The organism is Gluconacetobacter azotocaptans (assembly GCF_014174355.1).
GTDB classification, from domain to species: domain Bacteria; phylum Pseudomonadota; class Alphaproteobacteria; order Acetobacterales; family Acetobacteraceae; genus Gluconacetobacter; species Gluconacetobacter azotocaptans.
Window position 1 is genome coordinate 1 of sequence record NZ_JABEQF010000001.1, and the last position, 53,421, is coordinate 53,421.

A 53,421-nucleotide genomic window follows, 5' to 3' on the forward strand; every position below is an offset into this window, starting at 1 on the left:
AACGGACGTGGGCATCTTCAATGCCCACGCATCACCAGGCCCAAAAGTAAAGGAGCGGCAGCCCTGAAAATCCACCTCCCGCAGGCAATCCACTACCCGCGCACAGGTCTCTGAACGACCAGGCTTTACGGCTGCCTCGGTAATCTGATGCCTGACAATCAGACGACCGCACCTGGCCATCTGTCCGCCGACGAGCTGAGACGGCTCAAGCGCGAGCTGGTGGGGACGTGCCAGGCGATCGATGTGGCGCTAGAGAGCCTAGCCCTCGATATCCCGCCGGACGTGGCCGCGAAGCGCGGACTCGCACGGCGCGTGGCGGACGAAGACGAGGGTGATAACGACACGACCGGGGAGGACAGCCTCACAATGGGAACGTGGATCACCGGCATGGTCGTCGGCATAGCCTTGTTCGCGCTCGCCTATCATTTTGGCGTGCTCGACTCAATTATTGCGACCTGGACTCCGGCAGGCCATCAAGGTGCGCGCGCCAGACTGGAGTGGGGATAACGATGGCCGCCAAGCAGACGACCGCCAGACGAATCATACTCCAGCCTCTAGGCTCAGGACCTATTGATTTTGTAGGGCTGGCGTGATTCAGGCTCCCATGAAGGAGCCCCGAAGGATGAGTGATTTATTCTGGCTGACGGATGAGCAGATGGCGCGGCTTGGGCCGTATTTTCCGAAGAGCCACGGCAAGCGCCGGCTAGATGATCGTCGGGTGCTGAGCGGAATTATCTTCGTCAATCGTAATGGGCTGCGTTGGCGGGATGCGCCGAAAGACTATGGGCCGCACAAGACGCTCTACAATCGCTGGAAGCGGTGGGGTGACAAGGGCGCCTTCCTGCGGATGATGGAAGGTCTGGCTGTGCCCGAGGCTTCCGAGCGCAAGACGGTGATGATCGACGCGACGTATCTCAAGGCACACCGTACGGCTTCGAGCCTGCGGGTAAAAAAGGGGATGCGGGCCGCCTGATCGGCCGCACGAAAGGCGGTATGAACACCAAGCTTCACGCCATCACCGATACAAACGGCCGCCCTTTGAGCCTCTTCATGACCGCAGGCCAGGTCAGTGATTATATCGGTGCCGCCGCTTTGCTCGATGAGCTGCCGAAGGCCCAATGGCTGCTCGCCGACCGGGGCTATGATGCCGACTGGTTCAGGGACGCCTTGCAGGGAAAGGGTATCAAGCCCTGCATCCCGGGCCGAAAATCCCGGAACAAGGCCGTCAAATACGACAAGCGCCGCGTTGCGACCCGCTACGACAGGTGCCCGACCGTCTTCTTCTCAGTCATCTGCCTCGCCGCAACCGTCTTGTTCTGGTTATGAGTCCTGAGCCTAGCGGAGTGCGGGTCTCGTCTGCCCCCTTCGATTGGCATCGTGTGATGCCTGACCGGAACCGTTGTGGTGCCACCCAAGGGGGCATCCACCCCACCAGGAAGCCGTTGTTTAGCCAGTTGTCGGCATCAGCTTCGTTTCTATATGATACATCATCCACGCTCGCGGGTTCTGCCGCTGTGGCCGACCAAAAAAGAGGATATAACTTGGAAGCGTATTCGATCTGGAACAACAAGGGTGGTACTGGAAAGAGTACCATTACTTTCCACATTGCTTCTCGCTTCGCTGAGAAGCACCCGGAGCGTAAAGTGTTGGTCGTCGACATGTGCCCTCAAGCTAACAGCTCGATGTTGTTGCTTGGCGGAGGCGTCAAAGGTGAAGCTGAGCTTCTCAAACTATGCTCGTTCGCCAAGCCCAAAAGTGTCGTCGGCTATATTAGTGATGCCATTCTAAACCGCACCACGCCCGACATCGGTAGCTACTCAATCCAGGTTGCGACGCTCAATGATAAGGTGTCGCACAACTTGTATCTTCTTAGTGGAGACGGCAATCTGGAGTTGATGGCTCCTGCCATCAATGACGAGGCTAATCGGACCCCATTTCCCGGCTTAGCTGACCCATGGGAGTGGGTTCATCTCATCTTCAAGCGGATGGTGGATGCACTAGACGGTGACAATTGGACTGTGTTTTTCGACACAAACCCTTCGTTTGCAATCTACACGGAACTTGCTATTTGCGGATCTTCGCGCCTTCTAGTTCCGGTCAATGCAGACGACTCCTCCCGTGTGGCAGTTAAGGCTCTTTTTGCACTACTTCACGGGACGACGCCGCCACATCCGTTTTTCGGCAACTACACCTTCGCCGCAAAAGCTGGAACGCGTAAGATGGCCATCCCACAGGTCCACCTAGCTATCGGCAATCGCTTCACTCAGTTCAAGGGAGCGGCTGCTGCGTTTGAGGCTTTCTCTGAAGCGACGGCTGACCAGCTTTGGTCTGAGTACACGGCGAATCCGGCTCGTTTTGCGCCGCGCCCAACCCCTCCGACGATCCGCGAAGAATTCCTTAAAACGTACGTCGGCGAACTCCGTGACTTCAATACCGCTGGCGTGGTCGCCGCTCACCATGGCACGCCCTTGTCTAAAATGCGTCAGGACTACTACTCCGTTCACAACGATCCGGACGTGAAGGTGAACAGGAGCCAGTTGAACGTGGGTCTACAGGCTATCGACAGCGTGGTGGACCGTATCGCCCCTTAGTGTTCGAGTGACGATTATTTTCGTGACTTCAGTAGGTTATGATTTGTGGATTTGTGAGACCTGATGAGATCACGATGGCGTGGGCTGAAACCACCAGCGCACAGTATCACGGGGACGATTTGGAGTAGGCGATATCAAACTTTTTGATACCGAACGGTGTGCCGGCCGCTGTCGAATAGCTTTCGGCGGTTGCCGCTCGGGCCGTGGCGGCGATAAGGACGCACGCCACCGAAGCGGCCAACAAAATACGCATATGTAGCTCCCGTTTTTGCAATCGGTTGAACGGTCCACCACTTCACCCGGGTCGGAGCCCTGACGCGGATAGATGGACCGTTCTCAACCGTTATACGGACCTTGATTGTGAGTGCGCGCATGTGACCCGGGATTTGGTTGTCAGGCGAGTTCGGGCACGGACCAGCCGCACGCTTTTTGGTGTTCCAACCCCCACAGACGCATGATGTCGCGTGTCGTCTCGGGTGCGTCTGGGACGTGCCGGCGGTCAGCACAGGCGACATGGGCGGCCTTGGTGCCGTTGTTGATGCGGCACATTACCACGCGCTCACCCGGCTGCACGATCCGGTTGCAGCAAACGCAGCGATGGCGGTGCTTCCGCCGATCTGCGGCATAGTCGGTTTCCCAGATCGCATCAGGGCGGCGCATGGTCTGTCTCCGGACGATTGGCCGCTTTCTCTTGCTTTTATATAAAGCCTGTTCTAAACACGCAATACCTAGAATGCACAACAGGATTTATAATTGATACATCGGCGAGGGTACGTGCGGGAGGGGGTAGCTGGCTGGCCGGTTGCGCGTCAGCTTCAAGTGCTGACTGATGCCGGATACGGGGCCAATATCTATCACGACACAATGACAGCGGCGGATAAGCGGGGACGCCGCGTATCGGCCCTGAGCGAACGTGCCGCTATGCTACGCCCGACGAGCCGGAAAGCTGGTAACGACGTGATCGGCGTTGCTACGATCCGGGCGTTGGCACTGAATGGTGGCCCTGACCTGATAGCTGTCTTAATGGCTGCGGCAGAGCGTGGAGCAACCGTTCACGCCCTGGCGGAAGAACTGGAAGTGCCACCCGGCGCACCGCTTGCGCTTATTCGTGATGCTGCGTCTGCATGGGACACGGGCCGACGTAACGCCCAGACGGCTGAGGGGCGCGCGATCGGCACCCAGCGGGCGTCGGAAGCGGCGGCAGCGCGCCGACAGCGCGCGTTGGCCATTGCACGGCCGCTGTGGGTTCTGCCGACTAACGAAATCACGTCCCAGGAAATCGCCACCAGGGCGGGCGTGTCCATCGCTACGCTCCACAATCATCTCGGCGGCCGGCGTGCCGCTCAACGACGCCAAGGAAAGGAGAAAGGCAGTGCCTGACAACGATACGAACGATGAAAATGCATGGGGAGCGTGGGCGTTCTTCGGACGTCTTGCGATCGCTTCTATTGCTCTTTTCATGCTTATACATTTTGGGTTTCTCGACTCGTGAGCCACTCGATGCCGTGTATGGGCACTGACAAGCAGATGACCACTCGACAAGCTTTGGATCAGGCGCTCGCTGTTTTCGGCTACTCAGATGCAGTCCCGTCGCATGTGCGTTACGGTCTTCTGTTAGCCATCATGCGGTTCGCTGGGACAAATGGGCGCCCGGAGATCGAGGCTCTATGCGAGGCTATGATGATCGCAATTCGGAAGGAGAACTCGCATGGCTGACAATCAGACGACCCAACGCCCATGGGGCGATCTCGCCACCGGCGATCATGGTAAGAGCGGGAGTCCCTTCCAGTTTAAGGTCGGTGACGCTCACGGGCATAGCGTGGTCCTTGTGCCAACCCGCACCGGAATGTCGTTCCTGAAAGACGCCCGTAGTGATCAGGAGCAGCGCCTTGACCGATCGGTCGGCTGGACGTCTGGTCCCGATTTCCATTGAAGTCGGACCGCGGGGCCGAAACCACGACTTGAGCGATATTGGCTTCAATCGCCTCTAAACGATTCAGAAAGGGGAAAAGTATTGTCCACCCAATCGAGCCGCGCTGCTTATATTTCATTTTTAACAACGCTTCGGGAAAAAGGAATTCCCGGCGACCAATTTGAGGCAAACATTTCTTACACAATTAACGACATTGAAGATCACTTCTCGGGTACAGTAACGGCATTGTCCGACACTTACATCCGAGGTCCCGAGGTCTCTCTGCCAGACGTCCCCGGCACACCCAGAGAAGCCGTCAACCAAGCGCCAATCCCCCGTTCGTATAAGATCGAATGTGATCGGTTTCCCGTTACCTTTGCGATCGATGACGGCACGTTAGTCTTAAGGGGCAACCGAGGTGGGAACGCCCCCGTCGCCTATCATGGAGTGTATGAAGTTCGGATCACCCCCCAGCAATAATTGTTTTCTTCATCCATTACGAGCTGAAAGGAAGAAAAAGAGATATACCGGCGGGAGACCGGACGACAGAACGGTGTATCGCCCCGACGAGTTACGCTGCGCTGGACAGGGCCGAATAGTCATGGCTCCAGTCAAAGAGAAATGAGGATCATCGTTGAACACGCAGTTACGGCGTCTGACCGCCCGGATCGTTTCCGCCTATGTTGCCCACACCAATACGCCCGCCGTGGCGCTGCCCAGCCTCCTGGCATCGATCTTCGACACCCTGGCCACCCTCGGAAAGACCGTGGAGGCGCCGCTGCCGCTCACGCCGGCGGTTCCGCCGAGAAAATCAGTCTTCCCCGACTACATCGTCTGTCTCGAAGACGGCCTGCAATTCAAGACGCTCCGGCGCCACTTGCGCAGTACCTACAACCTTACGCCAGAGCAGTACCGAGCCCGCTGGGGCTTGCCTGACGACTACCCGATGGTCGCCCCCAACCATTCGCAGCGCCGCTCGGCAATCGCGAAGCAACTCGGACTTGGCCGCAAATCCGCCGCCGCGTCAGCCACCGTACCGGAGAGGATCGACGGGATCGAAGTCACCAAGCTCCCCGCAGCCAGGCGCGGCCGCCCCCGGAAGAGTTGACGAACGGGGCGCAGCGTTGGTCACTGGTGCAAGTCCTGACGTCTCGCCCTACCCGACGCCTGTGGATATGTGCACCGTCCTGCGGACCGCGCTCTGCCCGTGGGCAATCGGTGGACAACGGGACGTTGCCCACCGATTGCCCACCGGCGCCACGCTCGGCACACATCTCCACCGGCCCATCCAACAGAAGAGCTTGTTTTAATTAACTCGGCCTTTACGAGGGTCCAGCAGCCCCTGGCTGCCGACCATCATCTTCACATTCCGGATCGAGCCATGAGCAAAGCATTTATTGCCGCCGTCCTGCAGGATTCCCTCGATTGCACCGGCGTCGCGGCAGCCAGAGGCGCTGAAGCCCTTGTCGGCGCGATCGTCGCCGAGCTGCAGTACGAGGGCAGCTTCACCCTGCCGTCCTTCGGCACCTTCACAGTGCGCGAGACCAGCGCGCGCCAGGCCCTCAACCCCCGCACCGGCGAGCCCGTCTCGGTCGAGGCCGGCAGAACCGTCCGCTTCAAGGCCAGCCCGCTGCTCAAGAAGGCAGTCTGATTGATGCCTGGGACCGGGAGCGGGCCAACAATCCCCAGCCCGCCTCTGGTCCTGGTGGTCCGCCCGCGCCTCGCGCCAGACGCACCGCCGCTCGCCCGGATCCTGATCAATCAGGAGGAGAGCCGTGCCCGTGACGAGGCCGGTGCGATCGTATGGGCCAGGCTGACGATCACCTATCGGCGCCTTGCCGGCCCGCCAGCCGCAGCCGACCCGGCGGTTCCTGGCATGCTACGCACGGCAGTGGGACGACCGCGCCCGTATCAGCCTGACCTCGCACAACCCCAGACGTGGTGCGGTCTTTCTCGACCTGGAGGAGCTGGAGGGCAACCGCATCGGCTCTTATCTGATGAACCTCGTTGTGGCCTGGGCACGGCAATGGCCTGACGCCTCGGTGAACCCGATCACCCTGCTCGCGCACCAGGCGCGCGGTGAAAATACGATCCGGCGCAGCCGGCCCTACGAACAGTTCGGCATCACCTTCCGCTAGACGGACGAGACCAGGGCCGCAGGCGTCGCCAACGAGATGTCCGCCGGCCAGCTGATCCCCTGGGACCATTTGCCGGAAAATCTGTCCGTGCTCTCGCTCGACGCAGCCTTCGACGAGCAGCATCGCGAACTTGCCGCCCTGCGCCTGGATCACCGGACCATCCAGCTGCGCGACCGCGCCCTTCGCGATGAACTGCAGCGCGCGATCGCCGATCCGCTTCGCTTTGCCGGCCGGCAGATCTGGTATCGCCATGCCCCGTTTCTGCTCGGTGCGGCGTCACTCGCGGTCGTCGGTGTCGTCTTCCTGCTGGCGCGATCGCGCTGACCCGCCGCGCCCTCCAGGCCCCGCGAGGCCCAGGGCCTCGAGACGGCTGCCCGCGTTGCGCACCACCTGGTCCGCCGCCGCCATCGCGGCCTCGAGATCCGCATAATCCGGCTGCCAGCGCGCCAGCGGGGAGAGGGCCACCGGCGTCGGCGCGGCGTCGACCAACGGCTCATCCAGCTCCGGCGAACGGACCCGACCACTGCCGCGCCGCGCCCGGCGCGGCAGGGCAACCTCTTCGGCCAGCGGCGCCAGGCCCTTCAGCCCGAACAGCCGGCGCGCGCTGCGATGGGTCACCTCGACGACGATGCCGCGCTCGACAAACTGATCGAGTAGCGCCAGTGCATTCTTCGGCGCCATCTGCAACTGCCCGGCCAGCGTAGTGGCCGAGATCAGCGGTGCGGCGGCGATGCGGTCGAGCGCCGCTGCGGCGCGGGAGTGCCGGCGCCGGCCGGCCACATGGGTGCGGGCCTGGCGCCAGGCGTGCTCGAGCAGGCCGAGCTGACGCAGCCCGTCGCGCGCCTCGGCGCCCAGCGCGTCGAGAAAGCACGGCAGCCATTCGGCATATCCCCATGGCGTCTCCGCCGCCAGCGCGGCCGCGCCGGTGAACGGCAGGGGCGTGTGCAACATGCTGCGGCGGAAGTGGCGGATCAGGGCGGTGCGCATCGGCGGCCGGGCGTGCCCGGCCTCGAGCCAGCGATGCAGCCCGGCGCCGGCGCCCAGCAGCGGCCCGGCGCCGGCATCGTGCGCCCGCAAAAACGCTTCCGCGTCCTGGATCTCGCCCTCCTGGTCGACATCCGGCTCGACCAGCCAGCGATATTGCCCCAGGGCGTAGCGCGCCGCCTCGAACACCCCGCCGCGATCCGCGTCGCCGAGGCGCAGCGGCAGGTGCTCGAGCACCGCCGCCAGATGCCAGGGATCGATCGCGTGGCCGTCGACCGTCGCCTGGCGGCGCACCGCGTCAAGCCGCAGCCGGTGCAGCGCCGCCGGCAGCAGCGGATGGCCGTGCAGCGCCTGGTCGAGCCGGCCGAAGGCGAGGGCGGCGCCGCTCAGCGCCGCGCCCCAGCCGGGCGGAGCAAGATCACCTCGTCTGTCGCGCCAGAGCGCCATGCCGTCTATGGCCCCGTCGTGCCGGGGCGGACACCCGGGGTGGGTGCTGGCGCCGGGGCGGCCACGGCTGGCCCCTGCGGGATCTGTCTGATATCCGCCTGTGGCCCCGCAAGCTCCCGGACCAAAGCCGCCGCTCCCTCTGCGGTCTCCGCCGAGCCACCCCACACTAGCCCCGGCATCAGCCCGGAGATGATCGGCGCCCAGACTGCGACATCCCGTCGCGGCAAGATCCAGCCGATGTCCTGGCATACGGGTGACAGCGCATGGGCCAACACGTCGACAAAACGGACGCCGCGCATCATTGCGCCTCTCCCTCCCCGCGGACCCAGCGCCGCGACGGCTGAAATCGCCCAGGGCTCACGCGCCTCGCCGTACGGCCACTGCACGTAGAAGCACCATCCCGCTCGGCCGCAGTCGCTATTCCAACCGTGCAATGCCGCTGCCAGCAGGGCCGTGCTTTGCCGGTAGGAATAAGCGGGGACAAACAGCGACTCAGGCCCGGTGCAGAGCGCGGCTTGCCATAGGCTGTGCTCGATGAGCTGCTCAACGGCGTCGTCCAACCCATCCCCGGCTGCCAGGCTTTGCACGACCAGATCCAATGCCTGCTTTTGCTCCGACGCCGGCGTGTCGGCGGGTGGCGTGTCCGGCTTGGAGGAATGCACTTGGTGGTCCATCCGGAGATCCTCGAACTCGTCGCCCTCCCACGGTCGTTTGGCCTGGAACAGGGTGAGTTTCACGTCACCGTCGCCCAGGTCACAGATGACGCCGAAATCGCCTCCGGTCCGAGGCTCATCGGCGCGCTTGCGCTGGTGCGCCCAATAGCAGCCAGGCTCCCGGCCCTGCCCGCCGACGCCGCCATCGCCGCGCGCCAGCAACGTCACGGTGCTCAGCGCCGTGGCCAGCAACCCGAACAGCGCCGCAGTTTGAGTTTCCTCGTCGACACCCGGCGGTCCGAGCCACATCATCTGGTTGCGTACTGCCAGATGGGCGGCGAGCCGGGAAAACCGCGCCCTGCGCTCGGCCTGTTCGGCGGGCGCCTCCGGCCGCCCGTATAGCGTTCCGCTGCGGCACGCGGCCGCCAGTTCCTGCAGACCGGGCGTCCACTGCAGGGCTGTCATATTTTTTAGATAACGAGACGGATAATATAATAAATATCAATATGTTAGGCTGTTTCTTATTTATGGAATGTTTTTAGATAATGAGACTGCAGGCTGCGTCGAAATATTCGCCTCATACACGTCCGGATAGGGGGGCGGAAGGTCGGCTTTTGGAATTTATGACCATATTAGGCCATAAAATCCAATAATGCCGTTAAAATTCGATATATAGTTGAATTGACCTCAACAACTGTATCATTTTTCGGTTCTAGTGTTGCAGAAACATGATGCAGCCTCCGCCCAGGGAAGGACCACATGAACTGGGTTACGCGCGAACGACCAGTGATTGACCGGATTGCCTATCCTTGGCTCATCACGTGGTTCGTCGAGCGGAAGGCGGCGTTCCTGTTCGTCCCGCCGGAGCAGCGCGGCCTGTCGCCGAGGTGACCGCTGCGATCCCCTTCGGCGTTCGGGGGGCAAATTCGGGCATGTCGGAGAGCGATGCGGCTTCGACGCCCTTCTGCCCTGGGCTGAGAGCAAGCTGGTGAGCCCGGTCAGCGCAGCCACTGACCAAGGAGACGAAAAATGCGGAAACGATTTCTGACGGGCACGGCGCTCATGGCGATGCTGTGGGCCGCCCCAGCCGCTGCCGCGCCCGGTCCCTGGACCGCCGTAGGCGAAACCCTCGGTAAAGCCGGCACGGAATTGCCCGGCGGCGTCTATCGCGTGGCCCTGCCGCGCTCCGACCTCAAGGTCACGCTCGCTGGTGTGGCGATCAAGCCGGCGCTGGCGCTCGGATCGTGGGTCGCCTTTCTGCCGATGGGCAAAGACGCCATGGTGATGGGCGATCTGGTGCTGACCCAGGATGAGATCGAGCCGGTCATGAAGCGCCTGGCCGAGGGCGGTTTCGAGATCACCGCCCTGCACAACCATTTGCTACGTGCCGAACCGATGACGATGTACATGCACATTGACGGGCACGGCGATCCGGTGAAACTGGCCCAGACCCTGCACGCGGCGTTGCTGCTGACCAGCACGCCGCTGGGTGCTGCCGCGAATGCGGTCCCCCCGAAGCCGCTCGATCTCGACACCGCGATGCTGGATCGAATTCTCGGGCGGACCGGCAAGGCCAGTGGCGAGGTCTATCAGTTCACCATCCCGCGGGCCGAAACACTGACGAGCGACACGACGGCGCTGCCGGTCGCCATGGGAACGGGCATCGCGATCAATTTCCAGCCGACAGGCGGTGGCAAGGCCGCGATCGCAGGCGACTTCGTGTTGATCGCGTCCGAGGTCAATCCGGTGCTCCGCACGCTGCGGGACCATGGGATCGCGGTCACGGCGCTGCATAATCACATGCTGAATGATCAGCCCCGGCTGTTCTTTATGCATTTCTGGGCGAATGACGACGCGGACCGGCTGGCGCAGGGGCTGAAGGCGGCGCTCGACCAGATGAATCTCAAGAAAGGGTAAGGGAGCATAACCGCCGGTATCGCGCGCCATTCCCTCCGTGAGGCGTGTTCATGAAACTCGACGCCGTCATCCAGGATCGTCAGTCGCTGCTCTCTATGGAGCGCTATGTCGGCCTGGGCACGAAGACGTATAGTCCACTGGCGGCACGAACAGAGGCAGCGCCTGCCTACCAGCCGGAAACCGGACTGGCATCGTTCAATCTCGTCACCGTCACGGTGCCCCGGGAGCGAGTCTCCGTGTTCCAGGCTGCTCCTGCCGGACGTCTGGCCGAGCACTATCTGCGGCCGGAAGGCATTCGGTTTGCGATCCATCCCGCGACCTGGGCCATGAACGGGATTGCGCATCTCGGGGAACTCCGTGCCCTGCCGCGCGGCGCGCCGATCCGGGTTGCGCCCACGGCGTCGACGCGCACCGTCCTGACAGTCGGTCCGGAGATAGCGCCGCATTGTCTCAAGCTCCATTATCCGGTGCGGATCTCCCGCTTCAACCGCGGGTTGCTGCGGCGTAACATCCAGAACAGCGTCGCCATCACAGCGGAGATGGCGCAGGTGCAGTCGGAGCGGTTTGCCTATCTGCCCGATACGCTGGGTTTCGCTTTCGGCACCGACGAGAAGGCCTGGGGTTTCCTGGTGCGGGAAGCCATTCCTCGGCCGGTCATCGCCGACCGCTTTCTGATTCCGTGCTTTGCGCTCTATGGGCGGGACATCCACGCCCCGGATGATCCGCCGCTGCTGGTGCAGATGATCGCGCGGCTGCGCGTCGACCCGGCGGCGTTCGTGATCAACGAGATCATCATTCCCGTCATCGCGTTCTGGTGCTGGGGCGCGCGCCGCGGCCTGCTGCTGGAATCCCACGCCCAGAATACGCTGCTTGAAATCGACCGGGCCTTCAGGCCAAGGCGGATCGTGCATCGCGATTTCGATATCTGGATCGATACGGAAACCCGGCGCCGCTGCGATCTCGGCCTGCCGTTTCCCGGAGTGGGCCTGGTTCCGGACGCCGGCCAGTCGATGGAACAATATTACAGCATCGTCTACGACCGCTTCATCGGTCATAACTTCTTCGACTATCTGCTCGACCTGTTGCGACGTTTTTATGATGTGGAAGAAGAGGCCATTCGACGGCACGCGCGGGCTGCCTTCCACCAATTCTTTCCCGAAGCGCAGCATTTCTTTCCGAGGGATACGGTGTTCTATTTCTCGAAAGACCTGCCGACCGGTCGTGAGTTCATGATTGAGGATCTGCGGCAGGTGCCGGAATGGCGGTAGCGTATAAAAGGGAATAGGGCATCACGCCGCAGAGGCACCCAGCATATCGAGCACTGGGCAAGCTGGGACCTCCGAGCCACGACATTGTTCGATGCTGGCGGTCAAGAGGGATGCGAGCCGTTGCAGGTCGGAGATCTTGCTCTGGATGTCGCCCAGATGAGCCATGGCGAGTTTTCTGACCTCGTCGCAGGAGGATTGGCCGGGCTCTGCCAGGGCGAGTAGCGTCCTGATTTCCTCGATATCGAAACCAAGATCCCGCGCGCGCCGGACGAATGACAGGCGCCTGACATCCTCGGAGCGATAATGGCGATAGCCATTACGCGCCCTTCGCGGCGCGGGAATGAGACCGATGCGCTCATAGTAGCGCACCGTCTCCAGATGAACGCCGGTTTGCGATGCCAGCTTGCCGATCGTGATGGCCGCCATGCGTCCTTCCTGCTCTTGAGTCCGTAGCCACTACGGGGTGTAGCATGAGGCTCGACGCAATGGGAAAGTGACGATCATGGCCGAGACGGCGGACCTGCCTCAACGAGCATCACGTAGCGACATTGGCATGGAAAGAGGTGGAATCCTGTGTGTCGCGGGCGGTATGGCAGCCGGTGTGGGTGCGCTGATCGCGTCGTCCTGCTGCCTCATTCCGCTCGCCTTCGCTTCTTTGGGCGCCGGCGCGGGGGTTTTCAGTGCTTTGTCGAGACTTGCGCCATGGCGCGTGCCATTGATTGCCGTGGCGGTAGCGGCGTTGGTCAGCGCCTGGGCGCTCAATCGGCGGAAGGCCAAGGTCTGTTGTGCGCGTGCGGAAAGCGGGGCTGTCAGGCGACGCATTGGGGCTACCCAGGTGCTATCCTTTGCCAGCGCGCTCGTCGTGCTGGCGGCGCTGGCATGGCCGCACTTGGAACCCGTCCTGTTCAGGAGCCTGTCTGTAAGATGATTCGGCCCGCCTCGCTCCTGACCTGTCCCGCATGTGGCCAACAATCGCTCGAAACCATGCCGACCGATGCCTGCCAGTTCTTTTACGATTGCCCGCATTGTGGCGTACTGTTGAAACCGAAGCGGGGGGATTGCTGCGTCTTCTGCTCCTATGGCGACGTACCCTGCCCGCCGGTTCAGGAACATGGGCGACTGGCATGCTGCGGAGATGGTCTGACATAGACCTGGGGCGGCAGCGGCGACGGAGTAATGGCGTCGTCGCCCTTCGCCTTTTCACGGGAGCGCCACAACGACAGCAGCGGTCCGTCGAGCGATACAACATGGTCATGCGGGACGCCTGGCATGGTCCGGATGGAGACATCCGCTACCGCAAGGGCCTGCTCGCCAGTCTGGAGCGGCGGGAATTGGAGCGGGTCGGAAGCGAGATGGCGGCGGCGCGTGGCACGTCGTTCCGGGCGCTGGCGGACGGCGAGACCATGCGTGGCACCCTTCGCGAGAAGGTGCGGCTGGCGAGCGGCACCTACGCGCTGGTCGAGAACGCGCAGGAATTCGTGCTGGTGCCGTGGAAGCCGGTGATCGACAGGCGGATCGGGCAGGAGATTTCCAGCATCATGCGGGCCGGCACGATGGACTGGCAACTGGGCCGGCAGCGGGGGCTCGGGCTGTAGAGAAAACCTTGCCAATTTTTGCCAACGCGGCGTATGCGCGAATTGATCCGCAAGGACCAGGATCGGCAGCGCCTGCGGGCTTTGCTGATCGAGGGGGCCGCGTCTCCTGCCACAGTGCCGGCGGATGCCGGATATTTCGAGCGGCTGCGCGAACGGGTGCGCGGCGCGCGGAAGGGATGACGGCGCGCCCGATCGTCCCGCGTCAACAGGCCGAGCGTGACGTCGAACAGGCCGTCGATGACTACGCGGCCGAAGGCGATGAGGAGGTGGCGTTCGGCTTCATCCAGGCGCTGCAGGATGCCTATGGGTTCATCGGTCTGTATCCCCATGCCGGATCGCTGCGCTACGCCTATGAACTGGACCTGCCCGAACTCCGGGCGTACCGGGTGAATGGATATCCCTTCATCGTGTTCTATCTGCCGCGCGCGGATCACATCGACGTCTGGCGCGTGCTGCATGCCCGCCGCGACATCCCAACCTGGATGGCCACGGACGAGGAGGGGGCACCGGAACAGTGACCGCGCGTCCGATCGTCATGTTCCCGGCTATGGGTTCCTCTCGGTCAGGACGCACTGATGGATGCTACGATTACTGTAGGATCGAGGCGATGCTGGCCCTGATCACGGCCCTTACGGCACTGAGACTGTCTTGGCCCCGGCGGCATCGGTGGCACGAGGCGCCTCCGTGCTGACGGAGAACAGCAGGAAGGGTAATCGGATATGTGATTGGCCGTCGTGAAATCGCGCGACGCGGTCGAGCTGGGCAACCGGAAGCCACAGGCGGCCATCCTGGGCGAGGAACGGCGCGTCCGCCCAGTGCAGGCGGGGATCGGAAAGCATGCGCACGATTGTCCCGGATGCATCGCGCCGATAGAGGCTGTCATCGTTCAGGACCGTGAAATAGAGGTTTCCCTCTTTATCCATGGCGCTTCCGCCGATGGCGGGCAGATCCGCCCATGGGCGGACGGCGGCCGCAAGCTGTTCGGGCGAGGTCGCGGGATTGTCGAGCAGGTCGGTCGGCAGCTTCGACCACGGGCCTTCCAGGGGACCGAAATAGAGCCATTTTCCGTCGGGGCTGACTTCCAGCGGATCCGCATTGACCAGAAGGGGGGCTCCTGCGCCATTTTGGAGAATCCGCCCGTCGACAACGATCGGCCTGGCGGCCTGTGCCATCGTCGCGGGAACACCGGCCAGCACACGGCGGAACTGCCCTGTTCCGAGGTCCAGCACGAGGAGCGCGCCGCGTCCGGCATCGCTGAGATAGGCGTGGCGGCGGTTGAAACGGATATCGTCGATATAGCTGCCCGCCGGCGCGATGTCAGGCCCGAGCGGAAGACACCGCAACACCTCTCCCGTCGTCGGATCGATCCGGATGAGCTTGGCGCCACCCCTGACGGGCGGTGCTCCGAAAGCGGGTGTGCCTGTGTCGACGATCCAGATCTTTCCCTCCGGATCCAGATGCAGGGCGTTGACGCTGACGAAGCGTCGCGCCGCATCGCGTCCCGGCTTCCACCCGTTCCAGGCCGCGTCCGGAAAAGGACGGATCTCCCCTCGCGCATCCAGTTCGCCCACCGCGGGTCCTCCGAACCCGAGCCAGCGGGGACCTGCGACGAAGATGTGCCCGTCAGCCCGCACCACGGCGTTCCACCCTTTCACCCGGCTTTCGGCCTCGATCCGCAGGGACCGGCCCTGCGCAGGGGGCGGGGCATGCATCATCGCACCTGACGCCAGGACGACCAGGCTCATCGCACGCATCAGGATCTTTCTGCCATAAGGCGGGAGTATCATTGCAAGTACCTGTCTGCGCATAGCGTCATATCCCCGCGATGAAGCCGGAGGGCGTGCCATCGGCGGGGTGAATGAAGACCACATCGTCCGGCGCACGACGCGGGGTATCGATCGCCAGAAAGACCGCCGGAGGACGGAGGATACGCGGCACGGCATGAACCGCGCGTTTCGGGAAGACCAGCAGGTGCCCGGGGGCGAATGGTGCTTCCGCGGCGGGATCGTCGATCCAGAACGTCCCCTCTCCCGACAGGACATGCAGGATCTCGTCGCACTGGGTATGGTAATGTGGCGGTACGTCACGATAGATACGAAACGCCCGGATGCTGCGCAGCGGGGAATCCGCCAGATAGGTATCGCGCAGCATAGTCGAGGCGGTTTCGGGGAACGCGGCGACGATGGTGTTGAGATCGAAGCGCCCGCCCCGCCCGTCCGCGGAGGGCATGGTGTTTCCGGTCATGATGAGGTGTCCTCCGCGGCCAGGAGCGTGCGCAACGCCGCCGTGTCGGCCACCTGGCGGAAGGCGGTGATCCTGCCGTCCCGGACTGTCCAGAAATGGGCGAAGGAGATGTCGCCGGCCTTGCCGGCTGCCGAACGCACGCGATAGACGCCGAATGTCGCGACGTTCGGCCCTTCTGTCAGGAAAATTTCCGGCAGGGTGACGTATTCCGAAAAATGCCCCTTCACCGCTGGAAAGAAGCGGTCACTGACGGCTGAGCGTCCTTTGTAGCGGCCTCCAGTCGGGAAGCTCTCCAGCACCTGCCAATCGACGTCGTCGGCAAGCAGGGTAGTGTCGCCGGTTTCATATCAGCGACGCACGATATCCATTGACGTTTCTGTCATGACCGTTCCTCGTCTTCAGTTGCCGAAGCCTTCCAGCACGATCTTGCCCTTTGCGCGTCCGCTTTCGATGACCGCGTGGGCACGACGCAGATTTTCGGCATTGATGAGGCCGTAATGATCTGCCAGCGTCGTACGGATCCGCCCCGCGTCGACGCGTGCGGCGACCTCGTCGAGGAGCGTGCCCTGGGCCGACATGTCGGCTGTCTCGAACAGGGGACGCGTGAACATCAGTTCCCAGTGCAAGGACAGGCTCTTGCGCTTCAGCGGCAGGGCGCTGAGTTCTGCCGGATCATCGATCAGGCCGAAGCGTCCCTGGGGTGCCAGCAGGGCGACGATGTCGTCAAAATGCCGGTCGGTCTGGGTCGTCGAGAAGACGAAGCCGGGCGCGCCTGTCGGCAAGTGCGCGATCTGCGCGGCCAGAGGCTGCGCGTGATCGACTACATGATGCGCGCCCAGTTGACGGACCCATTCTCGGGTCTCGGGCCGTGATGCCGTGGCGATGACCGTCAGGTCGGTGAGCGCCCGTGCAAGCTGGATGGCGATCGACCCGACGCCGCCGGCTCCACCGACGATCAGCAGGGAGGGCGCCGCGCCGGGAACCGCGCGGCGGACGTCGAGCCGGTCGAACAGCATTTCCCATGCCGTGATCGCCGTCAGCGGCAGGGCGGCGGCCTCGGCCCAATCCAGCGATCTTGGCTTGCGGCCGACGATCCGTTCGTCGACCAGATGAAATTGCGCGTTGGTTCCCGCACGCTGCAAGGCACCCGCGTAGAAGACTTCGTCACCGACGGAAAACTTCGAGACGTCGGGTCCGACGGCCGTGACCACGCCGGCCGCATCCCAACCCAGCACGCGCCACTGCCCCGGCTCGGGCGCGGCACTTCTCCGGACCTTGGTATCGACCGGATTGACGGATATCGCCCGAATTTCGACCAGAATGTCGCGCCCGGCCGGCACGGGCTTCGGCAGGTCGATATCCCGCAATGCTTCAGGATTATCGATCGGAAGAGGCGTCTGATAGCCAACGGCACGCATGATTTCCGCTCCATCGTTGATCGGGCGGAAGATGGCGCGCTATGGTCGCAATGCGCAAGAACGCACATATAAAGCCCATAGTATCGGAAATGATACCGTCATGCCGCGTATCCGTCACACATCACTCGACTGCAGCCCCGGCTGCGCCGTCGAGGCCACGCTTGAGCTTATCGATGGCAAATGGAAGGGTGTGATCCTCTATCACCTGCTGGAGGGAACCCTGCGCTTCAACGCCATTCGCAAGCGACTGCCCAACGTCACCCAGCGGATGCTGACGATGCAGCTCCGCGAGCTGGAGCGGGACGGATTCCTGCTGCGGACCGTGTATCCGCAGGTTCCGCCGCGCGTGGAATACAGCCTGACTGAGCTCGGGCGGAGCCTCGAACCGGTCATCATGGCGCTGAAACGGTGGGGAGACAGGCACACCACGTTCGGAAGATCGACTGCTGTCGCCGAGGCAGCGGAGTAGGACAGCCCGATGTGGTGGCACAGCCGGTTGATCCAGGAACACGGACCATCCCCGGGCGCTAGGCTGGTCAGGAGGCGTGTGACGCGGCGATCAGCAGGAACTGATAGCGGATCATAATTTCTGGGTTTCGCGAATAACGCGCGTGAGTTCGCGCAGGCCGGGCGGGAGATGCCGGCGGCTGGAATAATAGATGGCGTACGGCGCCCCCATGGATGTCCACTCCGGCAGGACGATTTCCAGAACGCCGGCGCCGAGTTCCGTCTCGATGCACCGTTCGAGGCAATAGACCAGCCCGATCCCTCGTTTCGCGGCATCGACGGCGGTGTCGGTGTCGTTGACCCGCAAGGGGCCGGGTCCCTCGATCCGGAGCATGGAATCGCCGTTGCCGAGTTCCCACGGATAGGTCGAATGATCGCCGATCCTCATCTGAATGCAGCGATGATCATGCAGGTCCTGGGGCTTCACGGGGCGTCCATGCCGCTCCAGATAGCCGGGCGAGGCCGCGATCACCCAACGCAGCGGTTCCGTCAACGGCACCGCGATCATGTCCTTCGGCACGCGTTCCATGAACCGGATGCCGGCATCGAACCCTTCTTCCACGATATCGACGAGTCGGTCTTCGACGGCGATATCAAGATGGATCAATGGAAACCGTGCGAAGAAATCTTCCCAGATCGGCGCAAGGAGCAGGCGGGCCGCGTCTCTCGGTACGTTCAGCCGCAGCCGTCCGGAGGGACCCGTCCGGTGCCCGGCCAGAGCCGACAGCCCATCATGGATGGCATCGAAGCCCAGGCGCAGAGCCTGCGCCAAATCCTGTCCGGCCGCCGTCAGGGCCGCCGAACGGCTGGTCCGGTGTAGCAGGCGGACGCCGACCCGGCTTTCCAGGCGCCGCATGGCATGGCTCACTGCCGAGGTCGTCAGGCCAAGATCCACGGCGGCCTGCCGGAACCCGCCACATCGCACGATGGTCAGAAAAACATTCAGGTCAGCGAGATCCGAGCGGGCGAAACGGCTCACGAAATGATCTTTCTTCAACGATTCATTGAATAGGAATCATCATATCGCCCTTCTGGCGGCTGGCGAAAGCGCCTATTTCTACGATCATTGTCATTTCGGGCGCGGCCGATGATCAGAGATGCCTGTTCGGACGTGCCGGTTGCCGCGCAATAAATACTTTGTTCTCCAAGGGAATCTTCGATCATGACATGGACTCCGTCCCCGGAACGATATGACGGCGCTTCCTTTCGCCGCTGCGGCCGCTCGGGCCTTGATCTGCCGCCGATCTCGCTCGGCATGTGGCACAATTTCGGCGGCCAGGACGTCTTCGAGACCGGCCGCGCGGTGATCCGCCGCGCGTTCGACCGGGGGGTCACGCATTTCGACCTGGCCAATAATTACGGGCCGCCGTTCGGTTCGGCGGAGGAGAATTTCGGCCTGATCCTCGAAAAGGATTTCCGGAGCCACCGTGACGAGATGATCATTTCGTCCAAGGCCGGCTGGGACATGTGGCCCGGCCCCTACGGCAAGGGCGGGTCGCGCAAATACATCCTGGCGTCGCTGGATCAGAGCCTCAAGCGCATGGGGCTTGATTACGTCGACATCTTCTATTCGCATCGTCCGACGCCGGACGTGCCGCTGGAAGAAACGATGGGCGCGCTGATTCAGATGCACCGTCAGGGCAAGGCGCTCTATGTCGGCATTTCGTCCTACGGGCCGGAGAGAACGCGGCAGGCTGCGCGCATTCTACAGGATGCGGGTGTGCCGCTGCTGATCCATCAGCCGTCCTACTCGCTGTTGAACCGCTGGATCGAGAACGAGCTTCTGGACACGCTGGAAGAGTTGGGTACCGGCTGCATCGCCTTTTCTCCACTGGCCCAGGGGTTGCTGACCGGAAAATATCTGGACGGCGTTCCCGACGCCTCCCGAGCGGCCGTAGGCACGTCCTTCAGCCGCGATATGCTGAGCGAGGAGAACCTGAACCATGTCCGCGCGCTGAATGACATCGCGCGAGAGCGCGGCCAGTCCCTTGCCCAGATGGCAATCGCCTGGGTCCTGCGCGATCCGCGTGTGACGTCCGCGCTCATCGGCGCTCGAAACACGAAACAGCTCGACGACTCGCTTGATGCGCTGAAAAACCTGACTTTCAGTTCCAAGGAACTGGAGCACATCGACCGGCACGCCCATGAAGGCAGCATCGACCTGTGGCGCGGTCTGTCCGACTGAAGTCGATGGTGCCTGGCGGAAGGGGCGGTCCTGTCGCGCGCCTGTGCCATCGAACGCACTGGATCGGACTCTGAGACGGATGAGATCTGTTGTGGTACCTGCGCGACGACGAAACCTGCGGTCGAAGACATCGACGCCGTGTGTCCCGACCGCAATGCTGACCCAACGACCGATTTTTTCTTCGCCCGTCACACGGTGGACTGGGTTATGATATCACGTTTTTCTCTTTAAAAAGAGGGGGTAGAGCGGTGTCGCTGAGTCCGGTCAAGACGGCGTTTGCCGGTGTCGTGGCTTTGGGTGTCGTCGCCTACGGCGTAGCGGTCGCCTATCTCGCGCATTTCGATCATGCGGGCGCACCGCAGATTCCCGCAGGGAGTCCGTCATTGCACGACCCCGTGTCCATGAAGGCCTTCGCGGCTTTTCAGGAGGCACGCTGTGACTACTGCCACGTTGCGGGCACCAATCTGCCTTTCTACTTCAAGCTGCCGCTCGCCAATCAGATCATGGCCCGCGACCTGACCCAGGGTCAGCGTCACTTCCAGTTCCAGCCGATCATCGCGGCGTTCCAGGCCGGCAAGCCGCCCTCCGTCGAGCAGCTCTCGCGGATCGAGGAGGTGATCGCGCAGAACCGGATGCCGCCGTGGGCCTATCTGACCCTTCATTGGCATGCTTATCTCAACGCGCGCCAGCGGCAGGATATTCTGGCCTGGATTCAGGAGCAGCGACGCCGCTACTACGCCACCCCGGGGGTTGCCCCGCAATTCGCCGGCGAAGTCATTCAGCCCATTCCCGAAAGCGTGCCGGTCGATTGGCAGAAGGCCGAGCTGGGACGCACGCTGTTCTTTGACAAGCGCCTGTCGGGCAACGGTCAACTGAACTGTGCCAGCTGCCATGGCCTGAACGAAGGCGGGGTCGATCGTATGGTGACCGCCACCGGGATCAATGGCCAGAAGGGGCCGATCAATACCCCGACGGTCTATAATGCGGTATTCAATCTGGCGCAGTTCTGGAATGGCCGCGCCGCCGATCTGGCTGCCCAGGCGGCCGGCCCCGTGACCAACCCCGTCGAAATGGGATCACATGATTGGGCGAGCGTCGCTGCTGCCATCGCCGCAGTTCCGGAATACGCGACGGCTTTCGAAAGCGTGTACGAACCCAATTCGGTTACCGAGAAAACCGTCACCAACGCGATCGCGGAATATGAAAAGACCCTGATCACACCGAACGGCCGCTTCGATCTGTACCTAAAGGGCGATGCACAGGCCCTGACCGCGCAGGAACGGCGCGGCTATGAACGTTTCAAGCAAATTGGCTGCTCGGGTTGTCATAGTGGCGTCGCCGTTGGCGGCGACGCGTTCGAAATCCTGGGGCTTGAAGGTCCCTATTTCCAGGATCGCGACAAACCGATGACGCCGGTCGACCTGGGCCGCTTCGCGGTCACTCAATCGAAGGCTGATCTGCAGCGCTTCAAGGTACCTAACCTGCGGAATGTCGAGCTGACCTCGCCATACTTCCATGATGGCAGCGCCAAGACCCTGGAGCAGGCGATCCGGGTCATGGCGCGCTACCAGACACCGGATAGTCATATTGGGGAACAGGATGTGGCCGATATCGCCGCTTTCCTCAAAACCCTGACGGGCAAGTATCAGGGGATGAATCTCAAGGACGTGCCTGCGGAGCCGCCGCTGCGCGCCGCTGGCCAATAACCGGCTCCTATTCGAGGTGGCTGTTGGCCCGATCCCGACGCGACGGAAGCGGTTATGCTTGTTCGGCGGGACGCTGGACGATGCCATGCCGTACGTCGCGCGCTCACGTCCTGTGGAGACAGGGGGAACTCTCTTATGCGATGTGCGCTCGTGCAGAACCGTAACCTGATCAGGTGATCGACAGCGGGTGTTTTTCGTGATCGTGACGGAGTATGACAAATGCCCTGGATCGGACGTGTTGTTATTCTGGTCCTGGCGGCCATCGCTGGAGGAATAACATTATACCTGAACGGGAACCCTGGCTTGCCGTGTTGGCTTGTGGGCTCGCATGGTGTGTGCTGATGGCCGCAACCGGCCTCTTTCTGCCAGCGGCTCTGTACTGGAAACAGAAGCGCCGTCATTGAGAAGCGTCGCGGGAGGGTCGTCGGCCTTCCTTGTGTCTGATGACGTGACTCGATTTCCACCTTTCGACGAACGGTTGATCCAAGACATTCATTGACGATACGCTATACGGTGGCGTTACAATCTTGCAGATCGGTTCTCAGTCGATCTGCAGGATGGCCTCGTCCCGCAAGGATGGCAAAGCCTCCCACAGGCATACAAGGGACGCCACTACAGCCTGTAGCCGGAAGGCCTTCACATCGCGCCGTCTGTCCTTAAGCTGGCCGCTCGACTGACGGAAGACACGAGCAACGATGACGACGCGACGGCGCACCAAGGTACAATGAAGGCTCACCATGAGCGGGTTGTCAGCCGACCTCCGGCGGCGTGACGAGGATATCGCGATCTGCTGGCCGAGGCACCTGCTGTCTTGCTCCCGGCAAGATCAATGACCTGATCGGAGACTGGCTCTCCGGCGAGCGGGCCGCAATCGAATTGCCGTCGGCCAACGACGTGACCCGCATGGCGCTCGCCCTGGCGATGGCCACGACGCTGCCGCTGCTTGAGGTGCCCCCTTCAGGGTGGTCCATTGAGTAAGATGGAATTCACTGCTGTGAAACGCCTGGCGACGGTGGTCCGGGTTGAGAGTTGGTCTCCGGCCTTGCTGGCCCCCATGGAGCCAGCAAGTTCTTTGCCCTGGCAGCATATTCTGCCGGTGTCATGTGGTCGAGAGCCGAGTGAGGACGGCTCTCATTATAGTCCCGGCGCCAGGCCTCGATCTGACGCTGAGCCTCGGCGATCGAGCCGAACCAGTGCGGGTTCGGGCATTCGTCCCTCAGCGTGCCGTTGAACGTCTCGATATAGGCATTGTCGGTCGGCTTGCCGGGACGAGAAAAGTCCATGCGAACGCCGTGATGGTAAGCCCATAAATCGACCAGACGCCAGCTGCTGGGTCGAACGATGCTGACGCACGACACCACAGGCGCGGCGCTGGCTGTAGCCGTGGTGCGTCACCACATAAGCCACAACCTCCTTCATGAGCGCCGGCCGGGGAATTTTTTTGACAGCACGTCCTGCAGCACCGCCTTGTCCAGGCTCAGCTTCGCCACCAGCTTCTTGAGCCGCGTATTCTCCTCGACAACCTGCTTCAGTTCCCGAACCTGGTCAGACTCCATACCCGCATACTGCTTCTTCCAGCGGTAGAACGTCTGCTCCGAAATCCCGATCCGCCACCGGCATCCCCAGTTCCGCCTGCTTCAGGCAGGCCACAATCTGCTCCACGCTGAACCGCTTCGTCTTCATCCCGTGAACTCCCTTCATGAGGAAAATCTGCCGGAAAAACTAACACTCAAACCGGACCAGTTTCACGGAGGCAGATCACGCGTGAGCGCCTCTGGTTGCTCGTCCTCTTCCGCCTCATTACAGCCATTTTGCGCCCAACTGGCGCATCTCCGAAGCGGTCGCGACGACGACGTCCGAAAGCAGCGCCGATGCATCCCGGTGCGCCTGACGCGCCGTCACCGTCACAGTTTGGAACCGCCGTCAGCGCGGATGACGTCCCCCGTGACCCAACGGGCATCATCACCCGCAAGGAAGACGATCACCCCGGCAATGTCCTCCGGCGTCGCCACACGCTTGATCGCCTGGATACCCAGGGTGAATTCCCGACCTTCGTTCGTTTCGACGAAACTCGACATGTCAGTGGCGACGACACCCGGTGCGACCGCGTTTACGCGGATGCCACGCAAGCCCAGCTCCGCTGCGAAATGGGTCACCAATGTTGAGATCGCACCCTTTGAGGCGGCATAGGCTGACAGTTCGCCAACGGTTGTGCGGGTCGCCAGCGACGAGGTGAGAATGATGCTGCTTCCAGCGCTCATGATGGGCGACAACTGCTGTACCAGAAAGAACGGTGCTTTGACGTTTACGGAAAACATGTCGTCGAAGTCTTCAACAGTGGTGTCTTCGAGGCGGGCTGGACGCGCGATTCCGGCATTGGCAACGAGAATATCGAGTTTTTCAGAAGATATCTCACGAGCGCGCTCGGACAAGTCGAAAGTCCCTTGAATATCGCGCAAGTCAGCCGGAATGGCATGGGCCTTCCCACCGTTGCCTATGATCTCCGCGACTACGGCATGTGCCGCCTGCTCGCTTGAACTGTAATGGACCAGCACCTCGGCGCCCGCAGTTGCGAGGGCGAGCGCCGTCGCGCGGCCCATGCCACGGGAAGCGCCCGTGACCAAGGCTTTCTTGCCATGAAGTTGAGCCATGGTGTTCTTCCTTGCGTTGGTTCTTACTCTGAGATCGTGCCGGACATGACGTAAAAGCTGCCGTCCATCATTGTGTAGAAGGAACGAGTGGTCTTCGCTTCGAAGTTGTCGCAATGGACAACGGTGGATTTGTCTTCTTCCTGCCAGGAGAGCAGATAGAATCCTCCCTCCAGAGCTGCCCATTGGAATGGCACCGTCATTTTGGCGCCTGTTTGCGGGCCTTCCAGGAATTCGGCGGTAACGGTCGTGCCGTCGTCGGCATAGGTGTTCCGAAAGACGAGGCCTTCGCCGTAGTTCACGACGAACGAGCGTCCGGAGTAGGGAAATAAGTCGGTCTGGTTCATGCCATTCCTGGGATGCTGCTGGTGGGTTCACAGAGGCGCATCGCTCGACGCCGCCACATGCGACAGGATAGGCATCGTTCCAGAGCCGAAAAACAGGCTCTGGTTCCGATCAGATCGGACGTTTACGTCCGCAATCGTCCGATTTAAGCTCAGAAAATGAACAATCTTTCTGGCATTTCCGTGTTCGTCTCCGCAGCGGAGACATTGAGTTTCGTGGAAGCTGGCCGTCTGCTTGGCGTTTCCGCGTCGGCAATCGGCAAAACTGTTGTCCGTCTTGAAGAGCGATTGGGCGTGCGCCTGTTCCACCGCAACACCCGGAGCATGAAACTGACAGCAGAGGGGGCACTCTTCCTTCAACGGTGTCACCGCATTCTGGGAGAACTGGATGCTGCCGAGCAGGAGCTGAGCGATATACGGGCTGCGCCAAAAGGAAAGTTACGCGTGAGCCTTCCGGCGATCGGCACGATGCTGTTGCCTGCGCTCTCAGAATTCATCCAGCGTTACCCCGAAGTTGAACTCGACATCGACTTTTCGGATCGGAAAGTGGATCTGATCGACGAAGGCTTCGATGCGGCAGTCCGCATTGGCGAAACGGATGACACGCGATTGCTCAGCCGTCAGCTCGGCGTTTTTCATCGCAACCTCGTCGCATCGCCTGGTTATTTGAAGAAGGCGGGACGGCCAAAGAGCGCGGCAGAGCTACTGCGCCATACATGCTTGCTCTACCGATTTCCCACGACTGGAAAGATCGAATCATGGCCGGTCCCGGGGTGGGAGAGTATCTTAGGCAGCGGGCAGCTATCGACCGTCAGTTGTAACTCGATCGAGACGCTCACGTATTTTGCTCTTCAAGGACAAGGAGTTGCTTGCTTGCCCGATTTTGAGGTGAGGTCGGCCCTCGCTGATAATAAGCTGGAGCGACTTCTGGTCACAGAGGCTTCCATGCCCCGTGCCATGACGATTTTATGGCCGACCAGCAAACAACTCGCGCCTAAGCTGCGCGCCTTTATTGATCTCCTGACCTCACGGCTTTCATTGAAACAGTAGCGGCTTCACTCATTACGCGCGCCGTGAACCTGATCGTGCAACCTGACAAGTTCTTCCGCTATCATAACGCCCGCTTATCGCTTCCGGAACCGATTAGCGGACTGACCGGAATCCTGGCCATTGTCGTCGCTTCGGCGATCGAACCTGCACCGAAGCTCCACCCGGCGAACCGGGTAGGAAAACCAGGACGCCTGTCCATAGGCCTGCCGGCGTGTCGTGCCGGAAGGCGGCCCGCGCTGATCGTGGAGGCAGGAACAGGGCTGCCATAGTCAGGAGGGGGGACGGATCATCCCGAGTCCCGGTCATGTCCGGCCTTCCCTGATGGGAACGCAGGAGCAGGCCACCCTGGTGTCGGTCTGTCCGACAGGAGACGTCGGGCAGGGCGTGGTGCGCACCCGGTTTGCCCATGTCGGGCATCGGGACATGAACGGTCGGGCTTTGCGTCGGCACGTCGCCTGGAGCGGATGGGACTGCCCATGAGATTGGTGGCAGCCGGTGGCGATTGGATGAGACGGCGGAGCCGACCCTGCGCGAGATGGGCCAGCGCGACGACATCATCAAACGCATCCACCGTGGTCTGAGCGAACAGGGCCTCGAGCGTGCCGTGTCGGCCTGGGTGCTCGCCGGGGAGGACGTGGTCGAGCCCGGGGTCGGCGAGGTCGATCGCCGGGATGCGCACGGCGAGCAACGCGGCAACGAGCGCGATCATTGCCATTGCCCCGAACACCCAGCGGAAGGCGTCGCGGATCGCATTTAACGGAAACGCCGTAGCCGCGATGCCAGCGGCGGGCATATCGAGCGCTGCCCGAAACCGGCTCGTGGTACCCGGCGCGTGCCGCTCCATCACCAGGAGCAGGATCGCCGAAGTCGCCGCCGTGCCCATCACCCCTCCGATCGAGCGCGCGAAGGACAATGTCGCGGTCGCGATGCCCAGGTGCGCCTTGCCACCCGCCCATTGCACCATCGTTTGGGCCGCTGGCATCGTGGTTCCAAGACCAAGCCCGAACAGGGTAGAGGCACCGGCGATCGTCCATGCGCCTTGGTCGATCGTGGCCCGGATCCCGGTCGGCGTCCGCTCGAGGAGCGTCACACCCAGCCTGTCTTCCAGCCGGCTGATCCTCAATCAGCGCCCGGCTTGTGCGCGCCCGTGGCGCACGTTGGCGGCCGCCGGCGCTCTCCCTCATTACGGCGCGACGTCATTCGCGTTCAGGGGCGAGATGCACCGCGAAGCCGCGCGCTCCCGGCGGTGCCAGTCCGGGCAGCAGTTCCATGGTCGGGATCTGGTAGTCGCCGTAATTCTGCTTGCGGTAAGGAATTGGTGCGATCGTCTCCAGGGTCTTCATACGCTCGCGCAATTGCTCCACGAGAAGCGTGAATTTCGGCTCGTCCATCCGGTCGACACGATAGGCCACGAAGGGCGGCAGGACGGTGAAACCGGGATAGAAGAGAATCCCGTGATTGATCGGGAACAACAGATCGTCAATCGGCCCGTTGATCCCGCGGTCCGAATAATGTTCCGGCCACCCGCCTGCGGTGACCATCAGCATTGCACGCTTGCCGGCCATGACCCCTTCGCCATACCGGTCGCCCCAGCGCTGATCGCTGTGTTCGCCCACCCCATAGGCGAAGCCGGAGGCATAGACGCGGTCAACCCAGCCCTTGAGGATGGCCGGCATGGCGAACCACCATAACGGGAACTGCAGAATGACCGTATCGGCCCACAGCAGCTTCTCCTGCTCGGCCTGCACATCGGGCGTCAGCGTATCCGCAGCGAACCCGTCATGGGACGCCTTCCAGACCTTCAGCGGTCCATCCGACGACAAGGCCGGAAAATCGTCCTTATCGACTGCGGCCTTCCAACGCATGGCATAGAGATCCGACACCCGCACCTCATGTCCCTGGGCCGCCAGTTCAGCGACGGCGACATCGAGAAGGGCGCCGTTGAGCGAGTGTCTTTCCGGATGGGCGAAGACGATCAGGACATTCATGGTGCTTCCTCATACGGATGGAAAGAATTGGCGACTTTCCGAGGATAGGCGATAGGCTATTCTCTTCCCATATGGCCTGAGTGGAAGGGACAATGCCGGAAAATGGAACACTCGCATGTCTCGCTTGACCGGATGCGGACGTTCGTCCGCATTGCCGAACGCGGCAATCTCGCGGCGGTCGCCCGGGAAACCGGTGCTGGCCAGTCCACGATCACCCGCCATCTGCGCGAGCTTGAAGAGGCGCTGGGTGTCTCGCTGCTCACCCGCACGACCCGCCGCACGGCGCTGACCGAAGAGGGCACGCGCTATTACGCGCAATGCCTGCAGATCCTGTGCCTGGTCGAACGGGCCAGCCAGGAAATGCGCCAGACGCGCCAGGCGACGGCGGGCACGGTCCGCATCTCCTGCACCGCGGCCCTCGGCGCCCTGTATGTCAGCCGGCTGATCTTTGCCTTCCAGGACCAGAATCCCGGGATACGGGTGGAATTCAGCCTGACCGACGAGCGTGTCGATCTGGTGCGCGATGGCGTTGACATCGCCATCCGTCTCGGCCCGCTGACGGACAGTTCGATGAAGCTGCGGGCGCTGGGTGAAAGCCAGCGCGTGCTGGTGGCCTCGCCGGACTGGCTGTGCCGCAACGGCCCACTGAAGCGGCCGGAAGATCTGCGTGATCTCGAAGGCGTGCGCCTCTCCCGGGTTCACGGTTCCGACCGGCTGGTCCTCCAGGCCCCGAAGGGCAAACATCACATCGTTCCATTCCATGGTCGCCTGAATGTTGATCACGGGCTCGCGGCCCGGGAGGCTTTCCTGGCGGGGCGCGGTTTCGGGCCGGCGCATCGGTGGCTGGTGGAGGACTGCCTTCAGGACGGCCGGCTGGATCTCGTGCTGCCGAACTACAGGCTTCTCCCAGCTCCTCTGAGCATGTTGATCGCGCCGGAGCGGGCGAGCCTGACGCGGGTGCGTCTCTGCGCCGACTTTCTCGGCCACGAAATCGCGAAAATACCCGGCATTGGGCGGTGACGGCGGGTTGGGGCGCTCAGACCGTGGCTCGGGCGCGGATGATGCGCAGCAAACGCCTGCGCAGCAGGCCGCTGACCGGCCGGATCAGATACCAGTATGGCGCGAAACGCCGCCTCGCTTCGGGTGAGGGGCAGGAGACCAGGGTCTCGGTGGTTAGATAGGACGTCCGGTCCGAAACCGGCGTGACCGTGAACGTCAGGAGGAGCTTGCAGACGTCGCTGTCCCGGTTGTGCGTGAAAGCGGCCGCGGAATCGCACGCGACAAGCCCGTAATCGGCTTCCCAGAACGCGCCGACCAGGCCATAGGCCAGTGTAAGAGGATCCGGTTTCCCCAGGCACGTGAAGTCGTCCAGATCGAATGTCTTGCGTCGTGCCTTGTGCAGCAGGCGTCCGGGGAGTTCCCGGAGCCAGAGGGCGCGCCGGGCCAAAGGATCGTCCCTGATCCGGAACTTCTCCACTTCAGCCATGATGACGCTGGGTGGCGCGTGGATCCGGATCCGGTGCCTTTCTCGAAAGTCCGCATGGGGCACGAGGGAATGGACAGCGACGCCGCCGGTACGATCAGGATAGATGTGTGTCATGTGCAATTCAGCCACCTTGAGGCCTTTGGCGATCAGAGTATTGCTATCCGGCGAGGCCGCCATGCAAGGTTGGTTCGGCTTGCGGCCCGTGATGCTGCCATTTGGATACAGGCTTGGCCTGCGGATGAAATCGTGTTCAAGAACATCCTTTCATCGGATGAATAGCACCTGAATGAGCGTTTGCACATGACCCGCACGGCTCCTCTCGTTCGCCTGCCCCGGCCGTCCCTCGTTGCGTCGGCGCTCGAAGCCATGCGCGACCAGATTGCCACGGGTGCGTGGCCGGTGGGTCAGCGGATCCCGCGGGAAGCTGAACTTGCCGACATGCTTCAGATCGGCCGCAATACCGTGCGAGAGGCCGTTCGCGTTCTTTCGCACGCAGGGGTTCTCGAGGTGCGTCAGGGTGACGGGACCTATGTCCGGACGGTCGAGGACCCTGTCAGCATCATGCAGGCAATCAGTCGGTCGAGCCTGCGCGATCATTTCGAATTGCGCGCCGTGCTGGAGGTCGAAGCCGCGCGCCGCGCCGCCGAACGCCGGTCGGCACGCGACCTCCGTGCGATGCAGAAGGCGCTGAAGGCGCGCGGCGACTGGACCGAGGGGCGCGATGTCGACGAGTTTCTGGAGCGCGACGCGACATTCCATCTGGCCATTGCCGAAGCCGGGCGGAACGGCGCGCTGACTGAGCTTTATCGCTACTTTCTGACCGTCGCGAGGCAGGCGGCGCGTTCTGCCATGATCGAGCATGATGTCGCCGAACCCGGATTGGTGTTGCATGAGCGCCTGTTTCAGGCCATCGAGGCCCAGGACAGCGCACAAGCGGCGCGAGCGGCTAAGGCCGTGCTGCGGCCCCTGATCAGGACTCTGTCTTGAGGTGATGACGCCGTCGTGAGCCCGGTCGCTCTCGCCTCAACGCGGCTGTCCGACGGCGTTCGCACTGTTCCCGAAACTGGATATCTATTTGACTGCAGCGTAACTGAAGCAGTCGCGTGGGAGTTTGCTTACATTGGGGTGAATGATACAACGTCGCAGGATGCCTTCGCGCTTTAAACCCGCTTTTTCCATAACTCGTGCGGAGCCTAAATTTTCTACGTCGCAGATACCACTAATTCTGAAACACTCTTTTTGAGACAGCATTAAGATAACTGACCTTTTCAATACTTCTGTCATGATTCCCCGTCCCCACCATGGACGTGTCAATACATACCCAAACTCCACATGGAATGAATTGATTTGACGCAAAGAAAAGAGGCCACGAAACCCGCCTTCTTTATTATCATAAATTGAATACGTTCTCGAGATATGTGGAGGCACGGAAAGACAATCTGAAACAAATTCTTCTGTATCGGACAAGATTTTGTGTGGCATCCAGATGGTATAAAGTGATACTTCTGGATCCTGAGCATAGCTCAAAAATATTTCTTTAGCGTCCGTCATGGACAACGGACGAAGTAAATGGTTTGTGGTGCGGAAGGATTCTGGCAGCATATTGGCGAATATGAATTGCGGCGATGTATCTGGCAAGAACAAGCAAGCTGCACGGTAAGATTATTGATGACGGGACGCATGGCCGATTTTCCGGCCTCATGGTTCATGATGGACATTCCGCTTACCCGGCCAAGACTGACGCGGCTGTAAGCGCCTCGAGCCCCGGTAGCGCGTCGTCTTACCTCCCGAATAGAAAGGGCCGACCCGACTTCACGCCTGGATTGAAAGCCTGGCGTCGTCGGACACCGACGGCTCCTCGAACAGCGGCGGCCGTTTCGGCCCCATGATCTGGACGACCTTCTGTCGAAGCCATTGATGGACCTGGTCGGTGTCGTGTCGGGGATGCCACGCTTGGAAGATCGTCACCGGCTCCAGCTCGAGCGGCAGGGGAAAGCCATAAAGACCCATTCGGTCGAGCATCGTCGCGTCGGTCAGGATGTCCGGCGCCGGGAGAATCAGATTGGTCTGTGACAGCCCTTGAAGCGCGGCATAGAAGGAGGTCAGCAGCAGGGCGACAGTGCGTTCGAGCCCATACTGATCGGCAAGGACCTCGTCGATCGGTCCCCGTCGCCGCCCCCGGCGCGAGACGGCGATGTGATCGTAGGCCACCAGCGTCTGGGGTGTGATGTCACCCAGCAGGATCGGATGACCGGCGCGTACGACCCCGCGAAAGCGGCTCTCGAACAGAGTCTGGCGCATGATTTCGGGGCGCAGGAACGCCGTGGCGCCGATATAGAGATCGATGCCGCCCTGCCGCAGGAAATCGCTGTCGTCGCTGTTCGATTCCGCCGTGAAAATCAGCGTGGTGTCCGGGCAGTCGGCGCGCAGGGCGCGCAGCAGCGCCTCGGCGAACGGGCCGATCACCACATCGGCGGCCCGGATTCGAAACGTCGGCGTCAGGCCGGCGAAATCCAGGGCATGCCGTGGACGATACAGGTCACTGATCGCCGACAGGATCTGACTGACGCGCGGCTGCATCTGCAAGGCGCGCGGCGTCGGCACCATGTGTCGGCCCGACTGCACCAGAATGGCGTCGTGAAACGTCTCGCGCAGGCGGGACAGGATGCGGCTCATTGTCGCGGCGCTGACCTGCAGCCTCGCGGCTGCGCCCGTGACGCTCGATTCCTCGACCAGAACGTTCATCGCCTGCAGAAGATTGAGATCGTAGCCGCGCGCCACGTGTGCCATCCGGTCTTCCTTTGTCATGCGGGCCCGGCCCTGAAGTGGCTGATAAATACCCAATCATAGGATGAATATGCCGGAACCAGCCAGCGCCTCCGCCGAGGCTGGCAGAGACGTCGTTGCGTCGCAACCGGAATCTGACATCCGACCGTTCCATATCTGCTTTCCGACGATTTCATAATTGAGTGTTCACAAATATAGGATGTTTATCCAAGACTGCCGCCATTAGCTCAAACGATGCTGTTGCGAGGTGTCCTATGGACCACGCTGATACGCTGACGCGGCCGCACCCCGACGGGCTGTCCAAGCCTGCGCCCATGCAACCGGAACCACCTCCCGCGCCGCCTAAGGCGCCGGTGTTCGGTCCGCGCCTGGCCACGGGGTTGGCGGGCATGCTGCTGGCGGTCCTGCTGGCGGGGTTCAACGAACACACGACCGAGGCGGGGCTCGCCGATATCCGAGGCGCGTTCCATCTGGGGCACGACGAGGGGACCTGGATTACCGCCCTGTTCGAGGCGTTCAACATCGCCGCGATGGCGTTCGCCCCCTGGTGCTCGGTCACGTTCTCCATCCGTCGCCTGACGATCGCGATGACAGGGCTGGTCGGGATGCTGGGAATGGCGGCACCCTTCATGCCGAACCTGTCGTCCGTTCTGCTGCTGCGCTGCGTGCAGGGGCTGGCCTGCGGCAGTCTGCCGCCGATGCTGATGACGGTGGCGCTGCGTTTCCTGCCGCCCAACATCAAGATCTACGGTCTGGGCGCTTACGCTTTGACGGCCACCTTCGGACCAAACCTCGGCGGTGCGCCGTTGGCGGGCTTCTGGTTCGAGTATGTCGGCTGGCCGTTCCTGTTCTGGCAGATCGTGCCACTGTGCCTCATCTCCATGGTGTGCGTGGCGTGGGGCCTGCCGCAGGACCCGGTCCGGTTGGAGCGTTTCCGTCAATTCGACTGGCGTGGCCTGCTGACCGGGTTGCCCGCGATCTGCATGCTGGTGATCGCGCTGGAGCAGGGGGACCGGCTGGACTGGTTCCGCTCGCCGCTGATCACCCATCTGTTCTTTGGTGGCGGGTTCCTCTTCGTGCTGTTCGTCGTCAATGAATGGTTCCACCCGGTGCCGTTCTTCCGCATCCAGTTGCTCAAGCAGCGCAACGTGACGGATGCGCTGTTGACGCTGGCGGCGGTTCTGATGCTGGGCGCGGTCACGGCGGAGATCCCGACGGTCTATCTGGAGGAGGTGCGCGGCTATCGCCCGATCCAGATCGCGCCGGTCATGCTGATCCTCGCGGTGCCGCAATTGCTGGCGCTGCCGCTGGTCTCCGCCCTGTGCAATATCCGCCGGGTGGATTGCCGTCATGTGCTGATGGCCGGGCTGGCGATCCAGGGCCTGTCCTATTTCCTGGGCACCTGGATCGATGCCGACTGGGTACGCGAGAATTTCTACGCCATGCAGCTCCTGCAGGTGGCCAGCGAGCCGATGATGGTCATCGCAATCCTGATGCTGGCGACGATGGGCCTGGGCCCGGCCGACGGGCCGTTCATCTCGGGCATGTTCAACATGACCAAGGGACTGGCCAACGCCATCGCGGCCGGTGTCATCTCGGCCTTGCTGCGCCGGCGCGAGCAATTCCATTCCACCATGCTGCTCGACACCTATGGCACCAACCATAACGCATTGCAGCCCTGGGGCGACCCGGCGCAGGCGCTGCTGGCGCCGCACATCACCGATCCGGCCCGGCTGGACTGGAACATGACCGTCCTGCTGCACGGCGAGGCGTCGGAACAGGCGCTCATTCTGGCCTGTGCCGACATCTACACGATCATGATCGGCGTCTGCGCTGCGCTGTTCGCCCTCAATCTGGTTCTGCCGCAACGGGTCTATCCGCCCCGCGCGCCATCCACCTCCGCTCCCGCGCGCTGATGGGGGCGGACAGTATTTCATGTGAGAATGAGATGAAGACCAGTTCGTATCGGGATACGCGCCGACCGCGGCATCCAGACATCCCATCATCGGATCGAACGGGCAACGCGAGAGCGCCGGGATGGACGCTGCGCGACCGGATCGAGGGTTACTTCGTCGCTCTTATCGTGACGCTCTACCTGAAGCTGACCTGACGGTCCCGCGCATTCCGCGACAGACGACGCGGCCGCTGGGGCCGCCAGAGGGAATATTCATGAACGGAACAACGAAGGCGCTGCTGCGGGCGGCCGGCGTGGTGGTGCTGGGGGCCGCGGCTTGGGGCGGCGACCGCCTCGTGCTCGGAGACGGCGTACGGGTCGAGACCAACGACGCCTATGTGTCGGCCTATTCCTCGGTCGTCGCCCCCAAGGTCGGCGGCCGGATTGACGCCGTGATGGCGCAGGACAACGAGCAGGTCCGTAAGGGCGAGGTGCTGGCCCATATCGAGGATGACGACTTCCGCGCGGCCCTTACGGTGGCGCAGGGCGATCTCGCCGCCACGCGCGCCGACATCGCCAATCTGCAGGCAGAATTTACCCGGCAGGACGCGCTGATCGCGGCGGCGCGGGCGGCGGTGCAGTCGGACGACGCCCAGCTCGTCTTCGCGCAGCAGGACGAGGCGCGCTACCGCAACCTGGCGGCCGGGGGCGCCGGCACCACGGAGCAACGCCAGCGCACGGCGGCGCAGACCCGCGAGGCCACGGCCGCGAAAGCGCGTGACGAGGCGAGCGTGCAGGCAGCGACCCAGGAAAAGGACGTGCTCGCCGCCCAGATCGCGCGTGCCAGAGGCAACCTGACCCGCGCCGAAGGCGAGGAACAACGGGCGGAACTGGATTTGTCCTATTGCACCATCCCGGCCCCGGTGGACGGCGTGGTCGGTGCGCGCGGGGTGCGCGTCGGCAATTACGTCAATCCCGGCAGCGCGCTGCTGGCGGTCACCCCGGTCCAGGATGCGTTTGTCGTCGCCCATTTCCAGGAGACGCAACTCACGCACGTTCTGCCGGGGCAGAAAGCGACGGTGTGGGTCGATACGTTCCCAGGTCAGCCGCTCCGTGCCCATGTCGACAGCATCCCGCCGGCGACCGGCGTCGCGTTCGCGCCGATCCAGCCGGATAATGCGACCGGCAATTTCACCAAGGTCGTGCAGCGTCTGCCGGTGCGCATCACCTTCGACCCGGGGCAGCCTCTGGCGGCGCGGGTCCGGGTGGGGATGTCGGTCGAGGTGGCGGTGGATACGGCATCGCGCCCGGAAGGTCCGAAGGCGGACGACCCCCGCTATGCGTGGCGGTGAGGGACCGATCATGACCACAGTTCTCAACCGCCGCACGCTCGCTCTTGCGAGCGCGCTTTGGCTCGGCGCCTGCACGGTCGGGCCCGACTATCACAAGCCTGATCTCGCCAGTGCGCCGCACTGGCATCGCGGTATGGCGGATGCCGAAAGCCATCCCGAGGAAAGCCCGGCCGACCCGCAATGGTGGACGATCTATCGGGATTCGGTGCTGATCGCGCTGGAACAACAGGTCGCCGCCGCCAATCTGGATCTGCGCGCGAGCGCCTATCGTCTGGCGGAGAGTCTGGCCGAGCGGCGGATCGCGAGCGCCGCGCAGTTTCCCCATGTCGAGGGAAATGTCTCCTACGCCCGTGAACGCGCCAGCACGAACGGTATCCTCGGCCTGCTCGGCACAATGGAGCGCGCCGGTGCGGGCGATGTCGCCAGCGGGGCACAGGGCTTCGGCCCCGTCGCCGTGCCGGGCACGGTTGGCAATCCGTCCTTCAACCTGCCGCAATACGGCATGAGCGCGTCATGGGAGGTCGATCTCTGGGGTCATGTCCGGCGCCAGGTCGAGGCCGCCAACGCGGCGGTCAGGGCGACGCAGGACATGCAGCAGGATGTCCTGGTCTCGCTGATGGCCGAGACCGCGCAGGATTATCTCGATCTGCGCGGCGTGCAGGCGCAGATCGCCATCGTCGGCCGCAATATCGACACCGCCCAGCACAGTGTCGACCTGACGAGCCTCCGCTTTGCGCAAGGGGCCGCGACGCAGCTCGATGTGGCGGATTCGCGCGGGCAGCTCAGCGAGTTCCAGTCGCGCCTGCCGATCCTGCGCAGCCAGGAAGTGCATCTGATCAATGCGCTGAGCTTTTTGGTCGCGCGCGAGCCGGGCGCGCTCCGGGCGCAGCTCGGCACGCCAGCACCGATACCGCCGGTTCCCGACGCGGTGCCCGTCGGCCTGCCGTCGGAACTGGCGGAACGTCGGCCGGACATTCGGATGGCTGAAGAGCAGTTGCATGTCGCCACCGCCAGCATCGGCGTGGCAGTGGCGGATTTCTTTCCGCGCGTGACGCTGTCCGGCAGCCTCGACGTGCAGGCGTTGCAATTCAGCGGGCTCGGGTCCTGGGCGTCGCGACAATACGGCTTCGGCCCGACCATGACGCTGCCTCTGTTCGAGGGCGGTCGCCTCACCGGGCAATTGCGCCTGCGCCGGGCGCAGCAAAAGGAGGCGGCGATCAACCTCCAGCGCACCATCCTCAAGGCATGGCAGGAGATCGACGACGCCATGGCCGATTTCTCCGCCGCCCAGCAGCAGCGCGACCGGCTGAAGGACACCGTGGCCCAGAACGAAACGGCCGTACGTCTGGCCCAACAGCAATATGTGCAGGGGGCATCGGACTTCCTGAACGTGCTGACATTGCAGAATGCGCTTCTGGCCAGCCAGAACCAGCTCGTCCAGTCGACGACGGCGGTTTCGGTCTCGGTGGCCCGGCTTTACCGCGCGCTCGGCGGTGGCTGGGAGGCGTGTTACCCGGTCGCGACGGCCCAGCGGCCCGGGCAGGGAGGGCGGCAGGGATGATCAAGGTGCGGCAGCCTTCCGAGCTGGGTCATCTGGTCCAGCAGAGTATTAAACTCGACTGTCATTTCGCGTTCCGGGCCTATGCCGGGACCGCCTCTCTCCATTGGGGACGGCTGCGCGTGCTCAACCGGATCGAATTGGAGGCCGACGCCGCCTTCAGGCTGGACCATGAAAGCGCGGTCGAAATCGTGACACTGGTTCTGGACGGCATGGTTGTGGCGCTGGTGGATGGTCTTGGCGACAGCCTGCTGAATCCGGGCGATTGTCATGTCGTCAGCGCCGGTGATGGCGTGGCCCTGGCGACGTGGAAGACCGGGGGCGCACCGGCGTCGCTCCTGCAACTCTGGCTGCTGCCCGAGGAGGAAGGGGGAACGCCGGAAATCGGCCTGCGCCGCGAGGGGGACCGCTTCGGGCATCAGCATGCCTTGCTGGCCAGCGGCTTTCCCACCGACGATCCGGAAGAAGTGGATCAGGGGCGGTCGGGTGACCCGCTGCCGCTGAAGGCCCGGGCGCGCGTGCTTCGCCTCGCGCTGCCTGCCGGCGGACAGGCTGTCATACCCACCTATGCGGATCGCTGCGTCTATGTTCTCGTCGCCGCCGGCCACGTAGAAATCCTAGGGCACGACGCCGGCGCGGGGTGTGGCATCGCGATCACGGGATGCGAGACGGTCGTTGCGCATGCGCTCGAGCCATCCACCCTGGTCGTCTGCGATTCGGACTGAAGCAGACGAGCCTGGGCGTGTCGGGGGCCGGGAAAACCTAAGCGTCTATGGAATTGTCGGACATCCCTGGCAGTCCCCGGAGGCGATACGCCCAGTTTCGATCGCTGGTACGGGTGTCGGAATGGGAATGCGCCCGGAGCTGGTCTATCTTCGTTCCGGCGATAGCGTGGGACTTGGGATCGACCGGCTGGGGCGGCAGAGGCAATGTGTCGCTTAATCGGGGGCCGCGCCGCCTGCGGATCCGGATGAACGGAAGGAACGAACGGCATGAACGCGATTTTGGATACGATGCTCGCGCGGCGGGCGACGAAGCGCTTCGATGCGGGGCACCAGATGTCAGACGAAACGCTGGCCGCCATCCTGCACGCGGCCCGGACGGCGCCCACCGCGTTCAATATCCAGAATTGGCGGTTCCTAGTGGTGCGCGATCCTGTCGTTCGCACAGCGATCAAGGAAGTTGCATGGCATCAGCCGCAGATCGAAGAATGCTCGGCACTGGTCGTCCTGTGCGCGGATATGCATGCCTACGCGAAGGACCCCGGCCGTTACTGGAATGACGCGCCGGAGGCCATGCGCGAGAAATACATTTCCATGATCACTCAGTATTATGAAAACAACCCGGCCATGCAACGTGACGAGGCGTTTCGCTCCGCCGGTATGGCGGCCTTTGCCCTGATGATGGCAGCCGCGGCGCACGGCTATGACACCTGCCCGATGGACGGGTTCGATTTCGAGCAGGTGGCGGAGATCATCCGCCTGCCAAAGGACCATGCGCTGGTCATGTTCGTCGCGGTTGGAAAGGGAGCGGGCGAACTGCCTCCGCACGGTGGACGGATCCCGGATGCCGATGTCATCGCCTATGACCGGTTTTGATCGAGGGACCGCTCCGTAGACCCTGGCGACCGGTTCTCTCGTAACGATCGTGACCCTGCCCCCAACGTGCCCTCAGTTCTGAGTTAGGGTCTGTGGGGGGTGATCTGCTCCATCGACTTGGCGCGTTATAACCATGGCTCACGGCCCACATCAATACACAAGCGAATGAATCGGCGACCGGGCCGACTTTTCAAATGGCTGCGCAGCGTGTAGCCTGGAAAGGTAGGGAAGTCGGTGAAAGTCCGACGCGGTCGCGCCACTGTAATTGCCGCCACGCCATGCGTGGTGGAAAGCCAGACCCCTGCCTCCTTTTGTCCCAATCCGGAACGCGATTTTCCGAGCGGAGCATGTCATGAGCTACGGTTTTTCCTCGCCCGTCCCCGCATCTGCGGCAATGCCCGACGCCATCCCCTTGCGCGCCCTTCTGCCCTGGGCGGTCTTCGGCCTGGTCCTGTCCATGGTGCTGCTGTATTTTGTAGGCGCCGAGCAGGGCGCCACCGCGCTGGTTTCGGGTCATGCGGTGCATGAATTCGTCCATGACGGGCGGCATCTCCTGGGTTTTCCCTGCCACTGACTCAGGGATATCCATCATGGCGGGACGTCTTCTGGCGCGCGGAATGATTGCCGGCTTGCTTGCCGCGTGTCTTGCGTTCCTGTTTGCCCGTGTGTTCGGCGAGCCGCAGGTCAATTTATCCATTGCCTTCGAAACGGCCCGGGATGCGGCCGCAGGCATGGCGGCCGAACCTGAGATCGTCAGTCGTAGCGTGCAGGCATCGTTCGGCCTGTTTACGGCGGCGGCCCTGTATGGTGCGGCTTATGGGGGCATTTTCGCCATCGTCTTTGCGCTGGCCTACGGGCGGGTGGGGCGGATCTCACCACGTGCGCTGGCGTTGTTGCTGGCGGGGGCGGGATTTCTGACCTTCGTGCTGATCCCCGATCTGAAATATCCGCCCAATCCCCCGGCGGTCGGGCAGGAAGGCACGATCGGACTGCGTACAGCAACGTATTTCGAGATGATCGTGCTGTCGCTGTGCGTGATGGGGCTGTCCATCCTGGTGGGACGACGCCTGACGCAGCGTTTCGGACAATGGAACGGCACGCTGTGCGGGGTCGGGCTGTTCGTGGTCCTGACGGCGCTGGTGCAGGGCGGGCTGCCCGATATCAACGAAGTGCCGGCTGATTTTCCCGCGATTGTGCTCTGGCGGTTCCGCGAGGCGGCCATCGGGATGCAGATCGTCCTGTGGGGGGCGCTGGGATTGATTTTCGGGCCGCTGGCGGCCGCTGTCCTGACACCGAGCGTAGCCGGGCGGCACCGCGCCGGCTGATGGCCGGGAGTATCGGGGATTCAGCCCAGCGGCACGCCGATGGCCGAGACCCGCCAGCCTGTATGGCGGGACATTTCGCTGCGGGTTGAAGGCGGCACGTCCAGATGCCGGATCATGTCCGTGCCGCTGCCGAGCGCCCGGATCAGCAGCATCCTGATCACTGCCGGGCGTGCGATGACGATAAGGGTTCCTGTGCCGTCGGGCAGATGATCAAGCCAATCGCCGATGCGTTCGAATGCCGCGCGACCGCTTTCGCCGCCGGGCGGTGCGAAGTCCGGGTCATCTACCCAGCGGCGTACATCATCTGGGGAAAGGTCGCGCAGGTTGCGCCCATGCCATTGTCCGTGGCCGCGTTCGCGTAGCGCTGGCTCGGTCACGATCGGGCGCTCGCGACAGGATTGCGCTGACGTCAGAGCGACGTCCGGTCCGGCGACAATCGGATGGTGATCGCCGGTTGCATTGAGCCATGCGGCGACGGACTCATCGTGACCGTCCGTGCTGTCGCGTGCGGGGATGATGCCGCGCCGGACGTCATCCGACAGGCCGGATGCGATTCCGAACAGCTTCATCCTGCCGCCTCGGCGTCTTCGCGCCTGTCGCCACGGATCCGTCGCTCCAGGCAGGTTGGACACAGGCAGCCGGTGCGACCATCTGTCGGAACCGGCAAGCTGCGAGGCGTCGTCATGCACCAGCATGTGGCCGCGGCCAGGCATGTCATGGCGGTTCCGCAGGCCATGCAGCGCGTTGTCCCCTCGCCGTGACCGGTCATGGGCTTCTTCCGCGCCAGGCGTGCAGCGCATGATCAAGGCGGACCCATGCCTGTTCGTCTCCCGGCAGGCCAAGGCGCAGGGCGTCCGGTTGCGCGCTGAATCGACGGGTGGCGATCCCGTGGCGGCAGAGATGGGCCCACAGCTCCGGTGCGTCGTCTGTCCGGAGCAGGGTGAACAGGCGTGCGTGACCTTCATGGCGCAGGCCTGCAGCCTCCAGAAGTCCGGTCAGGCGGTCCTTCGCGCGGGACGCGGCCAGACGGGCCCGGTCCAGCCAGCGTGCATCCCGCAGAGCCTGGCGGCCGGCGGCCAGGGCAAGGCTGCCGACGGGCCAGGCGCCGATCAGGTTGCGCGTCCGTTCCGCCGTTTCCGGGGAGGCCAGGAGAAATCCCAGCCTGACCCCAGGCAGTCCATAGGTCTTGCCGAACGAGCGCAGGACGATCAGGCCCGGATGTGGCAAGGCCGGTATCAGGCTTTCACCGTCGAAATCGGCAAAAGCCTCGTCCACGACCAGATGGTTTCCGTGTGATGCGCACCGGTCGGCAAGGTCCCTCAGTATCGCTGCCGAGAGAATGCGCCCATCCGGATTGTTGGGATTGCACACGATACAGACGGTGCCGGGTTCTGCCGATTGCCGTACGAGATCGTCAGGATCGACGACGTTCCGCACCGCCATTCCTGATTGCTGCCATGCGGTTGCGTGCCCGGAATAGGTCGGGCCCAATATGCACGCGGACGATGCGGTGACGATACGCGGCAGCAGGGAAATCAGGCTCTGGCTGCCGGGCCCGGTCGCGACCATGTCCGGATCGGCGGCACCATAGGCTGCGGCAGCCGCCTCGCGCAGGTCGTCCTCCTCATCCGTTTCCGGCAGCCGGGCCAAGGTCTGGAGCGAAGGCATCGCCAGCGGATAGGTCTGCGGGTTGATGCCAGTGGACAAATCGATGAACGGGCGGGGGGCATCGGGGAAATGGCGCATGATCGCCCGCACCTGTCCGCCGTGTGCTTCCGGCCGATCCGGTTCTCGCCTTGTCATCATCCGCCCTCCGTGACGCTGCCTGCATGCCGCCGCAACAGATAGATGTCCATGATCCAGCCATGGCGGGCGCGGGCCTCGGCCCGGGCGGCGATAATGCGCGGTCCGGTCTGCGCGAGCGGGCCGGAGAGCAGAATCTGCTCGGCCATGCCGACATAGGCGCCCCAGTGGATGGTGATGGCGTCGGCGCGGATGTGCTGGAACGAACAGTCGCCATCCAGCATGACCACGACGGTATCGGTTCCTGGCGGCCAGCCATGGTCGCGCAACTGGCGCCCGGTGGTGACCAGAAACGGGGCGCCGATATCGTTGAGCGCGATGGCGTGGGCGGCGGCCAGCATGTTCAGCGACATGATGCCGGGAATGCTGCGCACCGTCTTGGGGGGCGGGTTCAGCCGGGCGGCAATCCGCTGGGTGCTGTCATACAGGGCGGGATCGCCCCAGACGAGCAGCGTGACCGTGCCACCTCGGGGCAGGTTGGCATGGATGGCTTCGTTCCACGCATGGGCGATCGCATCGTGCCAGTGCGCGACGCCTCTGCGGTAGTCGGGGTCGGCGGTGTTGCGGCGCGGCACGTCGAATTCGGCGATGCGGATGGCCGGGTTGGTCAGGACCCGCACGCAGATGGCGCGGCGCAGTTCGGCAAGGTCGGCCTTGTCGTCGCCCTTGCGCGGTATGAGGATCAGGTCGGCAGCATTGAGTTCCCGAACGGCCTGGAGGGTCAGATGTTCGGGATTTCCCGTGCCGATGCCGACAAGGACCAGATCGATCATGGGCGTCCTCCCTCAGGCTGGTTGCCCAGCGCGCCATAGAGGATGAGGGCGGGCGCGCTGCTGGCATGAGTGGCCAGCATCCCGGCCAGTTCGGCGACCGTGGTGCGCAGAAGACGCTGTGCGGGACGACTGACGGCCTCGGCCAGCAGAGCGGGGGTTTCGCCCGGCAATCCGGCGGCGAACAGAAGGGCCGCCAGCTTCGGGAAGGTGCGCCTGCCCATGAACACGACGGTCGTGGCGGTGGGATCGGCCAGCGCCGTCACGTTCAGTTCTTCGGGCAGATCGCCCGTGATGTCATGACCGGTCACGAACTGGACACGCCGGGCGGTCAGGCGGCGGGTGAGGGGGATGCCGGCGGCGGCGGCTGCCGCACAAGCCGAGGGCACGCCGGGGATGATCTCATAGCCGATGCCGGCCGCGTCCAGGGCGATGAGTTCCTCCTCCAGTCGGCCGAAAATGCCGCTGTCGCCGGATTTCAGGCGGACGACCCGCGCCCCTGTCATCGCATATTCGACCAGCAGCCGGCTGATGCTGTCCTGCCGGGGCGACGGCCGGCCGGCGCGCTTGCCGACGCTGACCAGGTCGGCGTCGGGCCGGGCATGGGCGAGGATCGGCCCGGAGGACAAATCGTCGAACAGGATGGCATCGGCTGCCTGTAGCCGCGCCACGGCCTTCAGCGTCAGCAGTTCCGGATCGCCCGGCCCGGAGGAGACGAAGGAGACGAAGCCGCTCATGTCGCGGGCGCGATCAGGTGGAAGAAGGTGCCGGTGGCCAGCCCGCGCCGCGACCCGGCTTCGGGCACGGCAGCGCCATTGGCGTCGATTGTCTGTGCCAGCGTGTCGTCCGGCTGGCTGGCGATGGTGGCATAGTGGAATTCGTGCCCGCGCAGCCGGGTGCCCGCCTCATGGCCGGGGATCGGTGCGCGGAGCGTCGCCAGCCGGTAGCCCAGATGCATCCGCCGTCTGGCAAAGGAGGTTTCAAGGCCCAGCAGGCCGGCCATTGCGTGCCGTGTCCCCTGCGGATCGATCAGTCCGGCACCCATTGCCATGTATCCGCCGCATTCACCATGCACCGGCTTGCGCACGGCGAACTGCCGCAACCCGTCGCGGAAACGGGTGGCGGCGGCCAGCGTGCCGGCATGGAGTTCGGGATAGCCGCCGGGCAGCCAGCAGGCATCGGCGCCCGGGTCCGGTGCCTCGTCCGCGAGGGGGGAGAAAGGCACGATTTCCGCCCCTGCCGCGCGCCATCCTTCGATCAGATGCGGATAGACGAACGAAAACGCAGCATCGCGGGCCAGGGCCACGCGATTGCCGGGCGGCACCACCGCGCGTGGCCGGCCCTGGCCGCCGAAGCTGCCGCCCGCGAGAGACAGGATCGGATCCAGATCCACCTGAGCGGCGATGAAGGCGCCGAGTTCGCCCAGCAGCGTGGCAAGATGAGGCTGCTCTTCGGCCTGAACCAGGCCGAGATGCCGTTCAGGCAAAGCGATTGCCTCGCGGCGCGGCAGGGCACCCAGAACGCGAATGCCTGCGGCCGCCATGCCGGCGCGGATCAATGCCTCGTGGCGCGGGCTGGCGACCCGGTTGAGGATCACCCCCGCCAGCCTGACGGTGGGGGACAGCGTCGCAAAACCATGGGCGATGGCGGCGGCGGACTGGGCCTGGCCGGAAACGTCCAGCACCAGCACGACCGGCCAGCCGGTCAACGCCGCCAGATCGGCGCTGGCGCCATTGCCCGCCTCGCCCGCCGATGCCACGCCATCGAACAGGCCCATCGAGCCTTCGGCGATGATCAGATCGGCGTCCCCCCGGGCGCCGACCAGCCCCGCGATCCGCTCCGACGACATGGCCCACGTGTCGAGATTGACCGATTCTCGCCCCGATGCGGCGCTGTGGAAGGCCGGGTCGATATAGTCCGGCCCGTTCTTGAAGGGCTGTACCGTCAGGCCGCGTGCCCGCAGGGCGGCCAGCAGGCCCAGCGTGACCATGGTCTTGCCCGCGCCCGAGGCCGGGGCGGAGATGATGAGGCCGGGGCAGGTCATTCCGCCTCCGGGAAGCGGGGGGTGGTGCCGACGGGGCGGAAACGGCGGTCATAATCGCCGGCATAGAGGCGGCTTTCGCCGAAGTCCGTAGCCCCGATCGCAGGACCGACCAGGATCAGCGCCGTGCGTTCCAGTTCGGTGGCCAGCGCGGCTTCCAGCGTCTCCAGCGTGGCATGGACGATGCGCTCGTCCGGCCAGCTTGCGCGCCACACGATGGCGACGGGGCAGTCGGCACCATAATGCGGGGTCAGTTCGGTAAGGACGCGGTCCAGCACATGGATCGACAGATGGATCGCCAGCGTCGCACCTGTCGCGGCGAAGGCGGCGAGGGTCTCGCCCGGCGGCATGGAGGTGGCCCGGCCGGAGGTGCGTGTCAGCACGACCGACTGGGCAATTCCCGGCAGGGTGAGCTCCGCGCCCAGCGCGGCGGCGGCGGCGGCGAAGGACGGCACGCCGGGCGTGACGTCGTAGGGAATGTCCAGCGCGCGCAGGCGGCGCAGTTGCTCCCCCATGGCGGACCATACAGACAGATCGCCGGAATGCAGCCGGGCGACGTCATGGCCTGCTGCGTGGGCGGAGACGATTTCGGCAATGATCGTGTCGAGCGAAAGGGGCGCGGTGTTGACGATGCGCGCGCCGGGCGGGCAGTGGTCGAGCAGCGCCGCCGGCACCAGTGATCCGGCATAGAGGCAGACGGGGCTGGCGGCGATCAGGTCCCGCCCGCGCAGGGTGATGAGGTCCGGCGCGCCTGGTCCGGCGCCGATGAAGTGAACCGTCATTCGTCGTTCCCCTCCGCAATCGCGGCCACGGCCATCCCGTCGGCGGAGACCGCGCGGGGGGCGAGCAGGTACGCCCCCGCTCCGGCGGCGGCCAGTGCGACCGCTTCGGCAACGCTGCCGGTTCCGAAACGGGCCATGACGCGGTCCGAACGGGTTGGCGTGCCGACATGCGCCAGCGTTTCGGCGGCCAGCGCGCGGATGGGCAGGCCCAGTTCCTCCGCCAGTGCCAGCAGGGCGGGCGAGGCGGCCTTTTGCGCGACCGTGGCCAGGGCGTCGATGCCTGTGGCGCCACCCGCCGCCGCCAGGGCATCGCGCAGCGATGTGAGGCTGGCGGCCTGCCGGAAGCCGAAGCCTGCGACTTTCATCGTGTCACGCTCCACTGCACGACGGGACGCGCCGGGCGCCATCCGCGCATCGACCCCAGGGGTGCCGCGCTCGCCAGTTCGATACGCAGCAATTCGCCCCCCTTCTGGACATGCCATACGGTCAGCAGCGATTCGGTTTCCAGCGTGACGCCGTTTGCGACGATCCGCGTTCCGGGCGGCAGCACGGTCCACAAATGATCCAGCAGGGCCGCACGGGCACCGCCGCCGATGAAAACGGCATCCGGATCGGGCAGGCCGGCCAGCGCGGCCGGGGCTTCGCCTTCTATGACCCGGAGGAGGTGATCCAGACCCAGGGCCTGTGCGTTGGCGCGGATGGTTGCGGCGCGGTCGGTGCGGGTTTCGACCGCGATGGCCCGGCCGCCGGCCAGGCACCATTCCGCCGAAATCGATCCCGATCCGGCGCCGAGATCCCACAGGATTTCACCGGGGCGCGGTGCGAGGGCCGAGAGCGTGAGGGCGCGGATCGGGCGCTTGGTGATCTGCCCGTCATGGATGAACGTGCCGTCGGGCAGGCCCGACGCCCGGCCCAGCCCCGGCGGCCCCGACATGGCGATGGCAACGGCAACAGGTGCCGCGACGTCCGTGAAGGTGAAATCCGCCGCGAGGACAGTGCGGATGCGCTCGCGCGGGCCGCCCAAAGCCTCCATGACGTGGAGCGTGGAGGCGCCGAACCCCTGCGTGACCAGCCACTGCGCCAGATCTCCGGCAGCCGCTCCATCGCGCAGCAGACAGATCGCCCGCCCATTGGCGTGCAGCGCGGGTCTCAGCCGTTCGAACGGCGCCGCGTGCAGCCCCAGGCAGGAGACCTGTTCAAGGCGCCAGCCCAGCCGGCTTGCCGCCAGGGAAAAGGTCGATGGTGCAGGGTGGGCGACCCACTCGCCAGGATCTAGGCGGGCGGCAAGGCTGGCGCCTGCGCCGAACCAGAACGGATCGCCCGATGCCAGCACCACCACCTTGCGTCCGCGCTCGGCCAGCACCGGGTCGACCGAGAAGGGTACCGGCCATGCGCGGCCCCTGTCGTCCGCCTTCACCAGCGCCAGATGGCGGGGGCCGCCGAAAATCACGTCGGCGCGGGTCAGTTCGGCATGGCATGCCGCGGACAAACCTGCCATGCCGTCTTCACCGATGCCGATGATCGCAAGCCAGGGGTCAACCATGCCGCGCGTCCTCTTGCTGGGGGGCACGACCGAAGCCAGCCAGATGGCCCATGTTCTGGCCGAAGCGGGGACGGACGCCATCTTTTCCTATGCCGGCCGGACCGCGTCGCCGGCCCGGCAGCCCCTGCCGGTTCGGGTCGGCGGGTTTGGCGGGGTGGAGGGGCTGGCGGCCTATCTGCGCGAGGCGGCGATCAGCCACGTGATCGACGCCACCCATCCCTTTGCCGCCCGGATGAGCCGGAACGCGGTGGAGGCCTGTGCCGCCGCCGGCATTCCGCTGCTGGCGTTCGAGCGCGCGCCGTGGGTGGCGGCGGAGGGCGACGACTGGCGTGCGGTTGCCGATGTGGCGGGCGCGGTCGCCGCGCTGCCCGATGCGCGGGCACGGGTGTTCCTGGCGATCGGCCGGCAGTCGATCGATGCCTTCGCGGCCTGCCCGCAGCATGATTACCTGCTGCGTCTGGTCGATCCGCCCGGCGCCGCCCTGCCGCTGCCCCACGCGGCCGTGGTCGTCGCGCGCGGGCCGTTCACGCCGGAGGAGGATCTTGCCCTGATGCAGGCGCATGGCATCACCCATGTCGTGGCGAAGAATGCCGGTGGCGTGGGGGCGCGGGCGAAGCTGGATGCCGCGCGCGCGCTGGGCCTGCCGGTGATTCTGATCGACCGGCCCCACATGCCGCCGCGCCCTGTCGCACGCGCCGCCGACGCGGTGATGGCATGGCTTGGAGGTGGTTCGGACGGTCATCCCGCGCGCCTCGGCGTGTAGACATGCCGCCCGACCCGTCGCGTCGCGGCGCTGCCGACCAGCACCACTGTCCGCATGTCGGCCATCTCGGCACGCGCCTCGGCCAGCGTCACCACGCTGATCCGTTCCTCGGGCGTCGTCACGGCGCGGGCGAAGATGATCAGCCGGTGCGGTCCGCATTCCGCGCGCAGGATCTCCAGCGCGCGGGCCAGTTGATGCGGGCGGCTGGCCGAGCGCGGATTGTAGAAAGCCATGGCGAAATCCGCCTGAGCGGCAAGGCGCAGGCGCCGCTCGATCGTTTCCCAGGGCTTGAGGTTGTCCGACAGGTTGATCGCGCAGAAATCATGGCCTAGCGGTGCGCCGGCCCGCGCGGCGGCGGCCAGCATGGCGGTGATGCCGGGCAGGACGCGGATATCGATATCGGCCAGCCGCGGGGAATGCTCCACCGCCTCGAACACCGCCGAGGCCATGGCGAACACGCCGGGATCGCCCGATGAGACGACGACGACCCTGCGCCCGGCCGCCGCCAGTTCCAGCGCGTGGGTGGCCCGCGCCAGTTCCACGCGATTGTCCGTGGCATGCAGCGTCAGCCCCTCCCGCGCGGGGACGCGCGCCACATAGGGGATGTAGCCGACCACGTCGGTCGCGTCGGCAAGGGCTGCCGCCACCTCGGGCGTGATCAGCGCCTCGTCACCGGGGCCGAGGCCGGCGACGACCAGCATGCCGGTCATGCTTCGTCCCCATGGCCGGATTCGGGACGACGGCCCTGCCCATGCACCAGCACGATCGCGAAATAAGGGCAGTCGTTGTAGCCGGCTTCGGCAAGGCGGACCACCCGCTGGCCGGGCATGGTGCCGCGCTCGACCAGCCACGCTTCCTCCAGCCGGCCGGTGGCGGCCAGGGCCCGGCGCACCTTGGGCAGATTCCTGCCGGTCTTCATCACCACCAGCGCGTCGGCGGCCTGCATATGCCGCGCCAGGTCGGCCTCCTGCATCGTGCCGGTCAGCACGGTGAGCACGTCGTCGCCCCAGGTGATCGGGATGCCGGTGGCGTTCCAGCAGCCCGTCATGCCGGTGATGCCGGGGACGATTTCCATCTCGACGCGACCCTGAAGGCGCGCATGCAGATGCATGAAGGAGCCGTAGAAGAACGGATCGCCCTCGCACAGCACCACCACATCCTGCGTGCGGGCCAGATCGGCCAGACGGTTCGCCCAGTCCTCGTAAAAGCCGGCGAGCGCGTCGCGATAGGCGGGGCTGTTCACCGGCAGTTCGGTGGTCACGGGATATTCCATCGGATATTCGATGACGCCGGGTGCCAGCATCCCCTCGACGATCCGCCGCGCCTGTCCGGCGCGCCCGGCCTTGCGGAAATAGGCCACATGGCGGGCGGTGCGGATCAGCCGGTCGGCGCGCACGCTGATCAGATCCGGGTCGCCGGGTCCGAGGCCGGTGCAGATGATCTTGCCGGGCATGATTCTATTCGGTCCGGCTGGCCAGCGCGTTGACCGCCGCGACCGTCATCGCCGAGCCGCCCAGCCGCCCCCTGACGGTCAGTGCGGGGGCCGGGGGCGTCCCCATCAGCGCGTCCTTCGATTCCGCGGCGCCGACAAAGCCGACCGGGCAGCCGATGATCGCCGCCGGCCGGGGGCAGGCGGCGTCTTCCAGCATGTTGAGCAGGTGGAACAGGGCGGTGGGCGCGTTGCCGATGGCCACCACCGCACCGGACAGATAGGGGCGCCAGAGTTCGAGCGCCGTGGCCGAACGGGTATTGCCGGTCTCGCGGGCCAGATCGGCCACGCCGGGGTCGTTCAGCGTGCAGATCACATCATTGCCGGCGGGCAGCCGTGCGCGGGTAATGCCTTCACTGACCATGCGCGCGTCGCACAGGATCGGTGCCCCTGCCTCCAGCGCCGCGCGCGCCGCGATCGCCATGCCGGGTGAGAAGGCGATATGCCGTTCAAGACCGACCATGCCGGCCGCATGGATCATCCGTACGGCGACGATCTCCTCTTCCGGGGTGAAACGGGCCAGATCGGCTTCCGCCCGGATGATGGCGAAGGACCGGCGGTAGATGGCCGCGCCATCGGTTTCATACAGGTGAGGCATCAGGATTTTCCCATCAGCGTTCCGGGTGTGGCCAGCAACTGTTCGACCGTGAGGGGATGGTGGATGGCAGAGGCGGCGGCGTTGCCGTCCCGGACAAGGCCAAAGCCATGGGCTTGTGCGACGAGGGTCAGCGAGGTCGGCCCGGGGTGCGCGCACCCTTTCGCGCAACCTGACACATGCAGCACCTTGCCCGCAGGGACATGCGGGGCGAAGGCCCGCGCCAGCGCCCGCGTGGGTTGCAGGGCCTGGGTGCAGCCGGGCTTGCCGGGGCAGGCGATGACCCGCAGCAGGGGATCGTCCGGGCGCGTGATGACATCGTCGATGTCCGGTGCGCCCGTCCGCCCTTCGAGCAGCAGCATGCGCCACGGCGTGACGCGCAGGGGGGCAATGTCGGCGAGGGCGGACAGGGTGCGTGCCCGCATCTGCCCGAAGGCGAGGCCGATCATGAACCCGGCGGCCGATTGGCGGGGGGGCGGGGCCGGCGTGCCGGTCGTCGGCGCGGCCTGGATTGCGGTAAAGGCGGCGGGCAGCGTCGCACCGCCGGCCAGATGCGCCGCCATGCGCCCCCGACCGCCGCCGGCGATGAACCAGCGGGCGAGGCTCAGCGCGGTGTGGACTGCGGTGTCCGGCGTGATCCGTGCGCCGCCGGCAGCGCCATCGGCCCGGCAGAGCAAGGCCCCCGTGGCGTCGCGTTCGATCCGGATATCGGCGGATACCTCCCGCAGGACGGGGTTCGCGCCGGTATCGACGGCAAAGCCGAATTTGCCGGGCAGGTCGATCGTCCGGTCGTCCAGCAGGGCGCTGCCCAGTCGTTCGGCCAGTTCCGCCGTGCCGTCGCCGTCCTGCCAGAACGGGGTCACGACGATATTGCGCCTGGCCTCATCTTCGGGCGTCGGGTCGATGAGGCCCAGCGTCGCGAGGCCCGCGACAAGCGGGGCATGGGTCGGGTCGGTGATGCCGCGAATCTGGATGTTGGCCCGTGCGGACAGGTCGATCAGCCCGTTGCCGTATTGCCCGGCCAGATGCGCGATGCCGGCGGCCTGCGCCTGGGTCAGCCGTCCGGCGGTAGGACGGATACGGACCAGCAGCCCGTCGCCGGATGGCATCGGACGCAGGGCGCCGGGGCACCAGCCCTTGACCAGCGGCGCGATCATGGCGCGTCCCGCAGGTTGGCGGCGATGGTGTTGCGGCGGGTGATCCACAGGCCGGCGGCGTCGAGCGCACGGAAACGATCACGCAGGGTGGCGAGGGCCGCCGGGTTCTCGCGCGCCATGAACGTTACCAGATCGTCGCGGCCCAGCGTGGCGTCGTAATAGATGTCGAACAGATGGGCCGGCACATCGTGGGTCAGGTGCGCGAAGGCGGCGAGATTATCGAGCGTGGCGGCGATTTCCGCGGCGCCGCGAAAGCCGTGGCGCATCATGCCGCTGGCCCAGTTGCGGTTGCCGGCGCGGGCGCGGACCACGCGGGCGATTTCCTCGCGCAGGATGCGGGCGCGGGGGGCCTCGGGGCGCGTGGCGTCGAGGTGATAGAGCGTGGGCGCCACGCCGCCGATGCGGGCGATGGCCGCAGCGGGGCCGGCCTCGTGCGCCGCGTAATCGGGCGACAGCAGCAGGTCGGTTTCGGGAAGGTCCTGCACATGCGCGATGCTGTCGGTCGTGCGAAGCCGGGTTTCCAGCGCGTCGCGATCGCGCCGTATGTCGCCGCCCGCGCCGATCGTCCATTCCGAGGCGCTGAGCCAGGCCTCGCCGGCGGCGTCCCGGCCCTCGTGGCTGTACTCTTCCAACGTCGCGCCCATGCCGATCCCGTAATGGCCGGGTCGGGGGCCGAAGACCCGTGGGCCGCGGACGCTATAGGGGTTTTCTTCCGGCGGTTCATCCCGTTCGGCCAGGGCGGCGGCGGCGGCTTCGAACATCTGCGCCATGCCGGGAAAGACATCGCGGAACAGGCCCGACACCCGCAGCGTCACGTCGATGCGCGGGCGGCCCAGCAGGGCCGGCGGCAGGATTTCGAAGCCGCATACGCGTTCCGATCCCGCATCCCATTGCGGCGCCAGCCCGGCCAGATGCAGGGCCATGGCGAATTCCTCGCCGGCGGTGCGCATGGTGGCCGACCCCCACAGATCAACGATCAGGCCGCGCGGCCAGTCGCCGTGATCCTGCAGATGGCGGCGCAGCAATTCTTCGGCCAGGCGGACACCTTGTCCATGCGCGACCCGGCTGGGCACGGCGCGCGGATCGACCGCGTAGAGATTGCGGCCGGTCGGCAGCACGTCGGCCCGGCCGCGCAGGGGGGATCCCGCCGGGCCGGGCGGGACGTAGCGGCCGGACAGCGCCGTCAGCAGGCCTTCACGCTCGCCCGCGCCCTGGCCGTAGACATGCAGGCCGTCGCCGAACTGGCTTTCCTTGATGTCGCAGACGAAGCGGTCGATCCGCACGATGGCCTCGGCCGCGCCGGCACCCTGCGGGATGCCCAGATCCTGTTCGACGCCGGCGGCCCGGGCCTCGGCGCGGATCGCTTCGATCAGTCGGTCGCGGCGGGCCGGGTCGAGGCCCTCGGCGGTGGAATATTCGTCGAGCAGCCGCTCCAGCCGCAGCATCCCGTCCGGCACCGTGCTGTCGCGCTGCGGCGGCGGCAGATGGCCCAGCGTGACCGCGCCGATGCGGCGCTTGGCCTGCGCGGCCTCGCCCGGATCGTTGACGATGAACGGATAGATGACCGGCAGGCCGCCCAGCAGCGCGGCGGGCCAGCAGGTGGCGGACAGGGCCACCGCCTTGCCGGGCAGCCATTCCAGCGTGCCGTGCGCGCCGACATGTACCAGCGCATGAAGCTGTTGCGCTCTCAGCCACAGATAGAAGGCGACATAGGCGTGGCGTGGGGTGCGGGACAGGTCATGATAATCGCCATCGCGCAGGTGCGCCTCGCCGCGCTCCGGCTGCAAGGCGACCAGAATTGCCCCCCGGTGGATGGCGGGAAAATGGAATTCTCCGTCGCGTACCGATGGATCGGCCGCCGGATCGCCCCATGCCTCTTGCAGCGCCTGTCGCAATTCGGGGGCCAGCCGGGCGAGGGCCGTGCGATAGGCGTCCAGTGGCCAGCTTTGCCGGCAGGTCAGCAGCGCGGTAGCAAGGGACTGGTCGTCCGCTGACACGGTGTGGCCCAGGTCGGCCAGGATGGCGTCCGTCGAGGCCAGGGCGTCCAGCCCCACGGCGTGCGCCATCTGGTCGGGACGGCCGGGATAGGTCGACAGGACGATCGCCAGTTTTCGCTGGGGTGGCGGCGTGGCGCCCAGACTGTGCCATGCCGCCGCGCGGTCCGCCACGGCCGCAATGCGATCGGCGTGAGGCCGATGCATCAGCCGTGAAAACTGCAATTGGGGGTCGCGCTCCTCCGCCGATTTGAAGCTGACGACGCCCGCGAATACCCGCCCGTCCACTTCGGGCAGGACGACATGCATGGCGAGGTCGGCGGGCGACAGGCCCCTTTCCGCCATCGCCCAGTCGCTACGTCGCGCCGTGGAAAGGGCGACCTGAAACACGGGACAGGAGGTGGCATCGAGCGGTGAAGTGCCGTCCTCCCCCCGCGCGGAAAAGGCGGTGGCATTGATCACGACGGCCGCGTCGCTGTCGCGCAGGGCCTGTCGAACCCAGCGCGCCGCATCCGGGGCCTTGAGCGAGGGAGCGAACAGCCCCACGGCCCGGAAGCCGCGTTCGCGCATGGCGCGGATCAGGGCATCGATCGGGCCGGTGTCCGCCGCCGTCAGATAAGCGCGGTAGAAGGTGACGACGGCCAGCGGCGCACTGCCCTGCGGTGCCGGACCGCCTGTGCCGGTGTCCGGATCGTACCAGCCGCATTCGGGAATGGTCTTCAACCCGATGACCGGCGCCGCATCCAGGCCGGACGCCAGGGCCAATTGTGCCAGCGCCGCCCGCGCCGCCACCGCGCCACCGCTGTCGCACAGGGCCGCCAGGCGTTGCAGCGTGGAGTCTGGCACGGTGGAGAGGGCGCCGAGGCGTGGGTCCTCGCGCCCGTCGGCA

The 53,421-nt window shown here is 64.6% G+C and carries 61 protein-coding genes, 1 pseudogene and 1 riboswitch (1 of these 63 only partly in view); of the genes and pseudogenes, 31 read left to right on the plus strand and 31 right to left on the minus strand.

Annotation, left to right across the window (positions count from 1 at the left end):
• The first annotated feature begins 147 nt into the window (after positions 1 to 147).
• From HLH34_RS00005 to HLH34_RS00015, 3 genes are all read left to right on the plus strand, one after another.
• Entirely contained in the window at positions 148 to 507 is a 360-nt protein-coding gene (locus tag HLH34_RS00005) for a hypothetical protein (RefSeq protein ID WP_183117561.1), read from the plus strand.
• Positions 508 to 622: 115 nt separating this feature from the next.
• Positions 623 to 1,326 (plus strand): IS5 family transposase gene (locus tag HLH34_RS00010; protein WP_183117562.1). Its coding sequence is split into 2 segments (ribosomal slippage): positions 623 to 959 and positions 959 to 1,326, totalling 705 coding nucleotides; the frame shifts between segments, so codons are not numbered across the junction.
• A 116-nt stretch (positions 1,327 to 1,442) separates the two neighbouring features.
• Positions 1,443 to 2,591, plus strand: a complete 1,149-nt coding sequence (locus HLH34_RS00015) for a ParA family protein (protein ID WP_244959523.1) — start codon at positions 1,443 to 1,445, stop codon at positions 2,589 to 2,591.
• A 393-nt stretch (positions 2,592 to 2,984) separates the two neighbouring features.
• Here the strand turns inward: HLH34_RS00015 and HLH34_RS00025 are convergent, their stop codons facing one another.
• Positions 2,985 to 3,251, minus strand: a complete 267-nt coding sequence (locus HLH34_RS00025) for a hypothetical protein (protein WP_183117564.1) — start codon at positions 3,249 to 3,251, stop codon at positions 2,985 to 2,987.
• Positions 3,252 to 4,299: 1,048 nt separating this feature from the next.
• Between HLH34_RS00025 and HLH34_RS00030 the strand changes: the two genes are divergently transcribed.
• From HLH34_RS00030 to HLH34_RS00050, 5 genes are all read left to right on the plus strand, one after another.
• Positions 4,300 to 4,524 carry a hypothetical protein gene (locus HLH34_RS00030; RefSeq protein WP_183117565.1) on the plus strand — a complete coding sequence of 75 codons (225 nt, stop codon included), beginning with the start codon at positions 4,300 to 4,302 and terminating at the stop codon, positions 4,522 to 4,524.
• Between the two features lie 613 nt (positions 4,525 to 5,137).
• A complete protein-coding gene (locus HLH34_RS00035) occupies positions 5,138 to 5,611 on the plus strand; it encodes a MucR family transcriptional regulator (protein ID WP_183117566.1) in 474 nt (157 codons plus the stop codon).
• 273 nt (positions 5,612 to 5,884) lie between these two features.
• A complete protein-coding gene (locus HLH34_RS00040; protein ID WP_183117567.1) occupies positions 5,885 to 6,154 on the plus strand; it encodes an HU family DNA-binding protein in 270 nt (89 codons plus the stop codon).
• 184 nt (positions 6,155 to 6,338) lie between these two features.
• A complete protein-coding gene (locus HLH34_RS00045) occupies positions 6,339 to 6,641 on the plus strand; it encodes a hypothetical protein (RefSeq protein ID WP_183117568.1) in 303 nt (100 codons plus the stop codon).
• A 36-nt stretch (positions 6,642 to 6,677) separates the two neighbouring features.
• Complete coding sequence (locus tag HLH34_RS00050) at positions 6,678 to 6,965, plus strand: hypothetical protein (RefSeq protein WP_183117569.1); 288 nt, start codon at positions 6,678 to 6,680, stop codon at positions 6,963 to 6,965.
• Here HLH34_RS00050 and HLH34_RS00055 read toward each other — a convergent pair.
• Positions 6,918 to 8,072, minus strand: a complete 1,155-nt coding sequence (locus HLH34_RS00055; protein WP_183117570.1) for a hypothetical protein — start codon at positions 8,070 to 8,072, stop codon at positions 6,918 to 6,920. The genes HLH34_RS00050 and HLH34_RS00055 overlap by 48 nt on opposite strands.
• 5 nt (positions 8,073 to 8,077) lie before the next feature.
• Entirely contained in the window at positions 8,078 to 9,190 is a 1,113-nt protein-coding gene (locus HLH34_RS00060) for a hypothetical protein (RefSeq protein ID WP_183117571.1), read from the minus strand.
• Between the two features lie 294 nt (positions 9,191 to 9,484).
• Here HLH34_RS00060 and HLH34_RS00065 point away from each other — a divergent pair, with 294 nt between their 5' ends.
• The 3 genes from HLH34_RS00065 (at position 9,485) to HLH34_RS00075 (ending at position 11,910) form a co-directional block, all read left to right on the plus strand.
• Complete coding sequence (locus HLH34_RS00065; RefSeq protein ID WP_183117572.1) at positions 9,485 to 9,616, plus strand: chromate resistance protein ChrB domain-containing protein; 132 nt, start codon at positions 9,485 to 9,487, stop codon at positions 9,614 to 9,616.
• Between the two features lie 171 nt (positions 9,617 to 9,787).
• Positions 9,788 to 10,642 (plus strand): DUF1259 domain-containing protein, encoded by an 855-nt coding sequence (locus HLH34_RS00070; RefSeq protein ID WP_220791974.1) that lies wholly within the window; start codon positions 9,788 to 9,790, stop codon positions 10,640 to 10,642.
• Positions 10,643 to 10,692: 50 nt separating this feature from the next.
• Complete coding sequence (locus tag HLH34_RS00075) at positions 10,693 to 11,910, plus strand: IucA/IucC family protein (RefSeq protein WP_183117574.1); 1,218 nt, start codon at positions 10,693 to 10,695, stop codon at positions 11,908 to 11,910.
• A 21-nt stretch (positions 11,911 to 11,931) separates the two neighbouring features.
• Here HLH34_RS00075 and HLH34_RS00080 read toward each other — a convergent pair whose 3' ends face one another.
• Positions 11,932 to 12,336, minus strand: coding sequence for a MerR family transcriptional regulator (locus tag HLH34_RS00080; protein ID WP_183117575.1), 405 nt, complete (start codon positions 12,334 to 12,336; stop codon positions 11,932 to 11,934).
• 76 nt (positions 12,337 to 12,412) lie between these two features.
• Between HLH34_RS00080 and HLH34_RS00085 the strand changes: the two genes are divergently transcribed.
• The 5 genes from HLH34_RS00085 to HLH34_RS00100 all read left to right on the plus strand — a co-directional run bounded on the left by HLH34_RS00085 (position 12,413) and on the right by HLH34_RS00100 (position 14,023).
• Positions 12,413 to 12,838 carry a mercuric transporter MerT family protein gene (locus HLH34_RS00085; protein ID WP_220791975.1) on the plus strand — a complete coding sequence of 142 codons (426 nt, stop codon included), beginning with the start codon at positions 12,413 to 12,415 and terminating at the stop codon, positions 12,836 to 12,838.
• Positions 12,835 to 13,059, plus strand: a complete 225-nt coding sequence (locus HLH34_RS19560) for a GDCCVxC domain-containing (seleno)protein (RefSeq protein WP_275690656.1) — start codon at positions 12,835 to 12,837, stop codon at positions 13,057 to 13,059. The genes HLH34_RS00085 and HLH34_RS19560 overlap by 4 nt, the downstream gene beginning before the upstream one ends.
• A 98-nt stretch (positions 13,060 to 13,157) precedes the next feature.
• Positions 13,158 to 13,505 carry a DUF3363 domain-containing protein gene (locus tag HLH34_RS00090; protein ID WP_183117576.1) on the plus strand — a complete coding sequence of 116 codons (348 nt, stop codon included), beginning with the start codon at positions 13,158 to 13,160 and terminating at the stop codon, positions 13,503 to 13,505.
• A gap of 33 nt (positions 13,506 to 13,538) precedes the next feature.
• The gene (locus tag HLH34_RS00095) at positions 13,539 to 13,685 is read left to right on the plus strand and encodes a hypothetical protein (protein WP_244959524.1); all 147 of its coding nucleotides are present in this window, start codon (positions 13,539 to 13,541) and stop codon (positions 13,683 to 13,685) included.
• A complete protein-coding gene (locus HLH34_RS00100) occupies positions 13,682 to 14,023 on the plus strand; it encodes a type II toxin-antitoxin system RelE/ParE family toxin (protein WP_183117577.1) in 342 nt (113 codons plus the stop codon). Before HLH34_RS00095 ends, HLH34_RS00100 begins: the two co-directional genes overlap by 4 nt.
• 111 nt (positions 14,024 to 14,134) lie before the next feature.
• Here HLH34_RS00100 and HLH34_RS00105 read toward each other — a convergent pair whose 3' ends face one another.
• The 4 genes from HLH34_RS00105 to HLH34_RS00120 form a co-directional block, all read right to left on the minus strand.
• Entirely contained in the window at positions 14,135 to 15,076 is a 942-nt protein-coding gene (locus HLH34_RS00105; RefSeq protein WP_264784195.1) for a major royal jelly family protein, read from the minus strand.
• A 241-nt stretch (positions 15,077 to 15,317) separates the two neighbouring features.
• Positions 15,318 to 15,749 carry a cupin domain-containing protein gene (locus tag HLH34_RS00110; RefSeq protein WP_204736485.1) on the minus strand — a complete coding sequence of 144 codons (432 nt, stop codon included), beginning with the start codon at positions 15,747 to 15,749 and terminating at the stop codon, positions 15,318 to 15,320.
• Positions 15,746 to 16,075, minus strand: a complete 330-nt coding sequence (locus HLH34_RS00115; RefSeq protein WP_264784199.1) for a nuclear transport factor 2 family protein — start codon at positions 16,073 to 16,075, stop codon at positions 15,746 to 15,748. Before HLH34_RS00115 ends, HLH34_RS00110 begins: the two co-directional genes overlap by 4 nt.
• 72 nt (positions 16,076 to 16,147) lie before the next feature.
• Entirely contained in the window at positions 16,148 to 17,167 is a 1,020-nt protein-coding gene (locus HLH34_RS00120; RefSeq protein WP_183117580.1) for a zinc-binding alcohol dehydrogenase family protein, read from the minus strand.
• Positions 17,168 to 17,267: 100 nt separating this feature from the next.
• Between HLH34_RS00120 and HLH34_RS00125 the strand changes: the two genes are divergently transcribed.
• Positions 17,268 to 17,636, plus strand: coding sequence for a winged helix-turn-helix transcriptional regulator (locus HLH34_RS00125; RefSeq protein WP_204736487.1), 369 nt, complete (start codon positions 17,268 to 17,270; stop codon positions 17,634 to 17,636).
• Positions 17,637 to 17,747: 111 nt separating this feature from the next.
• On the opposite strand, the gene HLH34_RS00130 is transcribed toward HLH34_RS00125, so the two are convergent.
• Positions 17,748 to 18,653 carry a LysR family transcriptional regulator gene (locus HLH34_RS00130; protein WP_183117581.1) on the minus strand — a complete coding sequence of 302 codons (906 nt, stop codon included), beginning with the start codon at positions 18,651 to 18,653 and terminating at the stop codon, positions 17,748 to 17,750.
• Positions 18,654 to 18,667: 14 nt separating this feature from the next.
• A complete protein-coding gene (locus tag HLH34_RS00135; protein WP_183117582.1) occupies positions 18,668 to 18,838 on the minus strand; it encodes a hypothetical protein in 171 nt (56 codons plus the stop codon).
• Here HLH34_RS00135 and mgrA point away from each other — a divergent pair.
• A complete protein-coding gene (mgrA, locus tag HLH34_RS00140; RefSeq protein ID WP_183117583.1) occupies positions 18,837 to 19,859 on the plus strand; it encodes an L-glyceraldehyde 3-phosphate reductase in 1,023 nt (340 codons plus the stop codon). The two genes, HLH34_RS00135 and mgrA, sit on opposite strands and share 2 nt — an antisense overlap.
• A gap of 248 nt (positions 19,860 to 20,107) precedes the next feature.
• The gene (locus HLH34_RS00145; RefSeq protein ID WP_264784196.1) at positions 20,108 to 21,565 is read left to right on the plus strand and encodes a cytochrome-c peroxidase; all 1,458 of its coding nucleotides are present in this window, start codon (positions 20,108 to 20,110) and stop codon (positions 21,563 to 21,565) included.
• A gap of 986 nt (positions 21,566 to 22,551) precedes the next feature.
• On the opposite strand, the pseudogene HLH34_RS00150 reads toward HLH34_RS00145, so the two are convergent.
• The 3 genes and pseudogenes from HLH34_RS00150 to HLH34_RS00160 form a co-directional block, all read right to left on the minus strand.
• A pseudogene (locus tag HLH34_RS00150) lies at positions 22,552 to 23,248 on the minus strand (integrase core domain-containing protein).
• A 221-nt stretch (positions 23,249 to 23,469) separates the two neighbouring features.
• Positions 23,470 to 24,216 carry an SDR family NAD(P)-dependent oxidoreductase gene (locus tag HLH34_RS00155; protein WP_183117584.1) on the minus strand — a complete coding sequence of 249 codons (747 nt, stop codon included), beginning with the start codon at positions 24,214 to 24,216 and terminating at the stop codon, positions 23,470 to 23,472.
• Positions 24,217 to 24,239: 23 nt separating this feature from the next.
• Positions 24,240 to 24,560: a MoaF-related domain-containing protein gene (locus HLH34_RS00160; protein WP_183117585.1), complete on the minus strand. Its 321-nt coding sequence runs from the start codon at positions 24,558 to 24,560 to the stop codon at positions 24,240 to 24,242.
• A 156-nt stretch (positions 24,561 to 24,716) separates the two neighbouring features.
• Between HLH34_RS00160 and HLH34_RS00165 the strand changes: the two genes are divergently transcribed.
• Positions 24,717 to 25,607: a LysR family transcriptional regulator gene (locus HLH34_RS00165; RefSeq protein WP_183117586.1), complete on the plus strand. Its 891-nt coding sequence runs from the start codon at positions 24,717 to 24,719 to the stop codon at positions 25,605 to 25,607.
• A gap of 286 nt (positions 25,608 to 25,893) precedes the next feature.
• Here the strand turns inward: HLH34_RS00165 and HLH34_RS19865 are convergent, their stop codons facing one another.
• Positions 25,894 to 26,697, minus strand: coding sequence for a hypothetical protein (locus HLH34_RS19865; protein ID WP_456305542.1), 804 nt, complete (start codon positions 26,695 to 26,697; stop codon positions 25,894 to 25,896).
• 106 nt (positions 26,698 to 26,803) lie between these two features.
• Entirely contained in the window at positions 26,804 to 27,595 is a 792-nt protein-coding gene (locus tag HLH34_RS00175) for an NAD(P)H-dependent oxidoreductase (RefSeq protein ID WP_183117587.1), read from the minus strand.
• Between the two features lie 102 nt (positions 27,596 to 27,697).
• Between HLH34_RS00175 and HLH34_RS00180 the strand changes: the two genes are divergently transcribed.
• Entirely contained in the window at positions 27,698 to 28,615 is a 918-nt protein-coding gene (locus HLH34_RS00180) for a LysR family transcriptional regulator (protein WP_183117588.1), read from the plus strand.
• A 16-nt stretch (positions 28,616 to 28,631) separates the two neighbouring features.
• Here the strand turns inward: HLH34_RS00180 and HLH34_RS00185 are convergent, their stop codons facing one another.
• Positions 28,632 to 29,258, minus strand: a complete 627-nt coding sequence (locus HLH34_RS00185; RefSeq protein ID WP_240161296.1) for a hypothetical protein — start codon at positions 29,256 to 29,258, stop codon at positions 28,632 to 28,634.
• A gap of 123 nt (positions 29,259 to 29,381) precedes the next feature.
• Between HLH34_RS00185 and HLH34_RS00190 the strand changes: the two genes are divergently transcribed.
• Entirely contained in the window at positions 29,382 to 30,068 is a 687-nt protein-coding gene (locus tag HLH34_RS00190) for a FadR/GntR family transcriptional regulator (protein WP_183117589.1), read from the plus strand.
• 84 nt (positions 30,069 to 30,152) lie between these two features.
• Here the strand turns inward: HLH34_RS00190 and HLH34_RS00195 are convergent, their stop codons facing one another.
• Positions 30,153 to 30,719: a GNAT family N-acetyltransferase gene (locus tag HLH34_RS00195; protein ID WP_220791976.1), complete on the minus strand. Its 567-nt coding sequence runs from the start codon at positions 30,717 to 30,719 to the stop codon at positions 30,153 to 30,155.
• 174 nt (positions 30,720 to 30,893) lie between these two features.
• A complete protein-coding gene (locus tag HLH34_RS00200) occupies positions 30,894 to 31,871 on the minus strand; it encodes a LysR family transcriptional regulator (protein WP_244959525.1) in 978 nt (325 codons plus the stop codon).
• A 251-nt stretch (positions 31,872 to 32,122) separates the two neighbouring features.
• On the opposite strand from HLH34_RS00200, the gene HLH34_RS00205 reads away from it, so the two are divergent.
• The 8 genes from HLH34_RS00205 (at position 32,123) to HLH34_RS00240 (ending at position 39,595) form a co-directional block, all read left to right on the plus strand.
• Positions 32,123 to 33,784 (plus strand): MFS transporter, encoded by a 1,662-nt coding sequence (locus HLH34_RS00205; protein ID WP_183117591.1) that lies wholly within the window; start codon positions 32,123 to 32,125, stop codon positions 33,782 to 33,784.
• 32 nt (positions 33,785 to 33,816) lie between these two features.
• Positions 33,817 to 33,978, plus strand: coding sequence for a hypothetical protein (locus HLH34_RS00210; protein WP_183117592.1), 162 nt, complete (start codon positions 33,817 to 33,819; stop codon positions 33,976 to 33,978).
• Between the two features lie 59 nt (positions 33,979 to 34,037).
• Positions 34,038 to 35,114, plus strand: a complete 1,077-nt coding sequence (locus HLH34_RS00215) for an HlyD family secretion protein (protein ID WP_183117593.1) — start codon at positions 34,038 to 34,040, stop codon at positions 35,112 to 35,114.
• 10 nt (positions 35,115 to 35,124) lie between these two features.
• A complete protein-coding gene (locus HLH34_RS00220; protein WP_183117928.1) occupies positions 35,125 to 36,675 on the plus strand; it encodes an efflux transporter outer membrane subunit in 1,551 nt (516 codons plus the stop codon).
• Positions 36,672 to 37,397 carry a pirin family protein gene (locus HLH34_RS00225; RefSeq protein WP_183117594.1) on the plus strand — a complete coding sequence of 242 codons (726 nt, stop codon included), beginning with the start codon at positions 36,672 to 36,674 and terminating at the stop codon, positions 37,395 to 37,397. The genes HLH34_RS00220 and HLH34_RS00225 overlap by 4 nt, the downstream gene beginning before the upstream one ends.
• 267 nt (positions 37,398 to 37,664) lie before the next feature.
• Entirely contained in the window at positions 37,665 to 38,270 is a 606-nt protein-coding gene (locus HLH34_RS00230) for a nitroreductase family protein (protein ID WP_183117595.1), read from the plus strand.
• Between the two features lie 181 nt (positions 38,271 to 38,451).
• A riboswitch (cobalamin riboswitch) is annotated at positions 38,452 to 38,593 on the plus strand.
• A 29-nt stretch (positions 38,594 to 38,622) separates the two neighbouring features.
• On the plus strand, positions 38,623 to 38,844 hold the full coding sequence (locus HLH34_RS00235; protein WP_183117596.1) for a CbtB domain-containing protein: 222 nt from the start codon (positions 38,623 to 38,625) through the stop codon (positions 38,842 to 38,844).
• 16 nt (positions 38,845 to 38,860) lie between these two features.
• The gene (locus HLH34_RS00240) at positions 38,861 to 39,595 is read left to right on the plus strand and encodes a CbtA family protein (protein WP_183117597.1); all 735 of its coding nucleotides are present in this window, start codon (positions 38,861 to 38,863) and stop codon (positions 39,593 to 39,595) included.
• Positions 39,596 to 39,615: 20 nt separating this feature from the next.
• Here the strand turns inward: HLH34_RS00240 and HLH34_RS00245 are convergent, their stop codons facing one another.
• The 8 genes from HLH34_RS00245 to cbiE form a co-directional block, all read right to left on the minus strand.
• Complete coding sequence (locus tag HLH34_RS00245; protein WP_204736494.1) at positions 39,616 to 40,290, minus strand: histidine phosphatase family protein; 675 nt, start codon at positions 40,288 to 40,290, stop codon at positions 39,616 to 39,618.
• A 70-nt stretch (positions 40,291 to 40,360) separates the two neighbouring features.
• Positions 40,361 to 41,401: a threonine-phosphate decarboxylase CobD gene (gene cobD / locus HLH34_RS00250; protein ID WP_306417739.1), complete on the minus strand. Its 1,041-nt coding sequence runs from the start codon at positions 41,399 to 41,401 to the stop codon at positions 40,361 to 40,363.
• The gene (gene cobF, locus HLH34_RS00255; RefSeq protein ID WP_183117599.1) at positions 41,398 to 42,171 is read right to left on the minus strand and encodes a precorrin-6A synthase (deacetylating); all 774 of its coding nucleotides are present in this window, start codon (positions 42,169 to 42,171) and stop codon (positions 41,398 to 41,400) included. Before cobF ends, cobD begins: the two co-directional genes overlap by 4 nt.
• Positions 42,168 to 42,905 (minus strand): uroporphyrinogen-III C-methyltransferase, encoded by a 738-nt coding sequence (gene cobA / locus HLH34_RS00260; RefSeq protein ID WP_183117600.1) that lies wholly within the window; start codon positions 42,903 to 42,905, stop codon positions 42,168 to 42,170. Before cobA ends, cobF begins: the two co-directional genes overlap by 4 nt.
• A complete protein-coding gene (locus HLH34_RS00265) occupies positions 42,902 to 44,212 on the minus strand; it encodes a cobyrinate a,c-diamide synthase (protein WP_183117601.1) in 1,311 nt (436 codons plus the stop codon). The genes cobA and HLH34_RS00265 overlap by 4 nt, the downstream gene beginning before the upstream one ends.
• Positions 44,209 to 44,991: a precorrin-4 C(11)-methyltransferase gene (gene cobM / locus HLH34_RS00270; RefSeq protein WP_183117602.1), complete on the minus strand. Its 783-nt coding sequence runs from the start codon at positions 44,989 to 44,991 to the stop codon at positions 44,209 to 44,211. Before cobM ends, HLH34_RS00265 begins: the two co-directional genes overlap by 4 nt.
• Positions 44,988 to 45,356 (minus strand): cobalamin biosynthesis protein, encoded by a 369-nt coding sequence (locus HLH34_RS00275; protein WP_183117603.1) that lies wholly within the window; start codon positions 45,354 to 45,356, stop codon positions 44,988 to 44,990. The genes cobM and HLH34_RS00275 overlap by 4 nt, the downstream gene beginning before the upstream one ends.
• On the minus strand, positions 45,353 to 46,534 hold the full coding sequence (gene cbiE / locus HLH34_RS00280; RefSeq protein WP_183117604.1) for a precorrin-6y C5,15-methyltransferase (decarboxylating) subunit CbiE: 1,182 nt from the start codon (positions 46,532 to 46,534) through the stop codon (positions 45,353 to 45,355). The genes HLH34_RS00275 and cbiE overlap by 4 nt, the downstream gene beginning before the upstream one ends.
• On the opposite strand from cbiE, the gene HLH34_RS00285 reads away from it, so the two are divergent.
• Positions 46,533 to 47,297, plus strand: coding sequence for a cobalt-precorrin-6A reductase (locus tag HLH34_RS00285; protein WP_183117605.1), 765 nt, complete (start codon positions 46,533 to 46,535; stop codon positions 47,295 to 47,297). The two genes, cbiE and HLH34_RS00285, sit on opposite strands and share 2 nt — an antisense overlap.
• On the opposite strand, the gene cobJ is transcribed toward HLH34_RS00285, so the two are convergent.
• The 5 genes in view from cobJ to cobN are tightly spaced (at most 4 nt apart) and all read right to left on the minus strand, a layout consistent with a single transcriptional unit that may run on beyond the window.
• Entirely contained in the window at positions 47,273 to 48,007 is a 735-nt protein-coding gene (gene cobJ, locus HLH34_RS00290; RefSeq protein ID WP_183117606.1) for a precorrin-3B C(17)-methyltransferase, read from the minus strand. The two genes, HLH34_RS00285 and cobJ, sit on opposite strands and share 25 nt — an antisense overlap.
• Positions 48,004 to 48,750: a precorrin-2 C(20)-methyltransferase gene (locus HLH34_RS00295; protein WP_183117607.1), complete on the minus strand. Its 747-nt coding sequence runs from the start codon at positions 48,748 to 48,750 to the stop codon at positions 48,004 to 48,006. The genes cobJ and HLH34_RS00295 overlap by 4 nt, the downstream gene beginning before the upstream one ends.
• 4 nt (positions 48,751 to 48,754) lie before the next feature.
• Entirely contained in the window at positions 48,755 to 49,384 is a 630-nt protein-coding gene (locus HLH34_RS00300) for a precorrin-8X methylmutase (protein ID WP_183117608.1), read from the minus strand.
• Positions 49,384 to 50,538, minus strand: coding sequence for a precorrin-3B synthase (gene cobG, locus HLH34_RS00305; protein ID WP_244959526.1), 1,155 nt, complete (start codon positions 50,536 to 50,538; stop codon positions 49,384 to 49,386). Before cobG ends, HLH34_RS00300 begins: the two co-directional genes overlap by 1 nt.
• Positions 50,535 to 53,421, minus strand: the 3' portion of a protein-coding gene (gene cobN / locus HLH34_RS00310; protein ID WP_183117609.1) for a cobaltochelatase subunit CobN. 344 nt of this gene lie beyond the right edge of the window; only the last 2,887 of its 3,231 coding nucleotides appear in the window; its start codon lies beyond the right edge, outside the window; the stop codon is at positions 50,535 to 50,537. The genes cobG and cobN overlap by 4 nt, the downstream gene beginning before the upstream one ends.

What these genes read in the sequence shown, in the direction of transcription:
- HLH34_RS00005 (WP_183117561.1), top strand. Translation starts at nt 148, where the DNA reads ATGCCTGACAATCAGACGACCGCACCTGGCCATCTGTCCGCCGACGAG.
- HLH34_RS00025 (WP_183117564.1), bottom strand. Translation starts at nt 3,251, where the DNA reads ATGCGCCGCCCTGATGCGATCTGGGAAACCGACTATGCCGCAGATCGG.
- HLH34_RS00030 (WP_183117565.1), top strand. Translation starts at nt 4,300, where the DNA reads ATGGCTGACAATCAGACGACCCAACGCCCATGGGGCGATCTCGCCACC.
- HLH34_RS00040 (WP_183117567.1), top strand. Translation starts at nt 5,885, where the DNA reads ATGAGCAAAGCATTTATTGCCGCCGTCCTGCAGGATTCCCTCGATTGC.
- HLH34_RS00050 (WP_183117569.1), top strand. Translation starts at nt 6,678, where the DNA reads ATGTCCGCCGGCCAGCTGATCCCCTGGGACCATTTGCCGGAAAATCTG.
- HLH34_RS00055 (WP_183117570.1), bottom strand. Translation starts at nt 8,072, where the DNA reads ATGGCGCTCTGGCGCGACAGACGAGGTGATCTTGCTCCGCCCGGCTGG.
- HLH34_RS00060 (WP_183117571.1), bottom strand. Translation starts at nt 9,190, where the DNA reads ATGACAGCCCTGCAGTGGACGCCCGGTCTGCAGGAACTGGCGGCCGCG.
- HLH34_RS00065 (WP_183117572.1), top strand. Translation starts at nt 9,485, where the DNA reads ATGAACTGGGTTACGCGCGAACGACCAGTGATTGACCGGATTGCCTAT.
- HLH34_RS00070 (WP_220791974.1), top strand. Translation starts at nt 9,788, where the DNA reads ATGGCGATGCTGTGGGCCGCCCCAGCCGCTGCCGCGCCCGGTCCCTGG.
- HLH34_RS00075 (WP_183117574.1), top strand. Translation starts at nt 10,693, where the DNA reads ATGAAACTCGACGCCGTCATCCAGGATCGTCAGTCGCTGCTCTCTATG.
- HLH34_RS00080 (WP_183117575.1), bottom strand. Translation starts at nt 12,336, where the DNA reads ATGGCGGCCATCACGATCGGCAAGCTGGCATCGCAAACCGGCGTTCAT.
- HLH34_RS00085 (WP_220791975.1), top strand. Translation starts at nt 12,413, where the DNA reads ATGGCCGAGACGGCGGACCTGCCTCAACGAGCATCACGTAGCGACATT.
- HLH34_RS19560 (WP_275690656.1), top strand. Translation starts at nt 12,835, where the DNA reads ATGATTCGGCCCGCCTCGCTCCTGACCTGTCCCGCATGTGGCCAACAA.
- HLH34_RS00090 (WP_183117576.1), top strand. Translation starts at nt 13,158, where the DNA reads ATGGTCATGCGGGACGCCTGGCATGGTCCGGATGGAGACATCCGCTAC.
- HLH34_RS00095 (WP_244959524.1), top strand. Translation starts at nt 13,539, where the DNA reads ATGCGCGAATTGATCCGCAAGGACCAGGATCGGCAGCGCCTGCGGGCT.
- HLH34_RS00100 (WP_183117577.1), top strand. Translation starts at nt 13,682, where the DNA reads ATGACGGCGCGCCCGATCGTCCCGCGTCAACAGGCCGAGCGTGACGTC.
- HLH34_RS00110 (WP_204736485.1), bottom strand. Translation starts at nt 15,749, where the DNA reads ATGACCGGAAACACCATGCCCTCCGCGGACGGGCGGGGCGGGCGCTTC.
- HLH34_RS00120 (WP_183117580.1), bottom strand. Translation starts at nt 17,167, where the DNA reads ATGCGTGCCGTTGGCTATCAGACGCCTCTTCCGATCGATAATCCTGAA.
- HLH34_RS00125 (WP_204736487.1), top strand. Translation starts at nt 17,268, where the DNA reads ATGCCGCGTATCCGTCACACATCACTCGACTGCAGCCCCGGCTGCGCC.
- mgrA (WP_183117583.1), top strand. Translation starts at nt 18,837, where the DNA reads ATGACATGGACTCCGTCCCCGGAACGATATGACGGCGCTTCCTTTCGC.
- HLH34_RS00135 (WP_183117582.1), bottom strand. Translation starts at nt 18,838, where the DNA reads ATGATCGAAGATTCCCTTGGAGAACAAAGTATTTATTGCGCGGCAACC.
- HLH34_RS00155 (WP_183117584.1), bottom strand. Translation starts at nt 24,216, where the DNA reads ATGGCTCAACTTCATGGCAAGAAAGCCTTGGTCACGGGCGCTTCCCGT.
- HLH34_RS00160 (WP_183117585.1), bottom strand. Translation starts at nt 24,560, where the DNA reads ATGAACCAGACCGACTTATTTCCCTACTCCGGACGCTCGTTCGTCGTG.
- HLH34_RS00165 (WP_183117586.1), top strand. Translation starts at nt 24,717, where the DNA reads ATGAACAATCTTTCTGGCATTTCCGTGTTCGTCTCCGCAGCGGAGACA.
- HLH34_RS00175 (WP_183117587.1), bottom strand. Translation starts at nt 27,595, where the DNA reads ATGAATGTCCTGATCGTCTTCGCCCATCCGGAAAGACACTCGCTCAAC.
- HLH34_RS00180 (WP_183117588.1), top strand. Translation starts at nt 27,698, where the DNA reads ATGGAACACTCGCATGTCTCGCTTGACCGGATGCGGACGTTCGTCCGC.
- HLH34_RS00185 (WP_240161296.1), bottom strand. Translation starts at nt 29,258, where the DNA reads ATGGCGGCCTCGCCGGATAGCAATACTCTGATCGCCAAAGGCCTCAAG.
- HLH34_RS00190 (WP_183117589.1), top strand. Translation starts at nt 29,382, where the DNA reads ATGACCCGCACGGCTCCTCTCGTTCGCCTGCCCCGGCCGTCCCTCGTT.
- HLH34_RS00200 (WP_244959525.1), bottom strand. Translation starts at nt 31,871, where the DNA reads ATGGCACACGTGGCGCGCGGCTACGATCTCAATCTTCTGCAGGCGATG.
- HLH34_RS00205 (WP_183117591.1), top strand. Translation starts at nt 32,123, where the DNA reads ATGGACCACGCTGATACGCTGACGCGGCCGCACCCCGACGGGCTGTCC.
- HLH34_RS00210 (WP_183117592.1), top strand. Translation starts at nt 33,817, where the DNA reads ATGAAGACCAGTTCGTATCGGGATACGCGCCGACCGCGGCATCCAGAC.
- HLH34_RS00215 (WP_183117593.1), top strand. Translation starts at nt 34,038, where the DNA reads ATGAACGGAACAACGAAGGCGCTGCTGCGGGCGGCCGGCGTGGTGGTG.
- HLH34_RS00220 (WP_183117928.1), top strand. Translation starts at nt 35,125, where the DNA reads ATGACCACAGTTCTCAACCGCCGCACGCTCGCTCTTGCGAGCGCGCTT.
- HLH34_RS00225 (WP_183117594.1), top strand. Translation starts at nt 36,672, where the DNA reads ATGATCAAGGTGCGGCAGCCTTCCGAGCTGGGTCATCTGGTCCAGCAG.
- HLH34_RS00230 (WP_183117595.1), top strand. Translation starts at nt 37,665, where the DNA reads ATGAACGCGATTTTGGATACGATGCTCGCGCGGCGGGCGACGAAGCGC.
- HLH34_RS00235 (WP_183117596.1), top strand. Translation starts at nt 38,623, where the DNA reads ATGAGCTACGGTTTTTCCTCGCCCGTCCCCGCATCTGCGGCAATGCCC.
- HLH34_RS00240 (WP_183117597.1), top strand. Translation starts at nt 38,861, where the DNA reads ATGGCGGGACGTCTTCTGGCGCGCGGAATGATTGCCGGCTTGCTTGCC.
- HLH34_RS00245 (WP_204736494.1), bottom strand. Translation starts at nt 40,290, where the DNA reads ATGCTGGTGCATGACGACGCCTCGCAGCTTGCCGGTTCCGACAGATGG.
- cobD (WP_306417739.1), bottom strand. Translation starts at nt 41,401, where the DNA reads ATGATGACAAGGCGAGAACCGGATCGGCCGGAAGCACACGGCGGACAG.
- cobF (WP_183117599.1), bottom strand. Translation starts at nt 42,171, where the DNA reads ATGATCGATCTGGTCCTTGTCGGCATCGGCACGGGAAATCCCGAACAT.
- cobA (WP_183117600.1), bottom strand. Translation starts at nt 42,905, where the DNA reads ATGAGCGGCTTCGTCTCCTTCGTCTCCTCCGGGCCGGGCGATCCGGAA.
- HLH34_RS00265 (WP_183117601.1), bottom strand. Translation starts at nt 44,212, where the DNA reads ATGACCTGCCCCGGCCTCATCATCTCCGCCCCGGCCTCGGGCGCGGGC.
- cobM (WP_183117602.1), bottom strand. Translation starts at nt 44,991, where the DNA reads ATGACGGTTCACTTCATCGGCGCCGGACCAGGCGCGCCGGACCTCATC.
- HLH34_RS00275 (WP_183117603.1), bottom strand. Translation starts at nt 45,356, where the DNA reads ATGAAAGTCGCAGGCTTCGGCTTCCGGCAGGCCGCCAGCCTCACATCG.
- HLH34_RS00285 (WP_183117605.1), top strand. Translation starts at nt 46,533, where the DNA reads ATGCCGCGCGTCCTCTTGCTGGGGGGCACGACCGAAGCCAGCCAGATG.
- cbiE (WP_183117604.1), bottom strand. Translation starts at nt 46,534, where the DNA reads ATGGTTGACCCCTGGCTTGCGATCATCGGCATCGGTGAAGACGGCATG.
- cobJ (WP_183117606.1), bottom strand. Translation starts at nt 48,007, where the DNA reads ATGACCGGCATGCTGGTCGTCGCCGGCCTCGGCCCCGGTGACGAGGCG.
- HLH34_RS00295 (WP_183117607.1), bottom strand. Translation starts at nt 48,750, where the DNA reads ATGCCCGGCAAGATCATCTGCACCGGCCTCGGACCCGGCGACCCGGAT.
- HLH34_RS00300 (WP_183117608.1), bottom strand. Translation starts at nt 49,384, where the DNA reads ATGCCTCACCTGTATGAAACCGATGGCGCGGCCATCTACCGCCGGTCC.
- cobG (WP_244959526.1), bottom strand. Translation starts at nt 50,538, where the DNA reads ATGATCGCGCCGCTGGTCAAGGGCTGGTGCCCCGGCGCCCTGCGTCCG.